The organism is Pseudomonas graminis (genome assembly GCF_004364335.1).
In the GTDB taxonomy this organism is placed as follows: domain Bacteria; phylum Pseudomonadota; class Gammaproteobacteria; order Pseudomonadales; family Pseudomonadaceae; genus Aquipseudomonas; species Aquipseudomonas graminis_D.
The window spans coordinates 181953-237979 of record NZ_SOCR01000009.1 but is presented as its reverse complement, the minus strand read 5'-3'; the positions used below and the strand labels follow the sequence as shown (position 1 = coordinate 237979).

At 61.9% G+C, this 56027-nt stretch carries 57 protein-coding genes and 1 pseudogene (2 of these 58 cut by a window edge); 41 read left to right on the top strand and 17 right to left on the bottom strand.

What is annotated here, in order from left to right:
- The 27 genes and pseudogenes from fliM to EC919_RS18595 all read left to right on the top strand — a co-directional run.
- Positions 1-235 carry the 3' portion of a flagellar motor switch protein FliM gene (gene fliM, locus EC919_RS18725; protein WP_133775890.1) on the top strand. 734 nt of this gene lie to the left of the window's left edge, so 235 of the gene's 969 nt are visible here — the last part of the coding sequence; its start codon lies off the left edge, out of view; its stop codon occupies positions 233-235.
- A gap of 61 nt (positions 236-296) precedes the next feature.
- On the top strand, positions 297-755 hold the full coding sequence (gene fliN / locus EC919_RS18720; RefSeq protein ID WP_074893017.1) for a flagellar motor switch protein FliN: 459 nt from the start codon (positions 297-299) through the stop codon (positions 753-755).
- Positions 756-815: 60 nt separating this feature from the next.
- A pseudogene (gene fliO / locus EC919_RS18715) lies at positions 816-1238 on the top strand (flagellar biosynthetic protein FliO); the annotation flags it as partial.
- Positions 1239-1357: 119 nt separating this feature from the next.
- Complete coding sequence (fliP, locus tag EC919_RS18710; RefSeq protein ID WP_133775889.1) at positions 1358-2101, top strand: flagellar type III secretion system pore protein FliP; 744 nt, start codon at positions 1358-1360, stop codon at positions 2099-2101.
- A 25-nt stretch (positions 2102-2126) separates the two neighbouring features.
- Positions 2127-2396 carry a flagellar biosynthesis protein FliQ gene (gene fliQ / locus EC919_RS18705; protein WP_065987304.1) on the top strand — a complete coding sequence of 90 codons (270 nt, stop codon included), beginning with the start codon at positions 2127-2129 and terminating at the stop codon, positions 2394-2396.
- 7 nt (positions 2397-2403) lie between these two features.
- The gene (fliR, locus tag EC919_RS18700) at positions 2404-3189 is read left to right on the top strand and encodes a flagellar biosynthetic protein FliR (protein ID WP_133775888.1); all 786 of its coding nucleotides are present in this window, start codon (positions 2404-2406) and stop codon (positions 3187-3189) included.
- A 1-nt stretch (position 3190) separates the two neighbouring features.
- On the top strand, positions 3191-4330 hold the full coding sequence (gene flhB, locus EC919_RS18695) for a flagellar biosynthesis protein FlhB (protein ID WP_133775887.1): 1140 nt from the start codon (positions 3191-3193) through the stop codon (positions 4328-4330).
- Positions 4331-5254: 924 nt separating this feature from the next.
- Positions 5255-5830, top strand: a complete 576-nt coding sequence (locus EC919_RS18690; RefSeq protein ID WP_208294995.1) for a sigma-70 family RNA polymerase sigma factor — start codon at positions 5255-5257, stop codon at positions 5828-5830.
- On the top strand, positions 5827-6540 hold the full coding sequence (locus EC919_RS18685; RefSeq protein WP_133775886.1) for an anti-sigma factor: 714 nt from the start codon (positions 5827-5829) through the stop codon (positions 6538-6540). The genes EC919_RS18690 and EC919_RS18685 overlap by 4 nt, the downstream gene beginning before the upstream one ends.
- 74 nt (positions 6541-6614) lie before the next feature.
- Positions 6615-7172: a fasciclin domain-containing protein gene (locus tag EC919_RS18680; protein ID WP_133775885.1), complete on the top strand. Its 558-nt coding sequence runs from the start codon at positions 6615-6617 to the stop codon at positions 7170-7172.
- Positions 7173-7407: 235 nt separating this feature from the next.
- The gene (locus EC919_RS18675) at positions 7408-7950 is read left to right on the top strand and encodes a DUF3455 domain-containing protein (RefSeq protein WP_133775884.1); all 543 of its coding nucleotides are present in this window, start codon (positions 7408-7410) and stop codon (positions 7948-7950) included.
- A 111-nt stretch (positions 7951-8061) separates the two neighbouring features.
- Positions 8062-8625 (top strand): sigma-70 family RNA polymerase sigma factor, encoded by a 564-nt coding sequence (locus tag EC919_RS18670; protein ID WP_133775883.1) that lies wholly within the window; start codon positions 8062-8064, stop codon positions 8623-8625.
- A complete protein-coding gene (locus EC919_RS18665; RefSeq protein ID WP_133775882.1) occupies positions 8622-9353 on the top strand; it encodes an anti-sigma factor in 732 nt (243 codons plus the stop codon). The genes EC919_RS18670 and EC919_RS18665 overlap by 4 nt, the downstream gene beginning before the upstream one ends.
- A 644-nt stretch (positions 9354-9997) precedes the next feature.
- Positions 9998-12127 carry a flagellar biosynthesis protein FlhA gene (gene flhA, locus EC919_RS18660; RefSeq protein ID WP_133775881.1) on the top strand — a complete coding sequence of 710 codons (2130 nt, stop codon included), beginning with the start codon at positions 9998-10000 and terminating at the stop codon, positions 12125-12127.
- 11 nt (positions 12128-12138) lie between these two features.
- On the top strand, positions 12139-13482 hold the full coding sequence (flhF, locus tag EC919_RS18655) for a flagellar biosynthesis protein FlhF (RefSeq protein ID WP_074892898.1): 1344 nt from the start codon (positions 12139-12141) through the stop codon (positions 13480-13482).
- 118 nt (positions 13483-13600) lie between these two features.
- On the top strand, positions 13601-14434 hold the full coding sequence (gene fleN / locus EC919_RS18650; RefSeq protein WP_074892896.1) for a flagellar synthesis regulator FleN: 834 nt from the start codon (positions 13601-13603) through the stop codon (positions 14432-14434).
- On the top strand, positions 14431-15174 hold the full coding sequence (fliA, locus tag EC919_RS18645; RefSeq protein WP_122536797.1) for an RNA polymerase sigma factor FliA: 744 nt from the start codon (positions 14431-14433) through the stop codon (positions 15172-15174). Before fleN ends, fliA begins: the two co-directional genes overlap by 4 nt.
- A 244-nt stretch (positions 15175-15418) precedes the next feature.
- Positions 15419-15793 carry a chemotaxis response regulator CheY gene (locus EC919_RS18640; RefSeq protein ID WP_172612850.1) on the top strand — a complete coding sequence of 125 codons (375 nt, stop codon included), beginning with the start codon at positions 15419-15421 and terminating at the stop codon, positions 15791-15793.
- Between the two features lie 19 nt (positions 15794-15812).
- Positions 15813-16601: a protein phosphatase CheZ gene (locus EC919_RS18635; protein ID WP_133775880.1), complete on the top strand. Its 789-nt coding sequence runs from the start codon at positions 15813-15815 to the stop codon at positions 16599-16601.
- A 144-nt stretch (positions 16602-16745) separates the two neighbouring features.
- A complete protein-coding gene (locus EC919_RS18630) occupies positions 16746-19067 on the top strand; it encodes a chemotaxis protein CheA (protein ID WP_133775879.1) in 2322 nt (773 codons plus the stop codon).
- Between the two features lie 305 nt (positions 19068-19372).
- Positions 19373-20524 (top strand): protein-glutamate methylesterase/protein-glutamine glutaminase, encoded by a 1152-nt coding sequence (locus EC919_RS18625; RefSeq protein ID WP_133775878.1) that lies wholly within the window; start codon positions 19373-19375, stop codon positions 20522-20524.
- Entirely contained in the window at positions 20524-21264 is a 741-nt protein-coding gene (locus EC919_RS18620) for a flagellar motor protein (protein ID WP_133775877.1), read from the top strand. The genes EC919_RS18625 and EC919_RS18620 overlap by 1 nt, the downstream gene beginning before the upstream one ends.
- 7 nt (positions 21265-21271) lie before the next feature.
- Positions 21272-22153, top strand: coding sequence for a flagellar motor protein MotD (gene motD, locus EC919_RS18615; RefSeq protein ID WP_133775876.1), 882 nt, complete (start codon positions 21272-21274; stop codon positions 22151-22153).
- A 37-nt stretch (positions 22154-22190) separates the two neighbouring features.
- Positions 22191-22979 carry a ParA family protein gene (locus EC919_RS18610; RefSeq protein WP_133775875.1) on the top strand — a complete coding sequence of 263 codons (789 nt, stop codon included), beginning with the start codon at positions 22191-22193 and terminating at the stop codon, positions 22977-22979.
- 113 nt (positions 22980-23092) lie between these two features.
- On the top strand, positions 23093-24034 hold the full coding sequence (locus tag EC919_RS18605) for a CheW domain-containing protein (RefSeq protein ID WP_133775874.1): 942 nt from the start codon (positions 23093-23095) through the stop codon (positions 24032-24034).
- Between the two features lie 72 nt (positions 24035-24106).
- Positions 24107-24586: a chemotaxis protein CheW gene (locus EC919_RS18600; RefSeq protein ID WP_065987319.1), complete on the top strand. Its 480-nt coding sequence runs from the start codon at positions 24107-24109 to the stop codon at positions 24584-24586.
- On the top strand, positions 24587-24985 hold the full coding sequence (locus EC919_RS18595; RefSeq protein ID WP_133775873.1) for a DUF2802 domain-containing protein: 399 nt from the start codon (positions 24587-24589) through the stop codon (positions 24983-24985).
- Between the two features lie 1018 nt (positions 24986-26003).
- Here EC919_RS18595 and EC919_RS18590 read toward each other — a convergent pair.
- Both EC919_RS18590 and EC919_RS18585 read right to left on the bottom strand, forming a co-directional pair.
- A complete protein-coding gene (locus EC919_RS18590) occupies positions 26004-26324 on the bottom strand; it encodes an EscU/YscU/HrcU family type III secretion system export apparatus switch protein (RefSeq protein WP_133775872.1) in 321 nt (106 codons plus the stop codon).
- Positions 26324-27967: a flagellar hook-length control protein FliK gene (locus tag EC919_RS18585; protein ID WP_133775871.1), complete on the bottom strand. Its 1644-nt coding sequence runs from the start codon at positions 27965-27967 to the stop codon at positions 26324-26326. The genes EC919_RS18590 and EC919_RS18585 overlap by 1 nt, the downstream gene beginning before the upstream one ends.
- 161 nt (positions 27968-28128) lie before the next feature.
- On the opposite strand from EC919_RS18585, the gene ccmA reads away from it, so the two are divergent.
- The 10 genes from ccmA (at position 28129) to EC919_RS18535 (ending at position 35727) form a co-directional block, all read left to right on the top strand.
- Positions 28129-28764 carry a cytochrome c biogenesis heme-transporting ATPase CcmA gene (ccmA, locus tag EC919_RS18580; RefSeq protein WP_133775870.1) on the top strand — a complete coding sequence of 212 codons (636 nt, stop codon included), beginning with the start codon at positions 28129-28131 and terminating at the stop codon, positions 28762-28764.
- A complete protein-coding gene (gene ccmB / locus EC919_RS18575) occupies positions 28761-29432 on the top strand; it encodes a heme exporter protein CcmB (protein WP_133775869.1) in 672 nt (223 codons plus the stop codon). Before ccmA ends, ccmB begins: the two co-directional genes overlap by 4 nt.
- A 180-nt stretch (positions 29433-29612) precedes the next feature.
- Positions 29613-30392 (top strand): heme ABC transporter permease, encoded by a 780-nt coding sequence (locus tag EC919_RS18570; RefSeq protein WP_133775978.1) that lies wholly within the window; start codon positions 29613-29615, stop codon positions 30390-30392.
- Positions 30389-30565: a heme exporter protein CcmD gene (gene ccmD / locus EC919_RS18565; RefSeq protein WP_133775868.1), complete on the top strand. Its 177-nt coding sequence runs from the start codon at positions 30389-30391 to the stop codon at positions 30563-30565. The genes EC919_RS18570 and ccmD overlap by 4 nt, the downstream gene beginning before the upstream one ends.
- Positions 30562-31035: a cytochrome c maturation protein CcmE gene (gene ccmE, locus EC919_RS18560; RefSeq protein WP_133775867.1), complete on the top strand. Its 474-nt coding sequence runs from the start codon at positions 30562-30564 to the stop codon at positions 31033-31035. Before ccmD ends, ccmE begins: the two co-directional genes overlap by 4 nt.
- A gap of 3 nt (positions 31036-31038) precedes the next feature.
- Positions 31039-33012, top strand: a complete 1974-nt coding sequence (locus tag EC919_RS18555; RefSeq protein ID WP_133775866.1) for a heme lyase CcmF/NrfE family subunit — start codon at positions 31039-31041, stop codon at positions 33010-33012.
- Positions 33009-33545, top strand: coding sequence for a DsbE family thiol:disulfide interchange protein (locus EC919_RS18550; protein WP_133775865.1), 537 nt, complete (start codon positions 33009-33011; stop codon positions 33543-33545). The genes EC919_RS18555 and EC919_RS18550 overlap by 4 nt, the downstream gene beginning before the upstream one ends.
- On the top strand, positions 33542-34078 hold the full coding sequence (locus tag EC919_RS18545; protein WP_133775864.1) for a cytochrome c-type biogenesis protein: 537 nt from the start codon (positions 33542-33544) through the stop codon (positions 34076-34078). Before EC919_RS18550 ends, EC919_RS18545 begins: the two co-directional genes overlap by 4 nt.
- The gene (gene ccmI / locus EC919_RS18540; protein ID WP_133775863.1) at positions 34075-35280 is read left to right on the top strand and encodes a c-type cytochrome biogenesis protein CcmI; all 1206 of its coding nucleotides are present in this window, start codon (positions 34075-34077) and stop codon (positions 35278-35280) included. Before EC919_RS18545 ends, ccmI begins: the two co-directional genes overlap by 4 nt.
- Positions 35281-35310: 30 nt before the next feature.
- Positions 35311-35727: a hypothetical protein gene (locus EC919_RS18535; RefSeq protein WP_133775862.1), complete on the top strand. Its 417-nt coding sequence runs from the start codon at positions 35311-35313 to the stop codon at positions 35725-35727.
- A gap of 994 nt (positions 35728-36721) precedes the next feature.
- Here the strand turns inward: EC919_RS18535 and EC919_RS18525 are convergent.
- The 3 genes from EC919_RS18525 to EC919_RS18515 form a co-directional block, all read right to left on the bottom strand.
- Complete coding sequence (locus EC919_RS18525; protein WP_133775860.1) at positions 36722-37723, bottom strand: sulfate ABC transporter substrate-binding protein; 1002 nt, start codon at positions 37721-37723, stop codon at positions 36722-36724.
- Between the two features lie 134 nt (positions 37724-37857).
- The gene (locus EC919_RS18520; RefSeq protein ID WP_133775859.1) at positions 37858-38724 is read right to left on the bottom strand and encodes an ion transporter; all 867 of its coding nucleotides are present in this window, start codon (positions 38722-38724) and stop codon (positions 37858-37860) included.
- 325 nt (positions 38725-39049) lie between these two features.
- Positions 39050-40681, bottom strand: coding sequence for a methyl-accepting chemotaxis protein (locus EC919_RS18515; protein ID WP_133775858.1), 1632 nt, complete (start codon positions 40679-40681; stop codon positions 39050-39052).
- Between the two features lie 620 nt (positions 40682-41301).
- Here EC919_RS18515 and EC919_RS18510 point away from each other — a divergent pair.
- Entirely contained in the window at positions 41302-41700 is a 399-nt protein-coding gene (locus EC919_RS18510) for a response regulator (RefSeq protein WP_133775977.1), read from the top strand.
- Positions 41701-41702: 2 nt separating this feature from the next.
- Here the strand turns inward: EC919_RS18510 and EC919_RS18505 are convergent, their stop codons facing one another.
- A complete protein-coding gene (locus EC919_RS18505) occupies positions 41703-42311 on the bottom strand; it encodes a TetR/AcrR family transcriptional regulator (RefSeq protein WP_133775857.1) in 609 nt (202 codons plus the stop codon).
- A gap of 253 nt (positions 42312-42564) precedes the next feature.
- On the opposite strand from EC919_RS18505, the gene EC919_RS18500 reads away from it, so the two are divergent.
- Positions 42565-42789, top strand: a complete 225-nt coding sequence (locus EC919_RS18500; RefSeq protein WP_065988731.1) for a hypothetical protein — start codon at positions 42565-42567, stop codon at positions 42787-42789.
- Between the two features lie 113 nt (positions 42790-42902).
- Here the strand turns inward: EC919_RS18500 and EC919_RS18495 are convergent, their stop codons facing one another.
- From EC919_RS18495 to puuE, 8 genes are all read right to left on the bottom strand, one after another.
- Complete coding sequence (locus EC919_RS18495; RefSeq protein ID WP_133775856.1) at positions 42903-43661, bottom strand: COG4705 family protein; 759 nt, start codon at positions 43659-43661, stop codon at positions 42903-42905.
- A 210-nt stretch (positions 43662-43871) separates the two neighbouring features.
- Positions 43872-44660 carry a hypothetical protein gene (locus EC919_RS18490; protein WP_133775855.1) on the bottom strand — a complete coding sequence of 263 codons (789 nt, stop codon included), beginning with the start codon at positions 44658-44660 and terminating at the stop codon, positions 43872-43874.
- A 357-nt stretch (positions 44661-45017) separates the two neighbouring features.
- Positions 45018-46373, bottom strand: a complete 1356-nt coding sequence (locus tag EC919_RS18485) for a nucleobase:cation symporter-2 family protein (RefSeq protein ID WP_133775854.1) — start codon at positions 46371-46373, stop codon at positions 45018-45020.
- Positions 46374-46514: 141 nt separating this feature from the next.
- Complete coding sequence (locus EC919_RS18480; protein WP_133775853.1) at positions 46515-47843, bottom strand: urate hydroxylase PuuD; 1329 nt, start codon at positions 47841-47843, stop codon at positions 46515-46517.
- 48 nt (positions 47844-47891) lie between these two features.
- Positions 47892-48386 carry an ureidoglycolate lyase gene (locus EC919_RS18475; RefSeq protein ID WP_133775852.1) on the bottom strand — a complete coding sequence of 165 codons (495 nt, stop codon included), beginning with the start codon at positions 48384-48386 and terminating at the stop codon, positions 47892-47894.
- 137 nt (positions 48387-48523) lie between these two features.
- Complete coding sequence (gene alc / locus EC919_RS18470; protein WP_133775851.1) at positions 48524-49519, bottom strand: allantoicase; 996 nt, start codon at positions 49517-49519, stop codon at positions 48524-48526.
- A gap of 41 nt (positions 49520-49560) precedes the next feature.
- Complete coding sequence (gene uraD / locus EC919_RS18465) at positions 49561-50076, bottom strand: 2-oxo-4-hydroxy-4-carboxy-5-ureidoimidazoline decarboxylase (RefSeq protein ID WP_133775850.1); 516 nt, start codon at positions 50074-50076, stop codon at positions 49561-49563.
- Positions 50073-50999 (bottom strand): allantoinase PuuE, encoded by a 927-nt coding sequence (gene puuE, locus EC919_RS18460; protein WP_133775849.1) that lies wholly within the window; start codon positions 50997-50999, stop codon positions 50073-50075. Before puuE ends, uraD begins: the two co-directional genes overlap by 4 nt.
- Positions 51000-51397: 398 nt before the next feature.
- Between puuE and uraH the strand changes: the two genes are divergently transcribed.
- Positions 51398-51751 carry a hydroxyisourate hydrolase gene (gene uraH, locus EC919_RS18455; protein WP_133775848.1) on the top strand — a complete coding sequence of 118 codons (354 nt, stop codon included), beginning with the start codon at positions 51398-51400 and terminating at the stop codon, positions 51749-51751.
- A gap of 83 nt (positions 51752-51834) precedes the next feature.
- Here the strand turns inward: uraH and EC919_RS18450 are convergent, their stop codons facing one another.
- Entirely contained in the window at positions 51835-52461 is a 627-nt protein-coding gene (locus EC919_RS18450; RefSeq protein ID WP_133775847.1) for a LysE family translocator, read from the bottom strand.
- A gap of 218 nt (positions 52462-52679) precedes the next feature.
- Entirely contained in the window at positions 52680-54026 is a 1347-nt protein-coding gene (locus EC919_RS18445; protein WP_133775846.1) for an NCS2 family permease, read from the bottom strand.
- 358 nt (positions 54027-54384) lie between these two features.
- On the opposite strand from EC919_RS18445, the gene EC919_RS18440 reads away from it, so the two are divergent.
- Positions 54385-55149, top strand: a complete 765-nt coding sequence (locus EC919_RS18440) for a GntR family transcriptional regulator (protein WP_133775845.1) — start codon at positions 54385-54387, stop codon at positions 55147-55149.
- A 434-nt stretch (positions 55150-55583) separates the two neighbouring features.
- Here the strand turns inward: EC919_RS18440 and guaD are convergent, their stop codons facing one another.
- Positions 55584-56027, bottom strand: partial view of a guanine deaminase gene (gene guaD, locus EC919_RS18435; RefSeq protein WP_133775844.1) — the end only. The gene runs 873 nt beyond the window's last position; 444 of the gene's 1317 nt are visible here — the last part of the coding sequence; its start codon lies beyond the right edge, outside the window; the stop codon is at positions 55584-55586.

Sequence of the window (56027 nt, the reverse complement as noted above, 5' to 3'; positions counted from 1 at the left end):
CAACGCCCTCAAGCAGGACGTGCTCGACGTCTCGGTGCCGTTGCGCGTCGCGGTCGCTACGCGTCAGCTCAAGCTGCGCGACATCCTGCACATGCAGCCGGGCGACGTGATCCCGGTCGACCTGCCGGAACACCTGGTCATGCGCGCCAACGGCGTGCCGTCCTTCAAGGTCAAACTGGGTTCGCACAAGGGCAACCTGGCCCTGCAAGTCGTCGAACCCATAGAACGCCGCTGACCACCGTCGCCGGCAAAACGAATGTGCTGCGTAAACGAATCAATGTTCCCCGAGGACAACCATGGCTAATGACAACGATATGACTTCCGCAGACGACCAGGCTCTGGCCGACGAGTGGGCTGCTGCACTGGGTGAATCCGGGGACGGGCAAGCGGACATCGACGCGCTACTGGCCGCCGACGCCGGCAACTCGGCCAACCGCATGTCGATGGAAGAGTTTGGCGGCGTGCCGAAAAACAATGGCGCGGTCACCCTGGACGGCCCGAACCTGGACGTGATCCTGGATATCCCGGTGTCGATTTCCATGGAAGTGGGCAGCACCGACATCAACATCCGCAACCTGCTGCAGCTCAACCAGGGCTCGGTGATCGAGCTGGACCGTCTGGCCGGCGAGCCGCTGGACGTGCTGGTCAACGGCACCCTGATCGCCCACGGCGAAGTGGTGGTGGTCAACGAAAAGTTCGGCATCCGTCTGACCGACGTGATCAGCCCGAGCGAACGTATCAAGAAGCTGCGTTAAGTGCGCGGCGTGATCAGAACCCTGTGGAGCCTGCCGCTGCTGGCGTTGTCCTGGACGGTGATGGCGGCCGATCCGGCGTCGCCCGTCGCGCCTGCTGCAACGACGGCGACGACGGCTGCAACGACGGCACCGGCAGTCGCCGCGCCGGTGGCCGGTTCGCTCAATGGCGGGATGGCCGGTCAGTTGCTGCAACTGGTGCTCGGTCTGCTGCTGGTGATCGGGCTGATCTTCGTGCTGGCCTGGCTGATGCGCCGGGTGCAGCGCGCGGGCCCGGCCGGTAATCAGGTGATCAAGCTGGTGGGCTCCCGCGCTTTGGGGACTCGCGATCGGCTGGTGCTGGTGCAGGTCGGCAACGAACAGGTCTTGCTTGGCGTCTCGCCCGGCAGCATCACCGCGCTGCACGTGATGAACGAGCCGGTCGAGGTTCCAGAGGCGCAAAACGCGCAGCCGGAATTCGCAAAACGCTTGCTTGAAGCGCTGGGCAACAAGGGCACGGCCGGGCCGCGCACGGGCAAGAACGTGTTCGGTGGTGCAGGGAAAAAAGCAAGTACGCCGGGCACGACGGGCGCGACACGAACTACGGATCAGAAGGACGCGAACTGATGCGCATTGTTTTGACGCTGCTGCTGTTGCTTGCGGCGCCGCTGGCGTTCGGCGCCGATCCGTTGTCGATCCCGGCCATTACGCTGGGCACCGGCGCCAACGGTCAGCAGGAATACTCGGTCAACCTGCAGATCCTGTTGATCATGACGGCGCTGAGCTTCATTCCGGCATTCGTCATGTTGATGACCAGTTTCACGCGGATCATCATCGTCTTCTCGATCCTGCGTCAGGCCCTCGGCCTGCAACAGACGCCGTCCAACCAGATCCTCACCGGCATGGCGCTGTTCCTGACGATGTTCATCATGGCCCCGGTGTTCGACCGGGTGAACACCGACGCCTTGCAGCCCTACCTGGCGGAGAAGCTCACCGCCCAGGACGCCGTGGCCAAGGCCGAAGTGCCGATCAAGGATTTCATGCTGGCGCAGACCCGCTCCAGCGACCTTGAGCTGTTCATGCGCCTGTCCAAGCGCACCGACATTCCGACGCCTGATGCAGCGCCGCTGACGATTCTGGTGCCTGCGTTCGTCACCTCCGAATTGAAAACGGCGTTCCAGATCGGCTTCATGATCTTCATCCCGTTCCTGATCATCGACCTGGTGGTGGCGAGCATTCTGATGGCCATGGGCATGATGATGCTGTCGCCGCTGATTATTTCCCTGCCATTCAAAATCATGCTGTTCGTGCTGGTGGATGGCTGGGCGCTGATCATCGGCACCCTGGCCGGCAGTTTTGGTGGCGTATGAATTCGTCTGATGTGGAGTGCGCAGCATGACCCCGGAAGTAGCTGTCGACCTGTTTCGCGAAGCGCTGTGGCTGACCACGACCATGGTCGCCATTCTGGTGGTGCCGAGCCTGATCGTCGGCCTGATCGTCTCGATGTTCCAGGCCGCGACGCAGATCAACGAACAGACCCTGAGCTTCCTGCCACGCCTGCTGGTCATGCTGGTCACGCTGATCGTGGTCGGGCCGTGGATGGTGCGCACCTTCATGGAGTACATCACCAATCTGTACACCAGCATTCCCCAAGTGATCGGCTGACCCCTCGATGCAACCTTTGCTGGCGTTGACCGACACGCAGATCAGCACCTGGGTGGCGGCGTTCATGCTGCCGCTGTTTCGCATCGGCGCCCTGCTAATGACCATGCCGATGATCGGGACCGCGCTGGTGCCCAAGCGCGTGCGGCTTTATCTGGCGCTGGCGATCACCGTCGTGGTTGCGCCAAGCCTGCCACCGATGCCCGCCGTGAGTGCCCTCGACCTCAGCGGTCTGCTGCTGATCGCGCAGCAGATCATCATTGGCGCCGGGCTCGGCCTGTCGCTGCAGCTGTTTTTCCAGGCGTTCGTGATCGCCGGACAGATCATCGGGATTCAGATGGGCATGGGCTTCGCGTCCATGGTCGACCCGGTCAACGGCGTATCGATCGCGACGGTCGGGCAGTTCTTCACCATGCTTGTGACCCTGCTGTTCCTCGCCATGAACGCCCACCTGGTGGTGTTCGAAATCCTCATTGAAAGTTTCACCACCTTGCCGGTGGGGCAGGGCCTTGGTACCGCTGACATCTGGTTGTTGGTGATGCGTCTGGGCTGGGTGCTCGGCGCGGCGCTGGTGCTGGTGCTGCCGGCCGTCGCCGCGCTGCTGGTGGTCAACATCGCCATGGGCGTGATGACCCGGGCGGCGCCGCAGCTGAACATCTTCTCCATCGGTTTTCCGCTGACGCTGGTGCTGGGCATGGTGATTCTGTGGATCACCCTCGGCGACATTCTCAATCAATACCAACCGCTGGCGGTCGACGCCTTGCAGTTGCTCAGAGACCTGGTCAAGGCGCGCTGACATGGCCGAAAGCGAGAGTGGTCAGGACAAGACAGAAGACCCCACGGACAAACGCAAACGCGACGCCCGGGAGAAGGGCGAGATCGCCCGCTCCAAGGAGCTGAACACGGTTGTGGTGATGATTGTCGGGGCTGCGGGGCTGCTGGCGTTCGGCGGTTCCATGGCGGAAATGATGATGCAGTTGATGCGCGACAATTTCACCATCACCCGTGAGGCGATTCTCGACGAGCGCAGCATGGCGATCATGCTGATGGCTTCGGGCAAGGCGGCGTTGCTGTCGGTGCAGCCGATTCTGCTGGCGTTGACCGTGGCGGCGTTCGTCGGCCCCATTTCCCTCGGCGGCTGGCTGTTTGCCGCAGGCTCCCTGGCCCCCAAGTTCAGCCGCATGAACCCGGCCGCCGGCATCAAGCGGATGTTCTCGCCCAAGGCGCTGATCGAGCTGTTGAAGTCGCTGGCCAAGTTTTTGATTGTGCTGGCGGTGGCGCTGGTGGTGCTGATGAAGGACAAGGGCGACCTGGTGTCCATCGCCCATGAGCCGCTGGAAATGGCGGTGGTGCACAGTTTGCAGTTGGTGGGGTGGAGCACGCTGTGGATGGCGCTGGGTCTTTTGATCATCGCGGCGATCGATGTGCCGGTGCAGTTGTGGGAGTCCCACAAGAAGCTGCTGATGACCAAGCAGGAGGTGCGCGATGAGCACAAGGACAGTGAGGGGCGGCCGGAGGTCAAGCAGCGGATTCGTCAGTTGCAGCGGGATATGTCGCAGCGGCGGATGATGGCGGCGATTCCCGAGGCGGATGTGATTATCACGAACCCGACGCATTATGCGGTGGCGTTGAAGTATGACGCGGAGCGGGGCGGGGCGCCGATTCTGTTGGCCAAGGGCAGTGATTTCATGGCGCTGAAGATTCGGGAGATTGCGGCGCAGCATGAGATTTTGTTGTTGCAGTCGCCGGCGCTGGCGCGGTCGATTTATTACAGCACGGAGTTGGATCAGGAGATTCCGGCGGGGCTGTATCTGGCGGTGGCGCAGGTGTTGGCGTATGTGTATCAAATTCGGCAGTATCGGGCGGGGCGTGGGAAGCGGCCTGATCCGCTGAGGGATAATTTGCCGATTCCGCCGGATTTGAGGCGGGATTCGTAGGGCTTCTAGTTCGTTGAGATCAAGATCAGGATCAAGAGCGTCTGCCTGGGGGCAGACTGTTTCGCCTTCGGCGAGTTACTTGGAAAAGCACCCCAAGTAACCAAGGGTGCTTGCTCCTGGTTGGGCCCGACTTCGTCGGGTTCCTTCACTCCGGTCTCGCTCCGTGGGCCCGCGCCGAACGGACATCCCTGTCCTGACGGCGCTCTCGCCGCATCCATGCGGCTCGGCCCACTGCGCAAGACCTGCGTTCAGCCTGCACCCAAGTCGCGATTGGCGGTGACTGGACTTTTTGTGTACGAAGATCAAAAGCGCTGCGCAGATCAAAAGCTTCCCGGCTGAAGCCGGTCCTACTGACTGTATGCAGTCCACACTGTAGGAGCCGGCTTGCTGGCGAACGCTGTGGGTCAGATATGCAGACGTCGGCTGGCAACCTGCATTCGCCAGCGAGCCGGCTCCTACGGTTAAATCGCGTTCACCCAGTGGGACCGGTTTTACTGATCGATCCCTCGCGGAGCGTGGAAAGGATCAACTGACACACCGCGCACCCCCTAGGACCGGCTTTAGCCGGGAAGCTTCTGCCTCTGCTTCTGCTTTTGATCTTCTACGCGGTAGTCCAGGCACCACAAAACGCGACTTGGGTGCAGGCCGAACGCAGACGACGCGCAGTGGGCCGAGCCGCATGGATGCGGCGAGAGCTGCCCCCCGCCATGGATGGCGGATGGCAGCGGGCTCCACGGAGCGAGACCGGAGTGAAGGAACCCTGAGGAACGAAGGGCCCAACCGAGAGCAGGCACCCTTGGTTACTTGGGGTGCTTTTCCAAGTAACTCGCCGAAGGCGAAACGGTCTGCCCCCAGGCAGACGCTCTTGATCTTCTCTCAGCAGCACCGCTAGAGTGGCCGCAGTCCCTCTCAAGGCCTCGCCACTTGACCATTCGATCGAATGCAGCGCAATCCACTGACGCTCAGTCCAGCGCCGAGGCATTGAATGTCCTGATGCAGTCCTGCGGGAAAGGGGATCGGCTGGCGTTCGAGGCGATGTATCACGCCACGTCGGCCAGGCTGTTCGGGATCTGCCTGCACTATTCCGGCAATCGGGCCGAGGCTGAAGAAGTCCTGCAGGAGGTGTACATCATGGCGTGGCTGAAGGCCTCTCGCTTCGATCCGCAACTGGCCAGCGCCATGACCTGGCTGGCGACCATGGCGCGCAACAAAGCCATTGACCGGCGCAGGGCCCGTCGCCCTCACGACCCTCTCGAAACCCTCCCCGAACTATCCACGCAGGACCCTATCCCGGATTCCCTTGAGCGCGAGCAGCAGGGCAGTCGGTTGGACCGCTGCCTGGAAACCCTGGAAGAAGCGCAGCAACGCTATATCCGCGTCGCGTTCTTCGAAGGTTACTCGTATGCCGAGCTCGCCGAGCGCCACGGCATTGCGCTGGGGACGATGAAAAGCTGGATTCGTCGCGGATTGCTTCGACTGCGCTTGTGCCTTGGCCTATGAACGAGCATCCCCTGCCTCCCGACGAGACCCCGGACCTGCTGATCGCGGAGTACGCGCTTGGCGTGCTCGACCGCGAAGAGCGTGATCGGGTGGAGGCGATGATCGCACGGGACGCTCGTCATCAACGCGCCGTGGCGCAATGGCAGGCGCAGTTCGCCGAGTGGCTCGGCCAAGTGCCCGCGTCCAGCCCTCCGGCGGCTACCTGGCGCAGGATTGAGCAGCGGTTGTTTGCGGGGTCCAGTCATCCGCCGTCACGGGCGTCAGGCTGGTGGAACAACCTCGGGCTCTGGCGGTGGACGACAGCCGCGCTGGCCGTCGGGTTGCTGGCCTCGGTGCTGACTCTTCAGCAGCCTGGTTCGGCGCCCATATCGGGGCCGGCATTGTTGGCGCGTCTTGAGCAGAGCGACGGCACTACGCTGTTTGCCGCGACGATCAATCCGGGCAGCCGGAGCGTGCTGTTCGTCAACACGGGCCGCGCTGACTGGCCGGGCAAGAGTGCCGAGGCGTGGGTGATCGCCGCCGATGGCAAACCCCGATCGCTTGGCGTGCTGCCGGCCAATGCTTCGGCGACGCTAAGCGTAACGCCGCAACTGGCTGACCTGCTCGCCAGCGGCGCAGTGCTCGCGGTCACGCTTGAGCCGTTGAACGGGTCTCCGAACGGGCAGCCCACCGGACCGGTCGTCGCCCAGGGAAAAATATCTTCACTGTGATGCATCCGTTCTGGCCGCTGCTCCGTATATCCCTCACCTTCATCCGAAGGACCGAAGAATCTAGGAGAAGTACCATGTTGACCATTGCCAAACGCATTGCCGCTGCCTCCTTCGCTGCCCTCTGCCTCGCTGCATCGCCTGGTTTTGCCGCCGACACCGTCATGGTCGGTGGGGCCGCCATGTACCCGACCAAGACCATCGTCGAGAACGCCGTCAACTCCAAGGACCACACGACCCTGGTGGCGGCGGTCAAAGCCGCAGGTCTCGTGGACACACTGAACAGCAAAGGCCCGTTCACCGTGTTCGCTCCCACCAACGAAGCCTTCGCCAAACTGCCGGCCGGTACCGTCGATACCTTGGTCAAGCCTGAGAACAAAGCGGACCTGACCAAAATTCTGACGTATCACGTCGTTGCCGGTACCCACACCGCCAAACAATTGATGGCGGACGCCAAAATGAACGGCGGCAAGGTGATGCTGAAAACCGTACAGGGCGAATCCCTCACCGTCATGCCCCATGACGGCAAGCTGTGGGTGATGGACGCCAAAGGCGGTAAAAGCGCGGTCAGCATCGCGGACGTGATGCAGTCGAACGGCGTCATCCACGTGGTCGACTCGGTGCTGATGCCGTAAACCACTGGCGTCATCGCTGCTACACCCGGTGGACATCAGCCCTGTCCACCGGGTCCGGCGCCTGACCTGGCGACTGACGCCATGTCGAGCAACGGACTCCCTCTGCTCATCCTCCCGTACCGCTGCTATTCCCCGCGCACGTTTATTTTCAAATCCCTGCATCCAGTTCGTTCTCCCCCGGGTAGTACAAGCAGTAGCGATGGCTGCTGACCTGTTTATCTAATGGAGAGATGGCATGAACACTAAAAAATGGCTGGGCACGTTCGGTGTTTCATTGGCAGCCACTTGCCTGCTGGCCACAGCGCCGGCGTCTTACGCGCAGATGGCGTTGCCTGACGCGGTGAAAGTTCCGGACGGTCACAAGATCGCGATGGAAACCGTGGGCGTGGGCGAGATCACCTATGAGTGCCGCGACAAGCCCAACGCCGCTGGCCAGACCGAGTGGACATTCGTCGGCCCCAAAGCGGTGTTGAATGATCGCAGCGGCAAACAGGTCGGCACGTACTTCGGCCCGCCCGCCACCTGGCAGGCGGCTGACGGTTCGAAGATCACCGGTACGCAACTCGCCGTGGCCCCCGCCGGCACGGGCGATATTCCGTATCAGCTGGTGAAAGCCAACCCTGCGGAAGGCAAGGGTGCGATGAGCAACGTCAGTTACATCCAGCGGGTGGCGACCAAAGGCGGTGTGGCGCCGAAGATGGAGTGCTCGACGGCGACCAAGGGCAAGCAAGAAATCGTGAAATATCAGGCGGACTATATTTTCTGGGCCGCCAAGTAGACCAACGTCCCACGTCATGCCGTGTCTCTGACACACAAAGTCATCTACGCTGCACCGACGCAACCCCGGCCTTTGGGTCGGGGTATTTCTTTTCGTTGGCGGTTGAACATTTTGTCCCTACCTGAAGACTGTTTTGACTACGAAGCCTGTCTGGCCGCCTGCGCTCGAGGCGAGCGGCGGGCCTTGCACGACCTCTACACCCAGGAAAGCGCCCGTCTGCTCGGCGTCGCCAAGCGGATCGCCCGCAGCGACGCGCTGGCCGAGGACATCGTGCACGACGCCTTTATCAAAATCTGGACCCGCGCCGGCAGTTTCGACCCGGCGCGAGGCACCGCCCGTGGCTGGATCTTCAGCGTGACCCGGCACCTGGCGCTGAACTTCATGCGTGATAACGCGCACACCCTTGAGGTCAGCGAACAGAGCGAAAGCGCCGTGCTGGCCGAGGCTGCACTGGACGTTGCAACCGAAGTCGACAGCTTTGAATACCGCGCCCGCTCGGGGCGTATCTATGGGTGCCTGGAGCAGCTCGAACCGGCGCGTCGCAACTGCATTCTTCATGCGTACGTCGATGGCTACTCGCACTCGGAGATCTCGCAGAAAGTGGGCGCGCCGCTGGGCACGGTGAAAGCCTGGATCAAACGCAGTCTGGTGGCATTGCGGGAGTGCATGGGATGACAGGCTATCCGTCGAAAGACAGCGCCGATGAAATGGACGCACTGGCCAGCGAGTACGTGTTAGGCACACTGCCGGCCGAGCAACGACTCGACGTGCAGAACCGCCTCGCCACCGATGCCGATTTGCGTGCAGCCGTGGACGCCTGGGAAGGGCGCCTGCTGACCTTGACCGAACTCGCCGAACCACAGACCCCAAGTCCGCAGCTGTGGGGACGGATCGAGCGCAGCGTCAGCAGCCACGACCGCCAGACTCCCGTCAAGGCTGCGGCCGGGAAGTCGCACTCATGGTGGGATCTTCTGCCGTTGTGGCGCGGACTGGCGGGCGCCGGTCTTTTTGCCACGCTGCTGCTGGCCACCCTGCTGGCGACCCGGACAACACCGGTAAACCCCACGACCTACCTCGTCGTGCTCGTTGCGCCGCAAAACCAGGCCCCCGGCTGGGTGATCCAGGCCAGCAGCCCGGAAGAAATCCAGCTGATACCCCTGGGCGCCGCCCCAGTCCCCACCGACAAAGCCCTGCAGTTCTGGACCAAGGCCGACGGCTGGCAGGGCCCCGTGTCCCTGGGCCTGGTCAAACCCGGCCAGACCCTCTCCGTCCCCGTAAACAAACTGCCGCCGCTGCAACCCAACCAACTCTTCGAACTCACCCTCGAAAACCCCACCGGCTCCCCGACCGGCAAGCCCACCGGGCCGATTCAATTCATCGGGCGAGCGGTGAAAGTGATCTGAATCCACCGCCCTTGATCAGAGGACGCGAAGCGTCGTGGGCGGCATTCCCACGCAGAGTGTGGGAACGATCAAACCCAGGGTGTCAGGGAATTGAAATGCAGCCGAACCACCGCGTTCGCGGGCAAGCGCGCTCCTACAGGGGAATGCATTCAGCCAGTAAATGTCAGCGTCTGAACGGGCCTCTTCCCGGCTAAAGCCGGTCCTGCTAAGCGTAAGCGCGCTTTTGATCTTCGAACACAAAAAGTCCAGACACCGCCAATCGCGACTTGGGTGCAGGCCGAATGCAGACGACGCGCAGTGGGCCGAGCCGCAGGGATGCGGCGAGAGCGCCGTCAGGACATGGATGTCCGTTCGGCGCGGGCCCACGGAGCGTCGTCGGAGTGAGGGAACCCGACGAAGTCGGGCCAAACCGAGAGCAAGCACCCTTGGTTACTTGGGGTGCTTTTCCAAGTAACTCGCCGAAGGCGAAACATCTGCCCCCAGGCAGATGCCCTTGACCTTGATTCACCTGACGCAAATCCCAAATCTGAATACTGGCACTCTGATATTTTCAACCCGCTGCCAAATGTTGGACCCCTTCTTGCAATAACCCCGATACAACGCTTCGGCGTCAAAAGATTGATTTAACGCGCAGGTGCCCATCGGTGGAACGCTCTCAGATAATCTCCCACGCCAGAACCGGATTGATCGGCCTGGGCCGTGGCCAACTCGGCGTACCGCTGCTGCTCCTCGTCATGCTCGCCATGATGATGCTGCCCATGCCGCCGTTCCTTCTGGACGTCTTCTTCACCTTCAACATCGCCCTGTCCATCGTCGTCCTGCTCGTCTGTATCTACGCCCTGCGGCCCCTCGACTTCTCCGTCTTCCCGACCATCCTCCTCGTCGCCACCCTGTTGCGACTGGCCCTCAACGTCGCCTCCACCCGCGTCGTCATGCTCCACGGCCAGGACGGCCACGCTGCCGCCGGTAAAGTCATCCAGGCGTTCGGTGAAGTCGTCATCGGCGGCAACTACGTCGTCGGTATCGTCGTCTTCGCCATCCTCATGATCATCAACTTCGTCGTGGTGACCAAAGGTGCCGGCCGCATCTCCGAAGTCAGCGCACGCTTCACCCTCGACGCCATGCCCGGCAAACAGATGGCCATCGACGCCGACCTCAACGCCGGCCTCATCGACCAGCCCGAAGCCAAGCGTCGTCGTCTTGAAGTCGCCCAGGAGGCCGAGTTCTACGGCTCGATGGACGGTGCCAGCAAATTCGTCCGCGGTGACGCCATCGCCGGCCTGCTGATTCTTTTCATCAACCTCATCGGCGGCATGCTGGTGGGTATCCTGCAACACGGCATGAGCTTCGGCGACGCCGGCAAGGTCTACGCGCTGCTGACCATCGGTGACGGTTTGGTGGCGCAATTGCCATCACTGCTGCTGTCCACTGCGGCTGCGATCATGGTGACCCGTGCGTCCGGTTCGGAAGAAATGGGCAAACTGGTGGGCCGCCAGATGTTCGCCTCCCACAAGGCCCTCGCGGTATCGGCCGGCATCATGATTGTCATGGGCCTGGTCCCGGGCATGCCGCACTTCTCCTTCATCAGCCTCGGTCTGGTGGCTGCTGGCGGCGCCTACCTGCTGTGGAAGAAACAGAACCAGGTCAAGCTGGCCGCCGTGCAAGAGGTCAAGCGTCAGCAAGAGCTGCTGCCATCGCCGACCCGCGCGCAGGAATCCAAGGAACTGGGCTGGGACGATGTCACGCCGATTGACATGATCGGCCTGGAAGTCGGCTACCGCCTGATTCCGCTGGTGGACCGCAATCAGGGTGGGCAATTGCTGGCGCGGATCAAGGGCGTGCGCAAGAAGCTCTCCCAGGAGTTGGGCTTCCTGATGCCGACCGTGCACATCCGCGACAACCTCGACCTGGCGCCCAGCGCCTACCGCCTGACGCTGATGGGCGTGACCCTGGCCGAAGCCGAGATCTACCCCGACCGCGAACTGGCCATCAACCCCGGCCAGGTATTTGGCAGCCTCAACGGCATCACTGCCAAAGACCCGGCGTTTGGTCTGGAGGCCGTGTGGATCGAAATCAGCCAGCGCGCCCAGGCGCAATCCCTCGGGTACACCGTGGTAGACGCCAGTACCGTGGTGGCGACGCACTTGAACCAGATTCTCTACAAGCACTCTCATGAACTGATCGGCCACGAGGAAGTCCAGCAATTGATGACCCTGCTGGCCAAGGGATCGCCAAAACTGGCGGAAGAACTGGTCCCGGGCGTGCTGTCGCTGTCGGCCCTGCTCAAGGTGCTGCAGGCGCTGCTCGCCGAACAGGTGCCGGTTCGCGATATCCGCTCCATCGCCGAAGCCATCGCCAACAACGCTGCGCGTAGTCAAGATACCGCCGCGCTGGTGGCTGCCGTACGGGTCGGGTTGTCCCGCGCAATCGTCCAAAGCATTGTCGGCATTGAGCCGGAGCTGCCTGTGATCACCCTTGAGCCAAGGTTGGAACAGATATTGCTAAATAGTCTGCAGAAGGCAGGTCAGGGTCAGGAAGAAGGCGTTCTCCTCGAACCGAGCATGGCTGAGAAACTTCAGCGCTCGTTGATCGAAGCGGCGCAGCGTCAGGAGATGCAGGGGCAGCCGGTTATTTTGTTGGTCGCAGGTCCGGTTCGCGCCATGTTGTCCCGCTTTGGACGGTTGGCTGTACCGAATATGCATGTTTTGGCTTACCAGGAAATTCCTGACAATAAGCAAGTCACCATCGTAGCGACTGTCGGGCCTAACGGCTGAGGTAGTGAGTCATGCAAGTTAAGCGTTTTTTCGCCGCCGATATGCGACAAGCCATGAAACTGGTTCGCGATGAGCTGGGCGCTGAAGCCGCCATCATCGGGAACCGGCGGATCGCCGGCGGCGTGGAACTGACCGCCGCCCTGGACTACAAGTTGTCTGCGCTGGCCCCGCGTGTGCCGAACATTGAACTCGAAGAAGAGCTGCGCAAGACCCAGTCGCGCATCGTTACCGCTCAGGCTGAGCTGACCCACCGCAGCGAGCTGGACACTGTCGCCAATCGCCAGTTGTTCGTTGGCCTGGCGATGGATGACAGCAAGCAGATCGAGCCGACGCTGGAAGAACCGTTCCGCCCGTCGATCCACGCCGCTGTGGCCGCCGAGCGTGCCGAGCGCAACGCCGAGCCGGCTGTTGGCGATCGTGCTTACGAAGCGATGCGCTCCGAATTGAACGGCCTGCGTGAACTGCTGGAAGTGCAGCTGGGCTCGCTGGCCTGGAATCAACTGCAAGGCAGCCGTCCGCAGCAGGCCAATCTGTGGCGCCGTCTGCAACGCGTTGGTCTCTCCGGCCCGCTGTCCCGCGATCTGCTGGCGATGGTGCCGGAATCCGGCGATCAGGCCCACACCTGGCGCATGCTGCTGGCCCATCTGGCCCGCATGATTGCCACCCCGGACGTCGAGCCGCTGGAAGAGGGCGGTGTGATTGCCATGGTCGGTCCTGCCGGCATGGGCAAAACCACCACGCTGGCTAAACTGGCGGCCCGATATGTGTTGAAATACGGCGCGCAAAATATCGCGCTGGTGAGCATGGACAGTTTCCGCATTGGCGCTCAGGAGCAGCTGAAAACCTTGGGCCGGATCCTCAATGTACCGGTTACCCACGTCGACCCGGGCCAGTCCCTGGCACAGGCGCTGGAGCCGCTGTTGCGCAAGCGCGTGGTGTTGATCGACACCGCCGGCCTGCAAGCCAGCGATCCGGCACTGCGTCTGCAACTGGAAACCCTCGCCGGCCGTGGCATCAAGGCGCGCAACTACCTGGTGCTGGCGACAACCAGCCAGAAGCAGGTGCTGTCAGCGGCCTACCACAGTTACAAACGTTGCGGCCTGGCCGGGTGCATCCTGACCAAGCTCGACGAAACGGCCAGCCTGGGCGAAGTGCTCAGCCTGGCCGTGACACACGAACTGCCTGTGGCCTATCTCACCGATGGCCCACGGATACCGGATGATCTGCATTTGCCGCGTCGGCACCAATTGGTGAGCCGGGCTGTCAGCGTGCAGATGCAGGAGGAGCCAAGCGAGGAAGCGATGGCGGATATGTTTGCGGATCTTTATCACAGCACCGGCAAGCGCGCGGGCTAGGTGAAGAAAATGACAGTGGAATTTTCCTGCATCGATGGTCTGCCAGGCATTGTTCAGGCACTGAACGTGCAGCCCGACATGTGGCTTAGGTCTAAGCAAGACAAGGTAAACAATTAACATGGGCAGCATGCATCCCGTACAGGTTATCGCGGTGACCGGTGGCAAAGGTGGCGTAGGCAAGACCAACGTTTCAGTGAATCTTTCACTGGCACTGGCCGAGCTGGGACGTCGCGTCATGCTCCTGGACGCCGATCTGGGTCTGGCCAACGTCGACGTATTGTTGGGTCTGACCCCCAAACGCACCCTGGCTGATGTCATGGAAGGGCGGTGCGAGCTGCGCGATGTCCTGCTGCAAGGCCCGGGCGGCGTACGCATCGTGCCGGCGGCATCGGGCACCCAGAGCATGGTCCACCTGACCCCGGCGCAGCATGCCGGGCTGATTCAGGCGTTCAGTGACATCGGCGACAACCTCGATGTGCTGGTCATCGATACCGCCGCCGGCATCGGCGAGTCGGTGGTGAGCTTTGTCCGCGCCGCCCAGGAAGTGCTGCTGGTGGTGTGCGACGAGCCCACGTCGATCACCGACGCCTACGCCCTGATCAAATTGCTCAACCGCGATTACGGCATGAACCGCTTCCGCGTCCTGGCCAACATGGCCCAGAGCCCGCAGGAAGGGCGCAACCTCTTCGCCAAGCTGACCAAAGTCACCGACCGTTTTCTCGACGTGGCCCTGCAGTATGTAGGCGCCGTGCCGTACGACGAATGCGTACGCAAGGCCGTGCAGAAACAGCGCGCCGTGTACGAAGCGTTTCCGCGTTCCAAATGTGCCCTGGCGTTCAAGGCCATCGCGCAGAAAGTCGACACCTGGCCGCTGCCGGCGAACCCGCGCGGTCACCTGGAATTTTTCGTAGAACGCCTCGTGCATCACACCAGCGCAGGGCCCGTCTCATGACAGCAAGTGGCTATCGCATGTACAGCAAATCGTCCAAAGACTCCCAGTATGAGCTGATCGAGCGTTATGCCCCGCTGGTCAAACGAATCGCCTACCACTTGCTGGCGCGTCTGCCGGCCAGCGTGCAGGTCGAGGACTTGATCCAGGCGGGCATGATCGGCTTGCTCGAAGTATCGACCAAATATGACTCCACCAAAGGGGCCAGCTTCGAGACGTACGCGGGTATTCGTATCCGTGGCGCGATGCTCGACGAAGTGCGCAAAGGGGATTGGGCACCGCGCTCGGTTCACCGGAACACGCGCATGGTCAGTGACGCGATTCGATCAATCGAAGCAAAAACCGGCCGTGACGCTAAAGATCACGAGGTTGCTGCCGAACTTGAAATGAGTCTCGACGATTATTACGGGATTTTGAACGATACCCTGGGCAGCCGCCTGTTCAGTTTCGACGACCTGTTGCAGGACGGCGAACACGAAGGGCTGCACGAGGACGGCGCGAGCCAGTCCCTCGAACCGTCGCGGGATCTGGAAGACGAGCGCTTCCAGGCTGCGCTGGCCGAGGCCATTGCCAACTTGCCCGAACGTGAACGCCTGGTGTTGTCGCTGTACTACGACGAAGAGCTGAACCTCAAGGAAATCGGTGAGGTCCTGGGTGTCAGCGAGTCGCGGGTCAGCCAGTTGCACAGCCAATGCGCGGCGCGGTTGCGCGGTCGTCTTGGCGAGTGGCGCGCACGTTCATGAATCAGGCGCAGGCCGCAGGGCCTGCGTGTTTTGCTTGTAAGACCGGCTGTGCAAGACGTTGAGCGGGAAGCAGAAGAGACACGGCAGGAGTCGGTCGAACCGGGTCGTAGATGATCCGGTTTCGCTGCGCTCGTTCCGGTCGATCAAAACCCCTCTTCATGTTCGGCACAGCCGGTATTGATTGGACGCGCGTTCAGGTGCTGAACGCGTTAAAGACTGCTTGGAGGTCGAATTGGACAAGAACATGAAAATCCTCATCGTTGATGACTTCTCAACGATGCGGCGGATCATAAAAAACCTGTTGCGTGACCTTGGGTTCACCAACACGGCCGAAGCAGATGACGGACTCACCGCATTGCCGATGCTGCAAAGCGGCGCCTTTGACTTCCTCGTCACCGACTGGAACATGCCTGGCATGTCCGGCATTGACTTGTTGCGTCAGGTGCGTGCCGACGAGCGTCTGCGCAGCCTGCCGGTGCTGATGGTCACTGCCGAAGCCAAGCGCGAGCAGATCATCGAAGCCGCTCAGGCCGGTGTGAACGGCTACGTGGTGAAGCCGTTCACTGCGCAAGTGCTCAAAGAGAAAATCGAAAAGATATTCGAGCGCGTCAATAGCTGATGTCCGCTGCGAGGGCGCTATGGATTCCAAAGATTCGACAATGGGTGACTTTGAGTCAACCCTGAAGAAACACGCACAAGAGCTGGTCGCGAGCCTTGAAAAAGGCAAGTTCGGCGACGCTGTGCAACTGATCCATGAGCTTAACCAGACCCGCGACCGCGGCCTGTATCAGGAAGTCGGCAAACTGACGCGCGAGCTGCACAGCGCGATCGTCAACTTCCAGATCGACCCGAACATGCCGCAGGCCGAGGAGGTCTCCCAGATCACCGACGCCACCGAACGGCTGTCGTACGTGGTCAGGCTGACTGAAAACGCGGCCAACCGGACCATGGACCTGGTGGAGCTGAGTACGCCGTTGATGCACGGGCTCACGGATGATGCCAAGTCGTTGAGCGCCGATTGGGGACGCTTCATGCGCCGCGAAATCAGCGCCGAAGAGTTTCGTGATCTGGCCCGCCGCGTCGATGTGTTTCTGACCCGCAGCGAGAAGGAGACCACCGAAGTCTCCGCGCATCTCAACGACATCCTGCTGGCTCAGGATTACCAGGACCTCACCGGTCAGGTGATCAAACGCGTGACCACGCTGGTCACCGAAGTCGAGCGCAACCTGCTCAAGCTGGTGCTCATGGCAAGCCAGGTGGACCGCTTTGCGGGCATCGAGCACGACCAGGAAGAGTTCCGCCAGCAAAAAGAACAAGAAAAACTTCACTCCAAGGGTGAAGGTCCGCAGATTCATGCCGATAAACGTGAAGACGTTGTATCCGGACAGGATGATGTTGACGATCTGCTATCCAGCCTCGGATTCTGATTCGGTCATTCTTATTCGGACTTCAGGTTTTCTGTGAAAGTGGCTGCTGGACCCGCGCGCCAATGCTTCGACGAAAGCAAGGCGCGCAGGCCGTCAGTGCAGCCCCCGGATCGGTTTGACGGTTAATTTTAGGAGCACCCCCCAATGAGCTTCGGCGCCGATGAAGAAATCCTTCAGGATTTTCTGGTAGAGGCCGGCGAGATTCTCGAGCTGTTGTCAGAGCAGTTGGTCGAGCTGGAAAGCCGGCCGGACGATGCGGACCTGCTCAATGCAATTTTTCGCGGTTTTCACACTGTAAAAGGGGGCGCCGGCTTCCTCCAGCTCAACGAGCTGGTTGAATGCTGTCACATCGCCGAGAACGTGTTCGACATCCTGCGCAAGGGTGAACGCCGCGTCGACTCGGAGCTCATGGACGTGGTGCTCGAAGCACTCGACACCGTCAACAGCATGTTCGGTCAGGTGCGCGAGCGTTCCAGCGTCACCCCGGCCACGCCTGAATTGCTGGCCGCGCTGGCTCGCCTGGCTGAACCGGCATCGGCAGAAGAAGTTGCCGCGGCACCGGTGGTGGTTGAAGAGCCGGTCGCTGAAGCGCCGTCCGAAGACATCACCGACCTTGAATTCGAACAGCTTCTGGATTCGCTGAACGCCGTCAAGGCGCAAGCGGCAGGGGCGCCTGCGCCGGCTGCGGCTGCGGCTGCACCTGCTGCACCGGCACCCGTCGCCGCACCACCGGCGGCCGCGGTTTCCGCTGCACCGGCCGGCACGGCGGCCAGCGATGAAATCACTGACGCCGAATTCGAATCACTCCTCGATCAGTTGCATGGCAAAGGCCAGTTCGCCGTCGACGCCGTGCAACCGCCGGCGGCCGTGACGCCGTCTGCCGCACCGGCCAGTGACGAAATCACTGACGACGAATTCGAGTCGCTGCTGGATCAGTTGCACGGCAAAGGCTCTTTCTCGCCCGATGCCGTTGGCGCTGCTGCTCCTGCTGCCGCTGCACCTGCCGCGCCGGTTGCGCCCGCCGCCCCGTCGAAAGCCGCTGCCTCGGACGAAATCACCGACAACGAATTCGAAGACCTGCTGGATCAGTTGCACGGCAAAGGCAAGTTCGAGCCCGCCGTGGCTGCCGCAGCACCTGCTGCTGCACAGGCGAAGACGCCTGAGCCCGCCGCCAAAGCCGAACCGGCCAAAGCGACGCCTGCTGCTGCGGCCCCGGCCAAAGCGGCTCCTGCTCCTGCTCCTGCTCCTGCCCGCGCTGCTGCTCCGGCGGCCAGCGAAAAGCCGCCGGCCGAAGCGGAAACCACCGTGCGCGTCGACACCGCGCGGCTGGACGAAATCATGAACATGGTCGGCGAACTGGTGCTGGTGCGTAACCGCCTCGTGCGTCTGGGCGCCAACAGCGCCGACGAAGCCATGTCCAAGGCCGTGTCCAACCTGGACGTGGTCACCGCTGACCTGCAGACCGCGGTCATGAAGACCCGCATGCAGCCGATCAAGAAAGTGTTCGGTCGCTTCCCGCGACTGGTTCGCGATCTGGCGCGTCAGCTGAAGAAAGAAATCAGCCTTGAACTGGTGGGTGAAGAGACCGACCTGGACAAGAACCTCGTCGAAGCCCTGGCCGACCCGCTGGTCCACTTGGTGCGCAACGCGGTCGACCACGGTATCGAGTCGCCGGAAGAGCGTGAGGCGTCGGGCAAACCCCGGAACGGTCGTGTGATTCTGGCGGCCGAACAGGAAGGCGATCACATCCTGCTGTCGATTTCCGATGACGGCAAAGGCATGGACCCTGCGGTCCTGCGTGCGATCGCGGTCAAGCGCGGCGTGATGGACAAGGACGCAGCGGATCGCCTTAGCGACACCGACTGCTACAACCTGATCTTCGCGCCGGGCTTCTCGACCAAGACCGAGATTTCCGATGTGTCCGGGCGCGGCGTGGGCATGGACGTGGTGAAAACCAAGATCGCCCAGCTCAACGGCTCGATCAGCATCGATTCTACCAAAGGCCTGGGCTCGAAGATCATCATCAAGGTGCCGCTGACCCTGGCGATCATGCCGACGCTGATGGTCATGCTCGGCAACCAGGCCTTCGCGTTCCCGCTGGTCAACGTCAACGAGATCTTCCACCTGGACCTGTCGACCACCAACGTCGTCGATGGTCAGGAAGTGGTCATCGTGCGCGACAAGGCGCTGCCTCTGTTCTACCTCAAGCGCTGGCTGGTCAGCTCGGCGGCCCACGAGGAGCAGCGCGAGGGTCACGTGGTGATCCTGTCGGTCGGCACGCAACGCATCGGCTTTGTCGTCGATCAGTTGGTGGGCCAGGAAGAAGTGGTGATCAAGCCGCTGGGCAAAATGCTGCAAGGCACGCCGGGCATGTCGGGCGCCACCATCACCGGTGACGGCCGTATCGCACTGATTCTCGATGTGCCGAGCATGCTCAAGCGCTATGCGGCACGACGGATGGGTTAAGCAGGATCGGCTTCGGCAGGGCGGCTTTGCGATGTCTGTAAGGGCCTTGCGATGTTCTGTAGGACCGGCTTTAGCCGGGAAGAGGCCGGTGGGGACACCATGAATTTTGCGGTGTGACAACTGACGCCTTCCCGGCTAAAGCCGGTCCTACAGGTATAGGTCCTACAGGTCCTACAGGTCCCGCGGGTCCTGTTTTAAGCGCGAAAACCGGTCCCACTGGCCTGTCCCGCATCGCCACTGTGACCCAAGCTACGTGATTCAGGGCGCGCCGACCTTCAGGGTGGCGCGCGCTCTTTGGAGTGTTTATGGCAGTCAAGGTTCTCGTCGTGGACGATTCGGGTTTTTTCCGACGTCGTGTCTCGGAAATTCTCTCTTCGGATCCCACGATCCAGGTGGTCGGTACTGCCACCAATGGCAAGGAAGCCATTGAACAAGCCCTGGCCCTCAAGCCCGACGTGATCACCATGGACTACGAAATGCCGATGATGGATGGCATTACCGCGGTCCGTCACATCATGCAGCGCTGCCCGACCCCGGTGTTGATGTTCTCCTCCCTCACCCACGAAGGCGCCCGGGTCACACTCGATGCGCTGGACGCTGGTGCGGTGGATTTCCTGCCGAAAAATTTCGAAGACATCTCGCGCAACCCCGAGAAGGTCAAACAGATGCTGTGCGAGAAGGTACACAGCATCTCCCGCAGCAACCGTCGTTTCAGCGGTTACGGCAGTGCGCCTTCCGCCACCTCGGCACCCGCGTCAACGGCTGCACCCGCTGCGCCGCGCAGCACGTCTGCCGCACCCAGCCCGTCGCGTCCGGCGCCAGCCCCTGCGCCTGCACGTTCAGCCGCGCCGGCGTCCCATCATCACGCGCCAACCTCGGGAGCGCCCAAGCGCAAGGCCTACAAACTGGTCGCGATCGGCACGTCTACCGGTGGCCCGGTGGCCTTGCAGCGGGTGCTCACTCAACTGCCGGCCAACTTCCCCGCGCCCATCGTGCTGATCCAGCACATGCCGGCCGCCTTCACCAAGGCCTTTGCCGAGCGCCTCGACAAGCTGTGCCGCATCAGCGTCAAGGAAGCCGAAGACGGCGACATCCTGCGTCCCGGTCTGGCGCTGCTGGCCCCGGGTGGCAAGCAGATGATGGTTGACGGTCGCGGCGCGGTGAAAATCCTGCCGGGTGATGAGCGCCTGAACTACAAGCCTTGCGTGGACATCACCTTTGGCTCGGCGGCAAAGTCCTACAGCGACAAAGTCCTCGCGGTTGTCCTCACCGGCATGGGCGCCGACGGCCGTGAAGGCGCGCGTCTGCTCAAACAGAGCGGCAGCCAGATCTGGGCGCAGGACGAAGCCAGCTGCGTGATCTACGGCATGCCCATGGCGATCGTCAAAGCCGAGCTGGCCGACGCCGTGTACAGCCTCGACGACATCGGGCGCCACCTGGTGGAGGCCTGTAGCTGATGGATGTCTTGACGCTCATAGGGATCATTCTGGCGTTCGTCGCGATCATCGGCGGCAACTTCCTCGAAGGCGGGCACCTGGGCGCCTTGCTCAATGGCCCGGCCGCGTTGATCGTCCTTGGCGGTACGCTGGCGGCCTGCCTGCTGCAGACGCCCATGAGCGCGTTCAAGCGGGCGATGCAGATTTTCATCTGGATTCTGTTTCCGCCACGCATCGATCTGGCGGGCGGCATTGATCGCGTCGTGTCCTGGAGCCTCACAGCGCGCAAGGAGGGCCTGCTTGGCCTCGAAGCGGTGGCCGATTCGGAACCCGATGCCTATTCGCGCAAAGGCCTGCAACTGTTGGTGGACGGCGCTGAGCCGGCAGCCATTCGCGGCATTCTGGAAGTGGATTTCATCACCCAGGAAAGCCGCGACATCCAGGCCGCTAAAGTCTACGAAAGCATGGGAGGTTACGCGCCAACCGTCGGCATCATCGGCGCGGTCATGGGCCTGATCCACGTAATGGGCAACCTCGCCGATCCCAATCAACTGGGGAGCGGCATTGCGGTGGCGTTCGTGGCGACCATTTATGGCGTTGCCTCCGCCAACCTGATTCTTCTGCCGGTGGCGAACAAGCTCAAGGCTGTGGCGATCCGCCAGTCGCGCTACCGGGAAATGCTCCTTGAAGGCCTGCTATCGATTGCCGAGGGCGAGAACCCGCGTTCGATCGAACTGAAGCTGCAAGGCTTCATGGAGTGATGGACTGATGGCCCGCCGACGTCGCCACGAAGAGCACGAAAATCACGAACGCTGGCTGGTGTCCTACGCGGACTTCATCACCTTGCTGTTCGCTTTTTTCGTGGTCATGTACTCCATCTCGTCGCTCAACGAAGGCAAATACAAGGTGCTGTCCGAGGCACTGGTCGGGGTGTTCAACGAGCCCGAACGCAGCGTCAAGCCGATCCCCATTGGCGAGCAGAAACCCCAGACCGTCCGGCCCGCCGACCCGCTGGTTCAGGACAGCGAGCAGACCGACGCCGCGCTGGGGCAGGCCGCAGACGACCCGCTGAAATCGATTGCCGATGACGTCAACGCGGCGTTCGGCGACCTGATCGCTTCCAAGCAGATGACCGTGCGCGGTAACGAGCTGTGGATCGAGATCGAGCTCAATTCCAGTCTACTGTTCGGCAGCGGCGACGCGATGCCAAGCAATCAGGCGTTCGACTTGATCGACAAGGTCGCGAGGATCATCAAGCCGTTCGACAACCCCGTTCACGTCGAAGGCTTCACGGATAACCAGCCGATCAACACCGGGCAGTTCCCGACCAATTGGGAGCTGTCGTCGGCGCGTTCCTCGAGCATCGTGCGGATGCTGGCCATGGACGGGATCAACCCGGCGCGGCTGGCCTCGGTGGGCTATGGCGAGTTCCAGCCGCTGACCTCCAACGCCACCGCTGACGGCCGCGCGCGAAACCGTCGCGTGGTGCTGGTGATCTCGCGCAACCTGGACGTGCGCCGCAGCCTCACGGGCTCGGGCACCACGGCCAATGCAAAACCCGATGCTGCACTGCGCCGTGCTGGCACACAAACTGCACCGGTCCCGGCCAAGCCGCCGCAAGGCGTCAAATCTTCGTCATCTGCCCCTTAAACCCGGTCGTCGCTTTGGTCGGGGGGAAAACGAGTACATGAGAGTCTGGGCAGTAGCCAATCAGAAAGGCGGGGTCGGCAAGACCACCACCTCCATCGCTTTAGCCGGCTTGCTGGCAGAGGCGGGCAAGCGCGTGGTCGTGGTGGACCTCGATCCCCATGGCTCGATGACCAGCTATTTCGGGCACAACCCCGATGCCCTGGAGCACAGCACGTTCGACCTGTTCCTCAACAAGGGCGTGGTGCCGGACGGTTTGCCGGGGCAACTGTTGCTGCCGACCAGCGACAAACGCATTTCGCTGCTGCCGTCGAGCACCGCCCTGGCCACCCTGGAGCGCCAGTCGCCGGGGCAGAGCGGCCTGGGTCTGGTGATTGCCAAGAGTCTGGCGCAGCTGTGGCAAGACTTCGATTACGCGATCATCGACAGCCCGCCACTGCTTGGCGTGTTGATGGTCAACGCCCTGGCGGCGAGCCAGCAACTGGCGATCCCGGTGCAGACCGAATTCCTCGCGGTGAAGGGCCTGGAGCGCATGGTCAACACGCTGGCGATGATCAACCGCTCGCGCAAGGTGCCGCTGCCGTACACCATCGTGCCGACGCTGTTTGACCGCCGTACCCAGGCGTCGATGAGCACCCTCAAGCTGCTGCGCGACAGTTACCCGGAACACGTCTGGAATGCGTTCATCCCGGTGGACACGCGCCTGCGCGATGCAAGCCGCGCGGGCGTAACGCCGTCACAGTTCGACAACAAGAGCCGTGGCGTGCTGGCCTACCGCGCGTTGCTCAAGCACATGCTCACCGAACAGCTTGTCGGGCAGGTGGCCTGAGTGGCCGCTGATCGTTATTTGTCGAGCGGCGCGCCTGCACGCTCAAGTCCATCGGCTATGCAGCCGATATCTGTTTCAGGCGGTAATCGCATCACTACTTTTCGGGCTCCTGTATGAACCGCCCCCTGGACATCGCTTCACGACCACAACTGGCGCTGCAGAACTACCTGGACGCGTTGCTGTATGACGCGACCGAGGAGCTGCAGGTCGTCGAGTCCGTGGATGAATTTCAAGCGGCCGTGCTCGAAGAGCAGGCCCATGACGCACGCATGCGTTCGGCGGTAGCCGCTGCTGTGGCTGCCGCGTTGCCGGCTTCTGTACCCGTGCCGCAGCCTGCGCCCATGGCCCGGCCTGCGCCGGTGTCGCTCGCTTATACGGCGCAGCCTGAACCGGCTGCGGCACGGGTAATGGAACGGCCAACGGTGTTGCCGCCGGTGATCCTGCCGCCGGTGTTTGAACCTGAGCCAGAACCGCTCGTTGAAGCGCCGGTGGTGGAAGAACCACCGGTGGCGCTGGTCGAGCCGGTCGTCGATGTGCATCTGTCTGCCCAGCGCACTCCGACGCCTCCGCCCACGGGTGACGAGCGCCCGGCCTGGGCGGCCGAGCCGTTCGAATGCCTGCTGTTCGACGTCGCCGGTCTGACCCTCGCGGTGCCGCTGGTGTGCCTGGGTTCGATTTACCCGCTGGCGGGCCATGATTTGACGCCGCTGTTCGGTCAGCCGGACTGGTTTCTCGGGATCCTGCCCAGCCAGGCTGGCAACCTGAAGGTGCTGGACACAGCGCGCTGGATCATGCCGGACCGCTACCGCGACGATTTCCGTCAGGGGCTGCAATACGTGATCTCGGTTCAGGGCTATGAGTGGGGGCTGGCGGTGCATCAGGTCAGCCGCTCGTTGCGCCTGGACCCCAATGAAATTAAATGGCGCACCCATCGTGGTCAGCGGCCCTGGCTTGCCGGGACGGTGATCGAGCACATGTGTGCGTTGCTGGACGTTTCCGAGCTGGCCGAGCTGATTGCCAGTGGCGCGGTCAAGCAGATGAAGACGCATCAATAAACATCATCAGATCAACACAGGGCGGCGTACGAAACGTCGACCGCACGGCACAATACGCAAGGGGTTAGGGGTATGAAGAAGTCGTCAGCACAGGGTTCCGAAGATCCGATTCTGCAATGGGTCACCTTCCGCCTGGACAACGAGTCGTATGGCATCAACGTGATGCAGGTTCAGGAAGTGCTGCGCTACACCGAGATCGCTCCGGTCCCGGGCGCGCCAAGCTACGTACTGGGGATCATCAACCTGCGCGGCAACGTGGTCACTGTCATCGACACCCGTCAGCGCTTTGGTCTGCCGCCGGTTGAAGTCAGCGACAACACGCGTATCGTGATCATCGAGGCCGACAAGCAAGTGGTCGGGATCCTGGTCGATAGCGTGGCTGAAGTGGTTTACCTGCGTCAGTCGGAAGTCGAAACCGCGCCCAACGTGGGCAACGACGAATCCGCCAAATTCATCCAGGGCGTGTGCAACAAGAACGGCGAACTGCTGATCCTCGTGGAGCTGGACAAGATGATGTCCGAGGAAGAGTGGTCCGAGCTGGAGAACATCTGATTGATTCTTGATGTGGCGGTCATTTTTCTGGCGGTGTTGTGGGTCGCGAGCGTCGCGATGTTCATGGCCCACACCAAACGCCTGCGCACCCTGGCCATGCAGCAGCTGGAAGCGGATTCGCTGCGTGATCAGCGCATCCGCGAGCTGGCCAGGCGCCTGGAAAATTACCAGAGCGGGACGGTGAGAATGGGCGAGGAACTGCACGAGTTGCGTTCCATCGTCGCACTGCTGCCGGACAAGATCACCGCGCTTGAGCAGCGCGACCCTTCCACACTGTCCTTCGCCCAGGCCGCCCGCCTGGTCGGCATGGGCGCCAGCATCGACGAACTCACCCAATCCTGCGGCCTGACCCAGGCCGAAGCGCAGCTGATGACCAAGATGCATGGGGGCAATCGGTAGAAAGCCTGCTCCAGCACTGGCTTTGCGGCGACCGGACAGTGCGCTCCTACACTGGTTTTTGCGGCGTTTGAATAGTCACGGTTGTGCGCAGAATCCGTAGGAGCCGGCTTGCTGGCGAATGCGATTTTCCTGTGACCTGCTCGGCGACTGACACGCCGCGTTCGCGGGCAAGCGCGCTCCTACACTGGGTTTTGCGGCGTTTGAATACTCATGGGCGTATGCACAATCCGTAGGAGCCGGCTTGCTGGCGAACCCGATTTGCCGGTGACCTGTTCGGCGACTGACACGCCGCGTTCGCCAGCAAGCCGGCTCCTACGGTGATCGAGGTGTGTCATTCAGCGGCAGCAGTTCCGATGCCTTCGCGGGCAAGCGCGTTCCTACACTGGGTTTTGCGGCGTTTGAATGCTTACGGTCGTCTGCACAATCCGTAGGAGCCGGCTTGCTGGCGAAGGCGATGTTCCTGTGACCAGTTCGGCGACTAACGCGCCGTGTTCGCGGGCAAGCGCGCTCCTACACTGGGTTTTGCGGCGTTTGAATGCTCACGGCCATATGCAGAATCTGTAGGAGCCGGTGTGTCAGTCATTCAGCGGCAGCGGTTCCAACGCGTTCGCGGGCAAGCGCGCTCCTACACTGGGTTTTGCGGCGTTTGAATACTCGTGGGCGTATGCACAATCCGTAGGAGCCGGCTTGCTGGCGAATGCGATTTGCCGGTGACCTGTTCGGCGACTGACACCACGTGTTCGCCAGCAAGCCGGCTCCTACGGTGATCGCGGTGTGTCAGTCATTCAGCGGCAGCAGTTCCGACGCGTTCGCGGGCAAGCGCGCTCCTACACTGGGTTTTGCGGCGTTTCACTGCTCACGGTTGTCTGCACGATCCGTACGAGCCGGCTTGCTGGCGAACGCGGTATGCCTGTGACATGCCCGGCGACTGACACACTGCTTTCGCCAGCAAGCCGGCTCCTTGTTGATTCGCTTCAAACGGGCAATGGGTGTCGTGTAGACGGCCGTAGAGTCGGAATCAACGCGGCGTGATATCACGCTCCACCGGCCCGGCATTCGGGTCGAAGCCCACCGGGAACTTGCCTTTCAGGTGCCAGGCAAACGCGATGATTTCGGCGATGGTCAGGTACAGCTCCTGGGGGATGCTGTCGCCCAGTTCCAGGCGGGCGAGCATTTTCACCAGTTCTGCGTTCTCGTAGATCGGGACTTTGTACTCACGGGCGATTGCCAGAATGGCTTCCGCCAGCGTGTCATCGCCTTTGGCCGTCAGGGTCGGGGCCTGGTGGCCGTCGTAGCTGAGGGCAATGGCCTGACGCGGTGTCTGCTCGGGTTTGCTCATCAGGCGTTCTCGTCGATCCAGCGTTGTTCGAGCACGGCGCGTGGGCCTTGGGGCGGCACGCCACGGTTGCATTCCAGTTCCTTGACGTTCAAGCCGCAGGCCACCAGCCGCGCGCGCAGATTATCCAGCTCGCTGGAAATCAACTCGGCGCTGCCTTCGCGCTCAGCCCACAACTGACTGGCGATGCTGCCCGCGATCAGTTGCGCCTGAACCTGCAACGGGCCGAGAGGCTCCAGATCAAACGCCAGCTCCAGCCGCCAGAGCTTTTCTCGCTCCTTGGCTTCCTGCACCGGCGCATCAGAATGCTCCTCGCGCTCAGGGGTTTCCTCACGCTGAACCTTGACCTGCAACGGCACGATGTCGTGGGCGTTACGCATCGGGATCTCCAGCTGCCAGGTGGTCACCTGAGTGCCGTCGGCGTGGGTGCGGGTCTGCTCCAGGCCACCCAGCTGATGGCTTTGCAGACGCGAAATCGCCCCCGCCGCCAATTTCAACAGCATCTCCAGATCGTCCTTGCTCTCCGGATGGCCGAGGGTGCGCGGTGGTAATGGGAAGTTGATCGTATCGCTCGGCGGCGCCACCAGCCCCAGGGTGCCGAAGGCGCTGCGCAATACGCTGGGCATGGCTCGCGCCAGGGTGTTGCCGGCGGCAGCAGCGTCATAACTGACGTTGCCCGGCAGCCCCGGCAAGAGTTGCGTGATCAGCCGCAGCAGGTTGGCTTTCATGTCCGGCACCAGCGTCGGGTTCTGCCCGGCCAGCAAACGCGATTCCATGAACAGCCCGCTGGCATTCAGCGCCTGGGCGACGCCTCTGGCCGTGCTCATCTGCGGAACGTCCGGCAGGTCGGCCAACAATTGCTCGATGCTCGCCCGCAGAGAAGGCGAAAGGTTATCGCCATCGCCATCGCCATCGCCAGCCGGCGGCGGCATGTTCTGCAGCGCCGTGATCAGGCCCTGCAGCGAGCCCTGACGGCTTTGCTGGGTCGACAGCTGCTGCGCCAGGGCCAACTCGTCCAGGCGATTGGGCAGGGCGACGAAATTCAGCGCCTGACTGTTCTGCACCTGGGCGCTGAGCAGACTGCCGACCCGCAGCGGCTGCGGGCTGTCGACGGTCAGGCTGGTCCCGGCCAGGGCCGTGTTCAGGAGGATAACGATGGAGCGGTAGTTGGTCAGCTGCGCCCCGCCCGACGATTGCCCGGGGGATTGCACTGCCAACTGCGCGACATTCTGCGCCGCCACCTGGGTGGTCAGCACTTTGCCTTGCAACAGCGTGCCGGCAGGCAACTGCCGCGTGTCGATGCTGGTGAGGCTGTTGTTGGCGGCTTTCTGCAGGTCCTGCACGCTGATGGTCAGGGTGTCGGCTGAACCCTGGGCGACGTTGACGCTGGTGCCCGGCGTCAGCGGCAGCGAACTGCTGACGGGGAGGGTGGTTTGCCGGCCGTTGTCCAGGGTCAGTTTGAGCAACAGCTGAAAGTCCTGCCCCAACTGCTTGAGGCTCACCACTTCAGCGCTGGCCACCTGGCCCGAGGTCAACAGCCCTTCGCGCGGCTCCATCAGCTTGAGCACTTCGCCGGCCGGCACACCGGCTCGCAGCAAGGCTGTGGCCACTGTTACTGGAGGAAGATTGGGTATATCGCCTGTCATCAGATCCCGACTCGGTAAATTTGCGCTCTGGATGGCGGGGCCGGGTATGTATAATCCGGCACCGACTTCGTCGGCGGTCCACCGTTAAGCTGCATCAGTATAACGGCCGTCATGATCCCGACTTGAACCGCCGTGCCGCTGCTACCGAAAAGAAGGTCCTCATGTCGATCCCCGTTCTTGAAGCCGTAGCGCTGACTTGCGAGCGTGACTGGCGCCTGCTGTTCGAGCGTCTCGAATTGCGGCTGAGCGCGGGCGACATGGTGCAGATCAGCGGCCCCAACGGCAGCGGCAAGACCAGCCTGCTGCGCCTGTTGTGCGGGCTGATGCAGCCTACCGCCGGCAGTGTGCTTCTGGACGGCAAGCCCCTCGCCAGTCAGCGCAGCGAGTTGACCCGCCACCTGCTGTGGATTGGCCACGCCGCCGGCATCAAGGATTTGCTCACCCCTCTGGAAAACCTCGCCTGGCTCTGCGCGCTGCACACGCCCGTGCAGCCCGCCGACATCTGGCGCGCCCTCGAAGCGGTTGGCCTGCGCGGGTTTGAAGACGTGCCGTGCCACACCTTGTCGGCCGGTCAACGGCGTCGCGTGGCATTGGCCCGCCTGTATCTGCCCGGCCCCGGCCTGTGGATGCTCGACGAACCCTTTACCGCCCTGGACAAACAGGGCGTCGCGCAACTTGAAGCTCATCTGGCCGCGCACTGTGAAAACGGCGGCGCCGTGGTGCTGACCACCCACCACACCCTGAGCCGTACGCCTTCGGGTTATCGCGATCTGGACCTGGGGCAATGGGCGGCATGAGTCACGTGTTTACCCTGTTGATTGCCCGTGAAGCGCGCCTGCTGTTTCGGCGCCCGGCCGAGCTGCTTAATCCGCTGGTGTTCTTCGCCATCGTCATCGCGCTGTTTCCCCTGGCCGTCGGCCCTGATACGCAACTGCTGCAGCGCCTGTCGCCAGGGTTGGTGTGGGTGGCGGCGCTGTTGTCTGTGCTGCTGTCACTGGACGGCCTGTTTCGCAGTGATTTCGAAGACGGCTCCCTCGAACAATGGGTGCTGTCGTCGCAACCGCTGGCGCTGCTGGTGCTGGCGAAAGTGCTGGCGCACTGGGCGTTTTCCGGGCTGGCGCTGGTGTTGCTGTCCCCGCTGCTGGCGCTGATGCTGGGCCTGCCCATCGCGTGTTTGCCGGTGCTGCTGCTGTCGCTGCTGCTGGGTACGCCGGTGCTGAGCCTGCTCGGCGCGGTGGGCGCGGCGTTGACCGTAGGGCTCGAGCGCGGCGGTCTGCTCCTGGCGTTGTTGATTCTGCCGCTGTACATCCCGGTGCTGCTTCTCGGCAGCGGCGCCCTGCAGGCTGCCCTTGAGGGCATGCCCGCGACCGGTTATCTGCTTTGGCTTGGCAGCCTCACCGCACTGGCGGTCACCCTGACGCCCTTTGCAATTGCCGCTGGTTTGAAGATCAGCGTTGGCGAATAATCGCACCCTGACCGCGCGGACAGTTTTTCCGTCGGCAGGTCCTGGACGCTTCAGTCATAAGAAGTGCCTTGCCCTGACAGCGCCTCTGGCTGAGACGCACTGTGATAACGAGCAGCGTATTAAAAAGCACCGTGATGAAAAGGCAGCGTGATGAACACAAGCGCCAAGGCTAAAGGCGGCATGAGTTGGGCCTGGTTCCACAAACTCGGTTCGCCCAAATGGTTTTACGGCATCAGCGGCCGTCTGCTGCCGTGGCTGAGCATCGCTGCGGCCCTGTTGATCGGCATTGGCGTGGTCTGGGGCCTGGCGTTCGCGCCGCCCGACTACCAGCAAGGCAACAGCTTTCGCATCATTTATATCCACGTGCCAGCGGCGATGCTGGCTCAGTCCTGCTACGTGATGATGGCCGTGTGCGGGGTGGTCGGGCTGGTCTGGAAGATGAAGATGGCCGACGTCGCCCTGCAATGCGCAGCCCCCATCGGTGCGTGGATGACCGCCCTGGCGCTGGTCACCGGCGCAATCTGGGGCAAGCCGACGTGGGGCTCGTGGTGGGTCTGGGATGCGCGGCTGACGTCGATGCTGATTTTGCTGTTCCTGTATTTCGGCCTGATCGCGCTGGGCAACGCCATCACCAACCGCGACAGCGCCGCCAAGGCCTGCGCCGTGCTGGCCATCGTTGGCGTGATCAACATCCCGATCATCAAATATTCAGTGGAATGGTGGAGCACCCTGCACCAGGGCGCGACCTTCAGCTTGACGGAAAAGCCGGCCATGCCCGCTGAAATGTGGTTGCCGCTGCTGTTCACCGTGCTGGGGTTCTACTGCTTCTTCGGGGCGGTGCTGCTGATGCGCATGCGCCTGGAAGTGCTCAAGCGCGAGGCCCGCGCCGGTTGGGTCAAGGATGCAGTAATGAAGCACCTTGGCCACACAGCGTCCCCTCGTAACGGAGCCGAACGATGAGCTTCGAGTCTTTCAGCGATTTTCTCGCCATGGGCAGGCACGGGCTGTATGTCTGGTCGGCTTATGGCCTCTGTTTCACCGTGCTGGCGATCAATGTCCTGGCTCCGGTTTTCGCGCGTCGGCGTTACCTGCAACAAGAGGCGCGTCGTCTGCGCCGGGAGAGCATTACGTGAATCCGCTGCGAAAAAAGCGCCTGTTGATCATTGTGGCGATCCTCGCCGGGGTCGGCATTGCGGTCAGCCTTGCACTCAGCGCGCTGAAGGAAAACATCAACCTGTTCTACACCCCGACCCAGATTGCCGGCGGCGAGGCGCCCCGTGACACGCGGATTCGCGCCGGGGGCATGGTGGTCCAGGGCTCGCTCCAGCGCTCGCCGGATTCGCTGGACGTTACGTTTGCCGTCACCGATTTCAACAAGTCGGTGCCCATCACCTATCGCGGCATCCTGCCGGACCTGTTCCGCGAAGGGCAGGGCATCGTCGCCCTCGGCAAGCTCAATGCCGACGGCGTGGTCGTCGCCGATGAAGTGCTGGCCAAGCACGACGAGAAATACATGCCGCCGGAAGTCGCCAAAGCGCTGAAAGACAGCGGCCAGCCCGCACCTGCCGCCACGCCCGCCGCTCTCCCGGACAAACAGGGGTAAATCATGATTCCCGAACTCGGCCATCTGGCCATGATTCTGGCGCTTTGCTTCGCCCTCGTGCAGGCCATCGTGCCGCTGATGGGCGCCTGGCGCGGCGACCGTCTGTGGATGAGCCTCGCGCAGCCCGCCGCGTGGGGGCAGTTTGCGTTTCTGGTATTTGCCTTCGGCTGCCTGACCCATTCGTTTATGGTCGACGACTTTTCCGTGGCGTACGTTGCGGAAAACTCCAACAGTGCGCTGCCGTGGTACTACAAATTCAGCGCCGTCTGGGGTGCTCACGAAGGGTCGTTGCTGCTCTGGGCGCTGATCCTCGGCGGTTGGACTTTTGCCGTGTCGATCTTTTCCCGACAATTGCCCCAGGTCATGCTCGCCCGTGTGCTGGCGGTGATGGGCATGATCAGCGTGGGCTTTCTGCTGTTTCTGATCCTCACCTCCAACCCGTTCAGCCGCATCCTGCCGCAGATTCCCCAGGACGGGCGCGACCTTAACCCGCTGCTGCAGGACATCGGCCTGATCGTCCACCCGCCGATGTTATATATGGGTTACGTCGGGTTCTCCGTGGCGTTCGCCTTTGCCATCGCCGCTTTGCTCGGCGGTCGTCTTGATGCGGCATGGGCGCGCTGGTCGCGGCCGTGGACCATCGTCGCCTGGGCTTTCCTCGGCGTCGGCATCACCCTGGGTTCGTGGTGGGCCTATTACGAATTGGGCTGGGGCGGCTGGTGGTTCTGGGACCCGGTGGAGAACGCCTCGTTCATGCCGTGGCTGGTGGGCACGGCGCTGATTCACTCCCTGGCGGTCACCGAAAAGCGCGGCGTGTTCAAAAGCTGGACCGTGCTCCTGGCCATCGCGGCGTTTTCGCTGAGCCTGCTCGGCACCTTCCTGGTGCGCTCGGGGGTGCTGACCTCGGTCCACGCGTTTGCCTCCGATCCGGCCCGTGGCGTGTTCATCCTGATCTTCCTGCTGATGGTGGTGGGCGGGTCACTGACCCTGTTCGCCATTCGCGCGCCGGTGGTGAAAAGCCATGTCGGCTTTGGCCTGTGGTCGCGGGAAACCTTGCTGCTGGGCAACAACCTGGTGCTGGTGGTGGCAGCGTCGATGATTCTGCTCGGCACGCTCTACCCGCTGGTGCTGGATGCCCTCAGCGGGGCGAAGATGTCCGTCGGCCCGCCGTATTTCAATGCGTTGTTCGTGCCGCTGATGGGCTTGCTCATGGCCGTGATGGCGGTGGGCGTGCTGGTGCGCTGGAAGGACACGCCGGTCAAGTGGCTGCTGAGCATGCTCGCGCCGGTATTGGTTGGTAGCGCGGTATTGGCCGTAGTGGCCGGCTTCGCCATGGCCGACTTCCACTGGGCCGTGCTTGCCACCTGTTTGCTCGCGGCCTGGGTGTTGCTGGCCGGCGTGCGCGACCTGTTCGACAAGACGCGCCACAAGGGCCTGCTCAAAGGGATGCGCTCGCTGACCCGCAGTTACTGGGGCATGCAGGTGGCGCACCTGGGTATCGCGGTGCTGGCGCTGGGCGTGGTGTTGTCCAGCCAGAACAGCGCCGAACGCGACCTGCGCATGGCCCCCGGCGAGTCGGTGGAACTGGGTGGCTACATGTTTGTGTTCGAGGGCGCCCAGCATTACCAGGGCCCGAACTTCACCTCCGATCGCGGCACCCTTCGCGTGCTGGAAGACGGCAAGGAAATCACTGTGCTGCACCCGGAAAAACGCCTGTACACCGTGCAGCGCTCGATGATGACCGAGGCCGGCATTGACGGCGGGTTCACCCGCGATCTCTATGTGGCGCTGGGCGAACCGCTGGAAAACGGCGCGTGGGCGGTGCGTGTCCACGTCAAGCCGTTCGTGCGCTGGATCTGGTTCGGTGGGCTGATCACTGCACTGGGCGGGCTGCTGGCGGCGCTGGACAAACGTTACCGCGTCAAAGTCCGCGCGAAAGTGCGTGACGCACTGGGCATGACGGGAGCGGCGGTATGAAGCGTTGGATGTTGCTGATCCCCCTGGTGCTGTTTCTCGGCATGGCGGGCTTGCTGTACAGAGGTTTGTATCTGGATCCGTCGGAATTGCCGTCGGCGCTGATCGGCAAACCATTCCCTGAATTCAACTTGCCCGCCGTGCAGGACGGCAAGCCGCTGACCCGCGCCGACCTGCTGGGCAAGCCGGCGCTGGTCAACGTCTGGGGCACCTGGTGCGTGGCTTGCCGCGACGAGCACCCGGTGCTGACCAGACTGGCGCAGCAGGGCGTGGTGATCTACGGCGTCAATTACAAGGATGTGAATGCCGATGCGCAGAAGTGGCTCAAGGAGTTTCACGACCCGTATCAGCTGAACATCAATGACGAAGCGGGCAGCCTGGGTTTGAACCTGGGTGTCTATGGCGCGCCGGAGACTTTTTTGATCGATGCCAAGGGCGTCATTCGTTACAAGCACGTGGGCGTGATCGACGAGACGGTCTGGCGCGAAAAGCTGGCGGGCCAGTATCAGGCGCTGGTTGATGAGGGCAAGCAATGATCAGGCGCGATGATGTGCCGGCTGGTCTGGCCTCTTCGCGGGCAAGCGCGCTCCTGCAGGGGGGACGGCGGCTGGCGGCTGCTGCGGTACTGGCGCTGGGTTTTGCAGGTGTGGCCCATGCAGCGATTGATGCCTACACCTTCAAGGACGACGCCGAGCGGGCTCGCTATGCCGAGCTGACCCGCGAGCTGCGCTGCCCGAAATGCCAGAATCAGGACATCGCCGATTCCAACGCGCCCATCGCCGCCGACCTGCGCAAAGAGATCTACCGCATGCTCGGCGAAGGCCAGAGCAATCAGCAGATCATCGATTTCATGGTCGATCGCTACGGCGAGTTCGTGCGCTACAAGCCCGAGCTTAATGCCCACACCTGGCTGCTCTGGTTCGGTCCGGCCGGCTTGCTGCTGGGCGGCGCGGTGTTGATTGGCGTGATCGTCGTGCGTCGTCGTCGCTCAGGCCGCGACGACGCCGATGTGCTTTCCGAGGAGGAGCGTCAGCGCCTCGCCCACTTGCTGGATAAGAACCGCGAATGATTGATTTCTGGATGGCCGCCGGCCTGTTGTTGCTGGTGGCTCTTTGTTTCCTGCTGATCCCGGTGGTGCGTGGCCGTCGCGCACAGACTGAGGAAGACCGCACTGCCCTCAACGTCGCCTTGTATCAGGAACGCATCGCCGAGCTGCAAGCGCAGCAGGAGGAGGGCGTGCTCTCGTCGGCGCAACTGGACGGCGGTCGCGCCGAGGCTGCGCGCGAACTGCTCGCCGACACCGAAGGCGCGGGTGCCGAGCGGGTGTCGCGCCTGGGCAAACCGCTGCCGTTGCTCGCGGCGATGCTGGTCCCGGTGTTGGCGTTGGGCCTGTACCTGCATTTCGGCGCGTCGGACAAGGTCGAGCTGACCCGGGAGTTCTCTCAGCCACCGGGTTCACTGGCGCAGATGACTGAGCGGCTGGAGCGTGCGGTGAAGGCGCAACCGGATTCCGCCGAGAGTGCGTACTTCCTCGCGCGGACCTACATGGCCCAGGATCGCCCCGCCGATGCCGCACGCATGTTTGAGCGCGCGGCCAAGCTGGCCGGTCGTCAGCCCGAACTGCTGGGGCAGTGGGCCCAGGCGTTGTACTTCGCCGGTAACAAGGCCTGGACCCCGCAGATTCAGGGGATTGCCGAAGAAGCGCTGAAGCTCAATCCCAGGGAAGTCACCAGCCTGGGCCTGATGGGCATCAATGCGTTCGAAAGCCAGCACTTCGATCAGGCGGTGAGTTACTGGACACGTTTACTGGCGGTGTTGCCGCCGAACGATCCTTCCCGTGGGGCGCTGGAAGGCGGGATCAAACGCGCCCGCGGCAAGCTCGTGCAAAGCGGCGGCACGCTGGAAGACACCCCGCCGGTGGCGGTGCTGGGCGCGCGTCTGAAGGTGCGGGTCACGCTGTCTGAGACAGTGAAAGCCAAGGTGCAGCCGGGCGATACGGTGTTTGTGTTTGCCCGCGCGGTGTCAGGACCGCCGGCGCCGCTGGCGGTCAAGCGGGTGACCGTGGCCGACTTGCCAGTGGAGGTCGAGCTGACCGACGCCGACGCGATGATGCCGCAGCTGAAACTGTCGAACTTTGCCGAAGTCCAACTCGTGGCCCGGGTGTCCCGTGCCGGTCAGCCCACGGCAGGGGAATGGGTCGGTCGCAGCCAGCCGTTGCCGAGCAATGTGACGGCGCTGCAGGCCCTGACCATCGACAGTCCCGATCAGTAACCCCGTTAACGCAGCGAGTAGAGAGCCCTTATGTATCGCGTCGCCCGTTTTGCCTTGTTGAGTCTGGTGGTGGGATTGACCGCCGCTTGTGCGGTGCAGCATCCAGGGCCGCAGAGCTCCGAACCGATCCCGACCATGCCCGGTCCGTCGCCGACCCCGCAGCCCGGCACGCCGCGCACGGCGCCAGAGACGCCGCCTTCTGCCCCGATTCCTGCGCCAGGCCCGAAAACCTCCTCGCACTTCGCCCCGCCGCCGGGTGGCAACAGCCATTGGGACGCGCGCCTGGGCGTGCATGTGCTGGATAACGTGCCGAACACCTTTTATCGCCAGCGCACCTATTACCGCTGGAACAACGGCTGGACCTGGTCGACTTCGCCAAGTGGTCCTTGGCAGGAAACAGACAGCAGCGGCGTACCGCCGGGGTTGAGCAAGCAGTTCGGGAATTGAATTAGGCGGGGGGCCTAGTACGCCAGGATCAGGATCAGGATCAGGATCAGGATCAAGATCAAGATCAAGATCAAGGGCGTCTGCCTGGGGGCAGACTGTTTCGCCTTCGGCGAGTTACTTGGAAAAGCACCCCAAGTAACCAAGGGTGCTTGCTCCTGGTTGGGCTCCTCCTTCGTCGGAGTACCCTCACTCCGGTCTCGCTCCGTGGGCCCGCGCCGAACGGACATCCATGTCCTGACGGCGCTCTCGCGGCATCCATGCCGCTCGGCCCACTCCGCGAGACCTGCGTTCAGCCTGCACCCAAGTCGCGTTTGGCGGCGCTTGATCCTTTTGCGTATTAAGATCAAAAGCAGATCAAAAGCAGATCAAAGGCTTCCCGGCTGAAGCCGGTCCTACGGGCGCGCGCGGTCTGTTAGTGGGACCGGCTTCAGCCGGGAAGAGGCCGGTTTGCTCACCATCAATCTTGATCGTTCCCACGCTCCGCGTCCGGACGCTCCGCGTCCCGTATACGACGCGCATCAAGGCTTGGGGAGGTGACGCGGAGCGTCACGGGATGCATTCCCACGCGGAGCGGGGGTAACGATCAGAGTCGGGGGGAACGATCAAAGATCACCGGAACACCGCGCACTCGTAGGACCGGCTTCAGCCGGGAAGCGGTTGATCTGCTCTAGATCTTGATCTTGATCTTCAAACACATAGCGCCCAGACGACACCCATCGCGACTTGGGTGCAGGCTGAGCTCAGGTTTTGCGCAGTGGACCGAGCCGCATGGATACGGCGAGAGCGCCGTCAGGACATGGATGTCCGTTCGGCGCGGGCCCACGGAGCAAGACCGGAGTGAAGGAACCCGACGAAGTCGGGCCCAACCAGGAGCAAAAGCCCTTGGTTACTTGGGGCTTTATCAAGTAACTCGCCGAAGGCGAAACAGTCTGCCCCTAGGCAGACGCCCTTGATCTTAACCTATCCAAGCCACGCCGCCGGCAACCCGGAGGCCTTACTTGGCCGGGTAGATCTGGTCGAACACCCCACCATCATTGAAGTGGGTCTTCTGCACGGTGCGCCAGTCGCCGAAGGTTTTTTCCACTGACAGGAAGTCCACTTTCGGGAAGCGATCGGTGTACTTGGCCAACACCGCCGGATCCCGTGGGCGCAGGTAGTTGGCGGCAGCGATTTGCTGGCCTTCTGGCGACCACAGGTATTTCAGGTATTCCTCGGCCACCGCGCGGGTGCCTTTCTTGTCGACCACTTTGTCCACGACGCTGACGGGCGGTTCGGCTTCGGCGGACACGCTCGGGTACACCACTTCGAACTGATCACGACCAAACTCGCGGGCGATCATTTCCGCTTCGTTCTCGAAGGTCACCAGCACGTCGCCGATGTGGTTGGTCATGAACGTGGTGGTCGCGCCACGGCCGCCGGTGTCGAGCACCGGAACGTGGCTGAACAGCTCGCCGACGAACTTCTTCGCCGCCGCTTCATCGCCGCCGTTTTTCAGCGTGTAGCCCCAGGCCGAGAGGTAGGTGTAGCGGCCGTTGCCCGAGGTTTTCGGGTTCGGCACCACGACTTCAACGCCATCCTTGATCAGGTCCGGCCAGTCCTTCAGCGCCTTCGGGTTGCCCTTGCGCACGATGAACACCGTGGCCGAGGTGAACGGTGCGCTGTTGTTCGGCAGGCGGGTGACCCAGTCCTTTGGCACCAGTTCGCCGTTGTCGGCCAGCGCGTTGATGTCGGTGGCCATGTTCATGGTGATGACATCGGCGGGCAGGCCGTCGATCACCGAACGCGCCTGCTTGCTCGATCCGCCGAAGGACATTTGAATCGTCGGGGTTTCCTGGTGCTCGTCATTCCAGTGCTTCTGGAACGCGGCGTTGTAGTCCTTGTAAAAGTCGCGCATCACGTCATACGACACGTTGAGCAACGACGGCGCGGCGGCCTGTGCAGCGCTGCCCAGGGCCAGTCCTGCAGCGAGCAGGGAAGCGGCGAAGATCTTTTTCACTGTGGATTCCTTGTGGCGTTGAGCAGGGGACGTTTAGTGATTCGCTCTTGGATGAGCCGTTCTTATAACCAGACGAGATAGCCAATGGCTGGCGACTATAACCAAAGTCCCCAGCGGCTCTATAGATCAAAAACTCATGTGCTTATGTCCCGTTGCGCGCCTGCCGGTGCGGCCATCGCGCCGAGTTTGGGAAACAACGCATTGCCGCAGCGCGAACAGAACGCCGCGTTGGGTTCATGGGCGTTTTTCGCGCAGACCGGGCAGTCGTGCTGCAGCTGATCGCCGCGCATGGCATTGGCCAGTTCGGCGGTGAAAATCCCGGTGGGCACGGCGATGATCGAGTAACCGGTGATCATCACCAACGAGGACAGGATCTGCCCGATCGGCGTCTTCGGCACGATGTCGCCAAAGCCCACCGTGGTCAGCGTGACGATCGCCCAATAGATGCCCTTGGGAATGCTGGTGAAGCCATGCTCCGGGCCTTCGACGACGTACATCAGCGTGCCGAACACCGTCACCAGCGTCGACACGGTGGCGAGAAACACGATGATCTTCTGTTTGCTGCCACGCAGGGCGGCGAGCAGGTAGTTGGCTTGTTTCAGATACGGGCTGAGCTTGAGCACCCGGAAGATCCGCAGCATGCGCACCACGCGCACGATCAGCAGGTACTGCGCGTCGCTGTAATAGATCGCCAGGATGCCCGGGACGATGGCCAGCAGGTCGATCAGGCCGTAGAAGCTGAACGCGTACCTCAGGGGCTTGGGCGAGCAGTACAGGCGCACCAGGTACTCGACCGCGAAGATGAAGGTCAGGGTCCACTCGATCCAGGCCAGCGGCGCGGCGTAGTTGCGGTGCACGGCCTCGATGCTGTCGATGATCGCCACGAGCAGGCTGAAGAGGATGAGCACCAGCAGGATCTTGTCGAAGCGTCGGCCGGGTTTGGTGTCACTCTGAAAAACGATGATGCGTAGCTGTTCGCGCCAGCTGATGTTGCTGTCCATGGGGTCGTTCCGCGTGCAAGGTCGGCAGAGCGTGGGACAAAGCGCTCAGGAGCGCAACTTCTGAGGCGTCGCACCGCGCATCTGATGGCGTTCATGCTGGCCTCTTCCCTGCTAAAGCCAGTCCTACGAAAACACCGCGTACGCCTGTGGGACCGGCTTCAGCCGGGAAAGCGTCAGGCGCCACACCGCAAAATTGATGGCGTTCACACTGGCTTCTTCCCGGCTAAAGCCGGTCCCACTAACACCGCGTGCCCCTGTGGGACCGGCTTTAGCCGGGAAAGCGTCAGTCGTTACACCGCAAATCTTATGGGGCTCAATCTGGTTGTTACACCCGAAACTGCCGCAACAACCCGTTCAGCTGCTCACTCAACCCCTTGAGCTGATGGCTCGCCGCGCTGGACTGTTCCGCCGCCACCGCCGTGCTCTGGGACAGCTGCGCCGCCTGGGTGACGTTCTGGTTGATGTCTTCCACCACGTGGGATTGCTCGAGGGTCGCGCTGGCGATGGAGGCGTTGAGGCCGTTGAGGTTGCGCAGTGCCTGGCTGATCGAGGTCAGGCTCTGGCCCGCCAGGTTGGCCTGTTCGATGGTCAGCTGCGACGAACGACTGCTGTCGGCGATCACTTTCACGGCAGCGTCCGAATGGGCTTGCAGGCGCTCGATCATCGCCTGGATTTCCGCCGTGGATTTCTGCGTGCGCTGGGCCAGCAGGCGTACCTCGTCTGCCACCACGGCGAAGCCACGGCCCTGATCCCCGGCGCGGGCGGCTTCGATGGCGGCGTTCAGCGCCAGCAGGTTGGTCTGCTCGGCAATCGAACTGATCACCTCCAGCACCCCGCCGATCTGCGTGCTTTCGCTGGCCAGCGTGCGAATCACTTCCACAGCCTGATCGATGGTGCCGGACAGGTGCCCGATCTGCTTCAGGCTGCTGTCGATGTTGGCTTGACCCTGCTGCGCCTGGGACTCGGCGTTACGCATCTCGCTGGCGGCGTGCTCGGCATTCTTCGCCACGTCCTGCACGCCATAGGTGACCTCATTGACCGCCGTCGCCACCTGCTCCATCTGCAGCGACTGCTGCTGGCTGCGCTCCTGGGCCTGAATGGCATTGCTGCCCAGCTCACTCGACGCCTGGCCCAGGCCCACGGCAGAGGACTGCAGCTCGCTGACCACTCGCCGCAGCTTGGCGGTGAACCCATTGAAATGTCGGGCCAGTTGCGTGACTTCGTCGTTGCCCTCGGTTGCCAAGGTGCGTGTCAGGTCGCTTTCGCCGCTGGCGATATTGGCCATTGCCTCGACGGTGGCCTTGAGCGGGCCGGCGATGCTGCGTGCGATAAAAATCAACAGCAACGCCATGACCAGAATGATGCCGGCACTGATCGACAGCGCCTTGACCACCTGCTTGTAGAATTCGGCCTGCACGTCATCGATGTAAACGCCGGAGCCGATGATCCAGCCCCACGGCGCGAACAGCGAGATGTACGAGGTCTTGCCCACCGCGTCAGTGGCGCCGGGCTTGGGCCAGCGGTAGTTGACCATCCCCGCGCCTTTTGCCTTGGCCAGCGTGACCATTTCGTTGAAGACCTGAAAACCGTCCGGGTCTTTGATGGCGGAAAGGTCTTGGCCCACCAGCTTGGGGTTGGCCGGGTGCATGATCATCACCGGGCGCAGGTCGTTGATCCAGAAGTAGTCGGTCTGGTTGTAGCGCAGCCCGCGAATGGCATCCATTGCTTGCTGTTGCGCCTGCTCGCGGGTCAGGGTGCCGGCGGTTTCCAGGCCATGGTAGTAGTCGAGCAGGCCGCTGGCGGTCTGCACCACGTGCATGGTCTTGACGGTCTTGGCTTCGTACAGATCGTCGTGGATCTGCTTGAGCATCGCCCCCGCCAATGTAAACAGCATCAACACGGCGACGATGAGAATCAGCCACAAGCGCCGGCTGATGGAAAGATTGCGCATATTCATGATCGTCACTCCGTTTCTTTGTTCTTTTTATTGGGCCAGGCGTTCAGGGGCAGCGTGCCGTGCACACCGGCCTCGACAGCGCATCGATGACCGTCAAACGAAGGGGAGAGGACGCGCTGTCTTTAAGCGTCTCGGCTTGCCGGGGACAAACCTGAGAGTGGCGCAGGGATATATCTGTAATTGCTAGTCCCTGAGCCACATCAGCTGTGAGAAATATCTTCGTACGGCGTCAGATGAGATGCAGCTATAGCGAAAGGCTTACACGAGCTGAGGAACTTGGCTCTAGGTTGAAACACCTCGGCGCGGTACATTGGATCCATCAACTGCAGCAACGGACCGCTGCAGGATCAAGGATGATCGACCGTTGCCAGGCATTGGCGGCCAACAGGAAGTTGGACGGTGTTGCACAAACCCGCTTCGGCGGGTTTTTTATTGCCTGGGCTTTGGTGAAGGGCCTTTTAGTAGGCATTCATTTCCCGAATCTGTACGACGTTTCGACCAAATGTTGTTTCCCGATGGAATTTCCGGCGCTCGCGCTGCTCACAGTACGGACTACACCCGAGTCCAGGACAGGGCCGGCCGGGCAGGCATGGGAAATAATTATTGTGGATGTGGCGCAAATGGCAGCAGACGTACCGAACAAAAGACTCATTCTGGTAGTTGAGGACGAGGAAATCATTCGCGATTTCGTCTGCGAGATCCTCGAGGATGAAGATTTCAAGACCTTTGCGCTGGAGAGTGCCGACGAGGCTGCGAAGTACCTCGAGAGCAACTCGGACGACGTGGCGCTCCTCCTCACCGATATCCTGATGCCGGGTCAGTTGAACGGTGCCGATCTGGCGAACCTGTCCGGCAACAAATACCCGCACATCCCGATCCTGATCATGTCAGGTCACGAGACACCCGAGAGCTCTGGCGTCGTCCACCCGGTCGTGTTCATTCGCAAGCCCTGGAGCTTTGGCCAGCTCTTGCAGGGCGTTAACAAGGCCTTGGGCTACGACAAACACGACAGCCAGTAGCCTCAGCGGTCAGGCTCACACCCTTTGAGCACCAGCCGGATGATGGTTTGGGCGGCCGCTTCATAATCGGCGTCGTCCAGGCTGGCTTTACCCGTCACCGTTGAAATCTGCCAGTCGAAGTCGGCGTAGGTCTGGGTCGCGGCCCAGATGCTGAACATCAGATGATGGGGGTCGATTGGCGCGATCAGGCCATCGTCGATCCAGCCCTGGATGCACTCGATGTTGTGCCTGGCCTGGCCGTTGAGCTGCTCCACTTGCTCGGACGTCAGGTGTGGCGCGCCATGCATGATCTCGCTGGCAAACACCTTTGAAGCGAAGGGCAGGTCGCGGGAGATGCGAATCTTCGAGCGGATGTAGCTCGTCAACACTTCAGCCGGCACCCCCTCACGATTGAACGGCGTCGACGCCTGCATGATCGGCTCGATGATGCTTTCGAGCACCTCGCGGTACAGGTTGTCCTTCGATTTGAAGTAGTAATAGACATTGGGCTTGGGCACACCTGCCTTGGCGGCGATGTCGCTGGTCTTGCTGGCGGCGAATCCTTTATCGGCAAATTCTTCACTGGCTGCGCGCAGGATCAGTTCTTTGTTGCGCTCGCGGATGCTGCTCATAAACCGGTATGTCCTTGCCTGCTCGGCGGTGGCGAATGTTAGCACCGGCCTCGCCGCAGGCTCAACATTGCCTCTGCCATGCAACGACATCCCTTTCCCGCACCGGCTTGCCGCTGTCCCGAAGGCGCGCCAGTGCTATTGTGTGGCGGATGGTTGTAACGACAGTAGTACCGGGAGCATCACCAAAGCAGCACTATCAGAACTGGCGCCTTATCAAGGCTGAACGCGTATTCGGTGGCGAGGTGTTGGCAGCATGAACAGCCCATTGTTTTCCAGCGTCGTTGCGTATGCCCAGCATTGCGAGCGGCAGCTGGTGGAAATCCTGCACCGCCGGCCGACACTCGACCGGCAGCAGGTCATGACCTGGGTCGACGAGCAGAGTCATGCGATGAAAGACCGTGATCCCCTCGACCTGTTGCGCTCGCTGAACGCGAGGGTGCGAGCGGGCAAACCGCTGCCGTGGGAAGGGCATTCCTGAGCACGTGACCCTGGCCGCGTTTGCCTGTGACCGTTGAACGTCAGCCTGTGTAGCGAGGGTTGAAGTGCTTCGGTCCCAGGCAAGCGCGCCTTGGTTTGATTGAGCGCGTGCCCTTACTTGTCGCTGATCGCCGCATAGGCCGGCGCGGGCCTGCGGTTGTAGTACATCGCGGTGCCCACCAGCAGCACCAGAATGCTCAGCAGTACCATCGAAGAACCCACCGTGCCGAAGTCCAGCCCGCCTTTTTCATGGGGTTTGGTCAGCACGTCTCCCAATGTCGCCCCGAACGGGCGAGTCAACACGAACGCGATCCAGAACAACGCCACCGAAGACAATCGGGTGGTGTAGTGAAGCACCACGACCACGGCAATCGCCGAGCCGATCAGCAGTGCCCCGCCCATGAAACCCAACCCCGAGTCGTCCGCCAGGAAGTCCCCCAGCGCAGTGCCCAGGGTGTTGGAGAACAGGATCGCGAACCAGTAGAACAGCTCGGCCTTCAGCGTGGTGACGCGGCTGACCGACAAAGACCGTTCGCTCCAGTACCAGGCCGAGAAGATCGCCAGCAGGATCGCCACGAGAATCGCCGAACCCGCCGCATAACCAAGGCCCAGCGTACGGTCCATGAAGTCGGACATGGTGGTGCCCGCCGTGCTGGTGGAAAGAATCACTAACCAGTACAGCGCCGGGTTATAGCGTTTGGAGGCCAGTTGCGTGATGAGCGTGACGACGAACACGCTGATCAGAATAAGGGAGCTGATCAGATAGCCAACGTTGAGGGTCATCGACAGCAAGTCGCCTGCTGTTTCGCCTAACGTGGTGGCACAGATTTTCATGACCCAGAACGCGAGCGTTATCTGCGGAAGTTTGTTCATTGTGATTACCGGGTGGTTCAGACAGGAAGGTTCGAGTGTCTGCCCGACAGTGGCCGACGGTGCCCATGATCCCGGAGCGGAAGTTAAAAATCGGTCGTATCAAAATGAAAAACGCATGAATTGCCCGGAACGCAATGCTCCGGACATTCTGCAGTGGACGCCTCGTGCCAACGGCCAATGGGGCGTCCCGTCAGCCCCGCGTCGCGGCGATCAGAAGAACACTTTCACCAGCAAACTGGCGGTGTTCTGGTCGGTATCGAAAGAGCGCGTGTCGTTAATGCCGTACTTGTTGCTCCAGTAGTCGTACTCGACGCCCACGTACAACTGCCGATCCGGCAGATTAAGCGCCTTGCCCAGGTCGTATTTGATCTGCGGGTTGAAGTGCAGGTTGGAGTGGTAATCGCCTTTGCTGTTGGACTGTTTGTTGTCCACGACCCAGTCCATGAAACCGTCGATAAGAATGTCGGACTTGCCCACCGGAATGGTGTAAGACCACACCGGCGTGATCTGCCAGGCGCCGTAACCGGCGCGGTGACCGTCGTTGTAACGCTTGTAGAAGTTCAGCTGGAAATAATCGAAGCCGGGGATCTTCAAGTCAAAACCCGGGCCGATGAGGTACGACTCGACATCGCCTTCGCCAAACTCATAAGTGGTTGCCAGCAATACGTCAGTGATAGGGCCCAGCTGGAATTTCTGATCGAAGATCTTGCCCATGGACAGGCGAGGGGAGATTTCCCCGTACGTAGTTGCATTGCCAACGCCTGCGTCTTTCTTGCCGTTGTAGCTGATGTAATCGAGGAAGACGAAGTTATCGCCGTATTTCCAGCCGTCGGCATGTTCGTAGGTGAACGTCTGCTGGTTCTCAGGGTTCACGGCGAAGTTCTTGCCGTAGAGGTAAGTCAGGCTGTTGCTCTGCCACTGCAGCAGATCACCCGACATGGCCGGGGCGGCAGCGAGCAGGCTGCTGGCGGCCATCAGGCAGGAAAGCGTGCGATTCATGTAAATACTCCCTTGGATTGACGTCGTGGTTTTTTGCGAACTGACGCTCTGTTATGGCGCCTTGGTTTTAATTAACTAAGTTGTCTGTCTGGTCAGCTTTGAGTGGATAGCAAGAGCTGAGCCAACACCTTGAAAAAAGACAAAAAAGTCCTGCCGGCTGTTTAAAGAACAGTCGATGGGTCGATTTATCGATGCCGGTTGGAAGATGCAAGGGCTGATCGGAGAGTTGTCCGGTCAGTCAGGTTAGTTGCAGTGTTGTTATTGGACTGAATTCGAGCGGCGGCGGAGGATACTGACTCGCGCAGCCGTGCTCAAGTGCTCTGTGACGGAGCACTCCCGTCGAAAACAGGGCACCCCTCAGTGTGAATGCAGCGGCCCGGTCATCGCCGCCCGCTCGGCACCGCCGAGCACGTTGAACAGCAGGTTCAACAACACCGCGCTCAATGTCGCCATGGCGATGCCGCTGTGGGTGATCGGCCCCATCCACTGCGGCAGCTGGCTGAAGAACTCCGGTCGCACCACCGGGATCAGGCCCATGCCGATGCTCACCGCGACCAACAGCTGATTGCGCCGATCGGAGATGTCCGCTTCCTGAAGGATCTTGATCCCGGTGGCGGCGACCATGCCGAACATGGCGATGGCCGCGCCGCCCAGTACCGCAGGCGGAATCGAGGCCACCAGATACGCCGCTTTCGGCAACAGGCTGAGCACGATGAGAAACCCGCCCGCGACGATGGTCACCGAGCGGCAGCGCACGCCAGTCATCTGCACCAGGCCGATGTTCTGCGCAAACGAGGAATGGGTGAAGGTGTTGAGAAAGCCCGCGAGAAACGAGGCGGCGGCGTCGCAGAGCAGACCCCGGCGCAACATGCCCGGGGTGACTTCACGGTCGGTGATCTTGCCCAGGGCGAGGAACATGCCGGTGGATTCGACGAAGATAATCACCACCACCAGGCACATCGACAGGATCGGCGCGAGGCTGAATTGCGGCATGCCGAAGTGCAGGGGCGTGACCACCTTCAGCCATTCGGCCTGACCCAGACCACTGAGGTCGACCATGCCAATGAAACCGGAGAGGATGTAGCCCAGGCCCATGCCGATCAGCACGGAGATGTTCACCCAGAACCCGCGCATGAAGCGGTTGATCAGCAGAATCGTCAGCAACACCAGCCCGGCGACGCCGAGGTAGATCGGGTTACCGAAGCTCACCGCCTTGCTGCCGCCACCCGCCCAGTTGACCGCCACGGGGAACAGCGACAGGCCGATGGAGGTGATCACGGTACCGGTCACCAGTGGCGGGAAGAAACGTACGATTTTCGACATGAACGGCGCGATCAGCATGCCGAAGAAACCCGCCGCGATGGTCGCGCCGAAGATCCCCGGCAGGCCGACGCCGCTCATCCCGGCCATCGCCACCATGCTGCCGACGGCGGCGAAACTGGCGCCCATCATGATCGGCATGCGAATACCCAGCGGACCGATGCCCAGGGACTGCACCACCGTGGCGATGCCGGCGACCAGCAGGTCGGCGTTGATCAAAAAGGCGATGTCTTCCCGGGAAAGCCCGGCGGCCTGGCCGATGATCAGCGGCACCGCCACGGCACCTCCGTACATCAACAGGACGTGTTGCACGCCCACCAGAATCAGTTGCAGCAAGGGCAGGGGCTGTCGTGGCGGCGCGGCAGGAATGCGCGCGTGAGTTGACTCGGACATGCAACACCTCATTTGTTCTTATTGTGGGGTTGAAGCTTTGAATCGGTGGAAGCAGCAAGCTTCAAGCGGCAAGCCTCAAGCTAAAGCCGATCGCGTACTGCTTTTAACTTGTGGCTTGCTGCTTGAAGCTTGCAGCTGACTTCAGTTCGTCTGCGCCCCTTTATCGATCCATTGCCCCAGCAGGTCACGTTCCTGTTGGGTCATCTGGGTGATGTTGCCCAGCGGCATGATCTGCGCGGTCACGGCCTGGGCCTGAATGCGCGGGGCGAGTTGCTGGATCTGCTGCGGGGTGTCGAACATGATCCCGGCCGGCGCGCTGCTGAACAGCGGGCTGGTGGGTTTGGCGGAGTGGCAGACGGTGCAGCGTTCCTGAATCACGCTGTGGACCTTCTCGAAATCCACGCCACCGGTGCTGGCTTGCGCCGGTTGCGCTTCGGCGGTTGCTGCAGCTGCCGCAGCCGGAGCAGGCGCTGGCGCGACTTCAGGCTTCGGCTCATCAGCGCGATGACCGCCAATGGCCGTGCCCGGCAGTGGCTGATACTGGATTTTCTCCGCCACGTCCGGGCCGCGAGATATTTGCGCAGGACCTGTGACGTAGGCCAGACACATCATCCCCAGCGCGCCAACCGGCAGGGCCCAGGCGTATTTGTGGCTGTTGTGACGGGTGTTGAAGAAGTGCCGGACCAGCACCGCACACACCGCGATCCCGGCGAGGACCAGCCAGTTGTACTGACTGCCATAGGTGCTCGGGAAGTGGTTGCTGATCATGATGAACAGCACCGGCAGGGTGAAGTAGTTGTTGTGCCGTGAACGCAGCAGGCCTTTGGCGGGCAGCGATGGATCCGGCGTGCGGTTCTCGGCGATGGCGGCGACCAATGCTCGCTGGGCCGGCATGATGATGCGCAGCACGTTGCCGACCATGATCGTGCCGATGATCGCACCCGTGTGCAGGTAAGCCGCCCGGCCACTGAACACCTGGCTGAAGCCGAAGCAGGCCGCGATGACCAGTACGAACAGTACAAGGCCCAGCAGGGCAGGGCGCTTGCCCAGCGGTGAATCGCACAGGATGTCGTAGATCGTCCAGCTGGCGATCAACGAGCCGACGCCAATGGCGATGCCTGCGCCGCCGCTCAGCGTGCTGCCGGGTGCCAGCAGGTAAAGTGTGGGGTTGGAATAGAACACGATGCACAGCAGCGCCACGCCTGACATCCAGGTCCAGTAGGCTTCCCATTTGAACCAGTGCAGGTCGTCCGGCATGGTCGGCGGGGCCAGCTTGTACTTTTCCAGGTGATAGATGCCGCCGCCGTGAATCGCCCAGAGGTCGCCCGACAGACCGTCACGGGGGTTGGCGCGGTTGAGGTTGTTCTCCAGCCAGACGAAATAAAAGGACGCGCCGATCCAGGCGATCCCGACGATCATGTGAATCCAGCGCACGCCCAGATTCAGCCATTCCATCAGATGTGCAGCCACAGTCTTTACCCTTTGCCTTCCACCGCTTAACGGGTGGTCGGGCCCTTCTTATAGTTGGGGATCGAGAACCATCTTCTGACTCTCTTCGAAGAAATGCTCATCGCAGTTATTGCCACTGCCACTGCGATCAACCACCAGGAAGTCATCCCGCTTTTCGATCGTCAGCACCGGGTGGTGCCAGACGCCGCGATGGTAATTAACACCCTGCCTGCCATTGGTGATGAAGGCGCGGGTCAACTCGGGTTCAGGTGCATCGCCAAATGGCGCGACCACGACCAGAAAAGGATGGCCGAGCAGCGGAATGAACGCCTGGCTGCCCAGCGGATGGCGCTCCAGCATGCTGATGGTCAACGGCATGTCCAGCGCCTCGGCGCGGAAGATGCTGATGATCGCCTTGTCGTCCGTTTCAACCTCGGCCAGACGGTGAAAGCGCATGGTCGAGCCGTTGTTGATCATGAAATGATCGCTGCCATCGGTTTCGATGACGTCGCCGAACGGGGCGAAGGCTGCCTTGGTCAACGGCTCGATGATCAGTGTGCGCATGCGGAGTCTTCTGTTCATGTTTGATGGATTGATCACTGTAGGAGCGCGCTTGCCCGCGAAGGCGTCGGTACATTCACCGCATCTCTATCGCCTGATAGATAGCCTTCGCGGGCAAGCGCGCTCCTACAGACTCAGCACTACTTCGCCACTTTGCCCAACACCCGCAACCGGCTCACGCCGCCATCCGGGAACACGTTCAGGCGGATATGGGTAATCGGCCCCAGTGCCTTGATCTGCTCGACGAAGGTGTGTTCGGCGTGCATTTCCAGCTTCTGGCTCGGCAGCAGTTCGCGCCAGAACAGGCTCTGGGTTTCGATCTGGCTGTCGGTGCCGCCTTTGACGAAGGCCGCCTGAATCGAGCAGCTGTCCGGGTAGTTGCCCTTGAAGTGCAGGGTGTCGACGACGATCTGCTCGACTTCACCGGCATGCCCCAGCGCCACGATCACCCAGTCATTGCCAGGCGTGCGGCGACGTGCGGTTTCCCAGCCGTCGCCCATGTTCACGCCACGGCCCGGGTTGAGGATGTTGCTCATGCGCCCGAAATGCTCGTCGGAGCAGGCCAGCGCACGACCACCATTCAGCGCAGCGGCCAGATCGATCTGCTCGTTGTCAGCCACCGACGACCAGTCCCGATGGGGCACGCCATACACCCGCAGACGCGCCACGCCGCCGTCCGGGTAAATGTTGAAACGCAGGTGGCTGTAGGCCTTGGCGTCCGCGATCTCGTGGTAATGATGGCTGTCGCCCTTGAGCTCCACGGCCGGCAGCACTTCGGTCCACACGGTGTGCTCATCCGGCTCGCCCGACGCCAGGAAGCACGCTTCCAGCGAGGCCGATGGCGGGTAGTTGCCGGTGAAATATGAGGTGTCGATGTCCACGCCCTTGATCGAACCGGCAACGCCCAGACGAATCACTGCGCTGTCGTAACCTTCAAAGCGCTTGCGGCGCGACTCCCAGCCGTCCATCCACTTGCCGTTGTCGTCGAACACGCCTTCTTTCCAGACTGCCGGAATCGGCTGGAACAGGCGGTTGGCGTCGGCGAACCAGTCATCGGTGACGGACAGGATCTTCGTCCCCAGACGCGCATCGGCCAGGTTGACGAACTTCTCGAAGGGTGCGGCGTAAGCTTTCATTCTTTTTGTCTGCCTTTGATAGTGGGCGTGGGAACGGTCGGTCAGAGGGCTTGCAGGCGAAACATCGCGATCTTGTTGATCTCGCCGAGGGCGCAGGCAAACTCGGCGTCTGCCGGGTTGTGAATGCGCGTCTCGAAGGCCGCGAGGATCTGATGCCGGTTGCTGCCTTTCACCGCCATGATGAAGGGGAACGCGAACTTGGCCTTGTAGGCGTCGTTCAGCTCGGTGAAGCGCTGAAACTCTTCGGCCGTGCAGTGGTGGATACCGGCCCCAGCCTGTTCAGAGGTACTGGCTTCGGTCAGTTGGCCTTGCACGGCGGCTTTGCCGGCAAGGTCCGGGTGAGCGTTGATCAGCGCCAGTTGCGCGGCGTGATCGGCACTCAACAGGATGTCGCTCATGCGTGCGTGCAGCGCCTCGATGTCATCGAGCTCGTGCAGCTGGCCGAGGTCCCAGGCCTGTTCGGCGACCCAGGGCGAGTGTTCGTAGATGTCGGCGAAGGCGTGGACGAATTCTTCGCGACTGAGGGAAGAGGGCGTCAGGGTCTGAAAACGGCTCATTCGGCGGCTCCATTGAAGGGGTGTACCTGATGCCAGTGCCGCGCGATTTCCACACGGCGGGCGAACCAGACCTGCTCGTGGCCTTTGACGTACTCAAGGAAACGCTGCAGCGCGGCCAGTCGGGCAGGGCGGCCAATCAACCGGCAGTGCAGGCCGATCGAAAGCATCTTCGGCGCCTCGGCCCCTTCGGCGTAGAGCACGTCGAAAGCGTCTTTCAGGTAGTCGAAGAAGTCGTCGCCCTTGTTGAAACCCTGCACCTGGGTGAAGCGCATGTCGTTGGTGTCCAGCGTGTACGGGATCACCAGATGCGGCTTGCCGGTCGGGTTGTTGGGTTCCCAGTAGGGCAGGTCGTCGTCGTAGGTGTCGCAGTCGTAGAGAAAACCGCCTTCTTCCATCACCAGCCGCCGGGTGTTCGGGCCGGTGCGCCCGGTGTACCAGCCCAGCGGACGTTCACCGGTGAGCTCGGTGAGGATGCGGATGGCTTCGAGCATGTGCTCGCGTTCCTGCGCCTCGTCCATGTTCTGGTAGTCGATCCAGCGATAGCCGTGGCTGCAGATCTCATGGCCGGCGTCGACCATGGCGCGGATCACGTCCGGGTGACGCTGGGCGGCCATGGCCACCGCGAAGATCGTCAGCGGGGTGTCGAATTGTTTGAACAGCTTGAGGATGCGCCACACGCCGGCACGGCTGCCGTATTCGTAGAGCGATTCCATGCTCATGTTGCGCTGGCCCTGCAGGGGTTGCGCGGCCACCATTTCGGAGAGGAACGCTTCGGACTCCTGGTCGCCATGCAGAATGTTGCGCTCGCCGCCTTCCTCGTAATTGAGCACGAACGACAGCGCGATACGGGCATTGCCTGGCCAGCGGGGATGGGGCGGGTTACTGCCGTAACCGATCAGGTCGCGTGGGTAGTCGGCGCTCACTGCAATCTTCCTTATCTAGCCTGTGTTCTGTGGCGGTGGTCGTCAGGGCGATGTATCGAGGTGCCGCGACGGTCGCTGCGATGGTGAGATTGTATACAACTTTATTTACAACGTGTAACCCTGTTTTTTCGCTTGCCGCCACTCTCAGCCCCATGGAATCACTGTGCAAGAAACCTGCCTGAGTGGTCAGATAAAGCGCCCGTCATGGTCTAGCTCTGTGGCCTGCGCTGCTTTCCGGGGCGGGGAGCCGCGGCAAGAAAGCGACAGAAATTTAGGTGATTTCAATTGTGTACAATCTTCGCTTAAACTGTCTTAATCCTGCTCATGTCTTACTGCTGATGCCCTTTTCGGGTGCAGGCCATCTCTCTATCTCTCACTGAATGAGGCAACGACACGCCATGGGACGACTCACCACTCACGTGCTGGACGCTGCACATGGCTGCCCCGGCAGCTCAATCCGCGTCGCACTTTATCGGGTCGATGGCGACCGGCTGGAGAAAGTCGCCGAGGCGCTGACCAACAGCGACGGCCGCTGCGACGCTCCGCTGTTGCAGGGCGATGACTACCGGTCTGGCGTCTATCAATTGCAGTTTCAGGCCGGCGAGTACTTTCGTGGCAAAGGCGTTCAGTCCGGCAATCAGGCGTTTCTCGATGAAGTGGTGCTGCGCTTCGGCATCGACGCCGGGCAAGACCACTACCACGTGCCGCTGCTGATTTCGCCCTACAGCTATTCGACCTATCGCGGCAGCTAGATCGCTGCCGCGTGTTGCTCCCCGTGTTCCTCTTGCCCGCCCACACTGCGGGCTTTTTTCTGCCTCGGTTTTTGTTGATGAACTCAGCGGCTGATCAGGGCAACGGTGCCGGCGGTGCCGAACAGCCCGGCGCTGATGCGGTTGAACCAGGTCTGGCCCTTGCCCGTGCGCAGGTAGCGCGCCGCGCCCTGGGCGCTGAGGCCGTAGAACAACTTGCAGCTCAGGTCGAGGACGGTCCAGGTGATGATCATGGTGATCAGTTGGCCGAAAAACGGCTGATCGGCCTTGAGAAACTGCGGCAAAAAGGCGGCGAAAAACAGAATGTCTTTCGGGTTGCTGCCGCCCAGCACGAAGGCGCGCCAGAACAGTGAGCCAAAAGCCGGCTTGATCGACGCCTCGGGGACTTCGGCGGCAACAGCGGGCCGGCGCGACTGCTTCCAGCTCTGCCAGGCCAGGTAAAACAGGTACAGGCCGCCGATGATCTTCAAGGCGCTGAACAACTGCTCGGACGCCAGCAGCAAGGCGCCCAGCCCCAGGGCCGAAGCGCTGAGCAGGCAGATCGACGCGCAGACGCCGCCAAGGAAGGCGGGGTAGGAGCGCAGCAGGCCGTAATTCAGGCTGTTGCCGATCATCAGCAGTGACAGCGGCCCCGGAATCAGAATGACCACCAGCGCGGCGCCGCTGAACAGCAGCCAGGTTTCCAGTGTCATGGGGGGTTCTCCTTGTTTATTAGAAAGCAGAGAAACGCCGCTGGCTGGGCGGCGTCATGTCTTGTGCGCGTTCGACCTGTAGGAGCCGGCTTGCTGGCGAATGCGATGGCGACGGCCACGGATGTGCCGTCTGACACACCGCGTTCGCCAGCAAGCCGGCTCCTACGGGGCGTGTGTATCACTCGACCATTCAGGGCCAGTTTGTGATCTACGCAGTCTCACAAAAACACGAACTTGGCGATGAAGATCGCGCACAGCACCCACAAACTGACGGAGATTTCCCGATGGCGGCCGGTGCCGGCCTTGAGCACCACGTAGGTGATGAAACCCAGTGCAATCCCGTCCGCCACCGAAAACGTCAACGGCATCATGATCGCCGTGACGATCGCCGGAATGCTGTCGGTGGCTTCGTCCCAGTCGATGTGCGCCATGCCGCCCATCATCAACATCGCTACGTAAATCAATGCACCTGCGGTCGCGTAAGCGGGAATCATGCCAGCCAGCGGGGCGAAGAACATCGCCGCCACGAACAGCACGCCTACGGTGACGGCGGTCAGACCAGTCCGACCCCCGGCTGCCACGCCCGAGGCGCTTTCCACGTAACTGGTGACGGGCGGCACACCGACCATCGCGCCGAACACGCTGGACGCGCTGTCGGCCTTCAAGGCCCGTGAGAGGTTTTCGATACGGCCGTCATCGCGCACCAAACCGGCGCGCTGTGCCACACCCATGAGCGTGCCGGCCGTGTCGAACATGTGCACGAACAGAAACGCCAACACCACGCTGATCATGCTGACGTTGAACACGCCGGCCACGTCCATGGCCATCCAGGTCGGCGCCAGGCTCGGCGGCATGGAGAAGATGCCGTTGTAATGCACCAGCCCCAGGCCCCAGCCAGCCAGGGTCACAGCGATGATGCTGATAAGGATCGCGCCGAACACCCGGTGATAACTGAGCACGGCGATCATCAGAAAGCAGAGGGCGGCGAGCAGCGGGCCGGGCTCACGCAACGAGCCGAGCTTGATCAGCGTCGCCGGGCTGTCCACTACGATACCGGCGGTCTTCAGGCCGATCAGCCCGAGAAACAGACCGACCCCCGCGCCCATGGCGTAACGCAAACTGACCGGGATGCTGTTGAGCAGCCATTCGCGGATCCGCGACAGGGTCAGGAACATAAAGATCACGCCCGAGACGAACACCGCGCCCAGCGCCGTTTCCCAGCTGTAACCCATGGTGCCGACCACGGTGTAGGTGAAGAACGCGTTCAGGCCCATCCCCGGCGCCAGACCCACCGGCCAGTTGGCGTACAGCCCCATCAACAGGCAACCCAGCGCGGCGGCGATGCAGGTCGCGACGAAGGCTGCGCCATGATCGATGCCGGCGTCGGCCATGATGTTGGGGTTGACGAAGATGATGTAGGCCATGGTGATGAAGGTCGTGAGCCCTGCCAGCAGCTCGGTTCGGACGGTCGTGCCGTGCAGGCTGAGCTTGAAGAGGCGTTCAAGCAGGCCTTTGCGCGGCAGCGGGAGATCCAGCGGCGTGGCTTCGGTTTTGCGACTTTCCACAGTGAAATCCTCGGGACGTTTTTGTTGTTATGACAAAGCCGGTTGTCGGCTCCGGGAGGCGAGTGAATCTGTCAGGCTGATTTGTTGACTGAAAGGTCAGAAACGTGCACGAAGGGATTATGCTTTTGTATACAAATAATGCAAATAATGTTTTCGATCCTGTGCGTAGTATTTAGCGGATTGTGTGCATAACGCCCCGTCATTTCGGGACCTGTGCAGACTTGGCCGGCTGTGTACAATGCGCCATTACTTTTACTGTGACTTTGCCGGGATATCTGCTATTGGTTGCTCCAACAGTGGTCGTACCCGCCCTGATCACGGCAAGGCCCCGCGCCGGATTCTGTTACCACGAGTGCCCATGAACGATCAGTTGCAACCTCTCAAGAAACACTCACGCGCGGCCAAATCCGGCCGCAGCGGCACCCAGGACGATATCGTCTACGCGCACATTTTCGAGGCGATTCTCGAGCAGCGTCTGGCGCCCGGCACCAAGCTGAGTGAAGAAGCCCTCGGTGAAATCTTCGGCGTCAGCCGCACCATCATTCGTCGCGCACTCTCGCGCCTGGGCCACGAAGGCGTGGTGCTGCTGCGCCCGAACCGTGGCGCGGTGGTGGCCAGCCCGAGCGTCGAAGAGGCACGACAGGTGTTCTTCGCCCGGCGTCTGGTGGAGAAAGCGATCACTGAACTGGCGGTTGAGCACGCCACGGCGGAACAGCTCAGCGAGCTGCGCCAGATGGTCAGCGACGAGCGCGACAGTTTTTCGAAAGGGGATCGCGGGGCGGGCATTCGCCTGTCGGGGGAATTCCACCTGAAACTGGCGGAAGCGGCGAAAAACGCGCCGCTGATCAGCTTTCAGCGCAGTCTGGTCTCGCAGACCTCGCTGATCATCGCCCAGTACGAAAGCGGCAACCGCTCGCACTGCTCCTACGATGAACACACCCAGCTGATCGACGCCATCGAAGCCCGCGACGCAACGTTGGCGGTGAGCCTGATGATGCATCACATGGATCACATCGACAGCAAGCTCAACCTCGACGAAGACAGCGCCTCCGACGACCTCCACGCCGTGTTCTCGCACCTGATGCTGCCGAAGAAAAAGGCAGGGCGCAGCACCGCGGTTTGATGCCTGCAGTAAGCCGTGCAGCGCGCGGCGTACACCTCACCGGGGTCAAGCACTTCATTTTCGGCGAGCGCAGCACCTGTAGGAGCGCGCTTGCCCGCGAACGCGTCATTTCAGCCAGCCTATATGTTGCTGACCCACCGCATTCGCGGGCAAGCGCGCTCCTACAACGTTCGGTGGGGATGGGGAATTACCGGTCCGACCGAATACCTGCGAGCGTGCTAACGAAAGCAGGGCTCAGCACGGCGGTGTGATGCCTGCAGTTAGCCGTGCAGCGCGCGGCGTAAACCTCACCGGCGTCAAGCACATCATTTTCGAACGCGTTATTTCAGCCAGCCTATATATTGCTGACCCACCGCATTCGGGGGCAGTGCGCTCCTGCAGTGCGGCGTTTGTGAGGGCGAGTCCGAAACAAACCTGCGGACACTCCATTGTTTTTAGCGCTTATGCACCAACGCCCCCGCCGCATACGTTTCGCTGACCGTTCGGTCATCCCCCAGGGTCATCAACACAAACAACTGCTCTTCGATGCTCGTCGCCTGGCTCATGCGGTAGGACAGCAGCGGCGTGGCGTTGAAATCCAGCACCACGAAGTCTGCCTCGCTGCCCGGCTGCAGGTTGCCGATCTTGTCTTCCAGCCGTAGCGCCCGTGCGCCGCCCAGTGTCGCCAGGTACAGCGATTTGAACGGGCTCAGTTTGGCGCCTTGCAGCTGCATGACCTTGTACGCCTCGTTCAGCGTGTGCAGCAGCGAGAAGCTCGTCCCGGCGCCGACATCGGTGCCCAGGCCGACATTGACCTTATGCTTTTCCGCCATCGGCAAGTTGAACAGCCCACTGCCGAGGAAAAAATTGGACGTCGGGCAGAAAGCAATCGCTGACCC

Excerpts from the sequence above, each read along its gene's own strand:
- fliN (WP_074893017.1), top strand. The coding sequence starts at position 297 with ATGGCTAATGACAACGATATGACTTCCGCAGACGACCAGGCTCTGGCC.
- fliP (WP_133775889.1), top strand. The coding sequence starts at position 1,358 with ATGCGCATTGTTTTGACGCTGCTGCTGTTGCTTGCGGCGCCGCTGGCG.
- fliQ (WP_065987304.1), top strand. The coding sequence starts at position 2,127 with ATGACCCCGGAAGTAGCTGTCGACCTGTTTCGCGAAGCGCTGTGGCTG.
- fliR (WP_133775888.1), top strand. The coding sequence starts at position 2,404 with ATGCAACCTTTGCTGGCGTTGACCGACACGCAGATCAGCACCTGGGTG.
- flhB (WP_133775887.1), top strand. The coding sequence starts at position 3,191 with ATGGCCGAAAGCGAGAGTGGTCAGGACAAGACAGAAGACCCCACGGAC.
- EC919_RS18685 (WP_133775886.1), top strand. The coding sequence starts at position 5,827 with ATGAACGAGCATCCCCTGCCTCCCGACGAGACCCCGGACCTGCTGATC.
- EC919_RS18680 (WP_133775885.1), top strand. The coding sequence starts at position 6,615 with ATGTTGACCATTGCCAAACGCATTGCCGCTGCCTCCTTCGCTGCCCTC.
- EC919_RS18675 (WP_133775884.1), top strand. The coding sequence starts at position 7,408 with ATGAACACTAAAAAATGGCTGGGCACGTTCGGTGTTTCATTGGCAGCC.
- EC919_RS18665 (WP_133775882.1), top strand. The coding sequence starts at position 8,622 with ATGACAGGCTATCCGTCGAAAGACAGCGCCGATGAAATGGACGCACTG.
- flhF (WP_074892898.1), top strand. The coding sequence starts at position 12,139 with ATGCAAGTTAAGCGTTTTTTCGCCGCCGATATGCGACAAGCCATGAAA.
- fleN (WP_074892896.1), top strand. The coding sequence starts at position 13,601 with ATGGGCAGCATGCATCCCGTACAGGTTATCGCGGTGACCGGTGGCAAA.
- fliA (WP_122536797.1), top strand. The coding sequence starts at position 14,431 with ATGACAGCAAGTGGCTATCGCATGTACAGCAAATCGTCCAAAGACTCC.
- EC919_RS18640 (WP_172612850.1), top strand. The coding sequence starts at position 15,419 with ATGAAAATCCTCATCGTTGATGACTTCTCAACGATGCGGCGGATCATA.
- EC919_RS18635 (WP_133775880.1), top strand. The coding sequence starts at position 15,813 with ATGGATTCCAAAGATTCGACAATGGGTGACTTTGAGTCAACCCTGAAG.
- EC919_RS18630 (WP_133775879.1), top strand. The coding sequence starts at position 16,746 with ATGAGCTTCGGCGCCGATGAAGAAATCCTTCAGGATTTTCTGGTAGAG.
- EC919_RS18625 (WP_133775878.1), top strand. The coding sequence starts at position 19,373 with ATGGCAGTCAAGGTTCTCGTCGTGGACGATTCGGGTTTTTTCCGACGT.
- EC919_RS18620 (WP_133775877.1), top strand. The coding sequence starts at position 20,524 with ATGGATGTCTTGACGCTCATAGGGATCATTCTGGCGTTCGTCGCGATC.
- motD (WP_133775876.1), top strand. The coding sequence starts at position 21,272 with ATGGCCCGCCGACGTCGCCACGAAGAGCACGAAAATCACGAACGCTGG.
- EC919_RS18610 (WP_133775875.1), top strand. The coding sequence starts at position 22,191 with ATGAGAGTCTGGGCAGTAGCCAATCAGAAAGGCGGGGTCGGCAAGACC.
- EC919_RS18605 (WP_133775874.1), top strand. The coding sequence starts at position 23,093 with ATGAACCGCCCCCTGGACATCGCTTCACGACCACAACTGGCGCTGCAG.
- EC919_RS18600 (WP_065987319.1), top strand. The coding sequence starts at position 24,107 with ATGAAGAAGTCGTCAGCACAGGGTTCCGAAGATCCGATTCTGCAATGG.
- EC919_RS18590 (WP_133775872.1), bottom strand. The coding sequence starts at position 26,324 with ATGAGCAAACCCGAGCAGACACCGCGTCAGGCCATTGCCCTCAGCTAC.
- EC919_RS18585 (WP_133775871.1), bottom strand. The coding sequence starts at position 27,967 with ATGACAGGCGATATACCCAATCTTCCTCCAGTAACAGTGGCCACAGCC.
- ccmA (WP_133775870.1), top strand. The coding sequence starts at position 28,129 with ATGTCGATCCCCGTTCTTGAAGCCGTAGCGCTGACTTGCGAGCGTGAC.
- ccmB (WP_133775869.1), top strand. The coding sequence starts at position 28,761 with ATGAGTCACGTGTTTACCCTGTTGATTGCCCGTGAAGCGCGCCTGCTG.
- EC919_RS18570 (WP_133775978.1), top strand. The coding sequence starts at position 29,613 with ATGAGTTGGGCCTGGTTCCACAAACTCGGTTCGCCCAAATGGTTTTAC.
- ccmD (WP_133775868.1), top strand. The coding sequence starts at position 30,389 with ATGAGCTTCGAGTCTTTCAGCGATTTTCTCGCCATGGGCAGGCACGGG.
- EC919_RS18555 (WP_133775866.1), top strand. The coding sequence starts at position 31,039 with ATGATTCCCGAACTCGGCCATCTGGCCATGATTCTGGCGCTTTGCTTC.
- EC919_RS18550 (WP_133775865.1), top strand. The coding sequence starts at position 33,009 with ATGAAGCGTTGGATGTTGCTGATCCCCCTGGTGCTGTTTCTCGGCATG.
- EC919_RS18545 (WP_133775864.1), top strand. The coding sequence starts at position 33,542 with ATGATCAGGCGCGATGATGTGCCGGCTGGTCTGGCCTCTTCGCGGGCA.
- ccmI (WP_133775863.1), top strand. The coding sequence starts at position 34,075 with ATGATTGATTTCTGGATGGCCGCCGGCCTGTTGTTGCTGGTGGCTCTT.
- EC919_RS18535 (WP_133775862.1), top strand. The coding sequence starts at position 35,311 with ATGTATCGCGTCGCCCGTTTTGCCTTGTTGAGTCTGGTGGTGGGATTG.
- EC919_RS18520 (WP_133775859.1), bottom strand. The coding sequence starts at position 38,724 with ATGGACAGCAACATCAGCTGGCGCGAACAGCTACGCATCATCGTTTTT.
- EC919_RS18515 (WP_133775858.1), bottom strand. The coding sequence starts at position 40,681 with ATGAATATGCGCAATCTTTCCATCAGCCGGCGCTTGTGGCTGATTCTC.
- EC919_RS18510 (WP_133775977.1), top strand. The coding sequence starts at position 41,302 with ATGGCAGCAGACGTACCGAACAAAAGACTCATTCTGGTAGTTGAGGAC.
- EC919_RS18505 (WP_133775857.1), bottom strand. The coding sequence starts at position 42,311 with ATGAGCAGCATCCGCGAGCGCAACAAAGAACTGATCCTGCGCGCAGCC.
- EC919_RS18500 (WP_065988731.1), top strand. The coding sequence starts at position 42,565 with ATGAACAGCCCATTGTTTTCCAGCGTCGTTGCGTATGCCCAGCATTGC.
- EC919_RS18495 (WP_133775856.1), bottom strand. The coding sequence starts at position 43,661 with ATGAACAAACTTCCGCAGATAACGCTCGCGTTCTGGGTCATGAAAATC.
- EC919_RS18490 (WP_133775855.1), bottom strand. The coding sequence starts at position 44,660 with ATGAATCGCACGCTTTCCTGCCTGATGGCCGCCAGCAGCCTGCTCGCT.
- EC919_RS18485 (WP_133775854.1), bottom strand. The coding sequence starts at position 46,373 with ATGTCCGAGTCAACTCACGCGCGCATTCCTGCCGCGCCGCCACGACAG.
- EC919_RS18475 (WP_133775852.1), bottom strand. The coding sequence starts at position 48,386 with ATGCGCACACTGATCATCGAGCCGTTGACCAAGGCAGCCTTCGCCCCG.
- alc (WP_133775851.1), bottom strand. The coding sequence starts at position 49,519 with ATGAAAGCTTACGCCGCACCCTTCGAGAAGTTCGTCAACCTGGCCGAT.
- uraD (WP_133775850.1), bottom strand. The coding sequence starts at position 50,076 with ATGAGCCGTTTTCAGACCCTGACGCCCTCTTCCCTCAGTCGCGAAGAA.
- uraH (WP_133775848.1), top strand. The coding sequence starts at position 51,398 with ATGGGACGACTCACCACTCACGTGCTGGACGCTGCACATGGCTGCCCC.
- EC919_RS18450 (WP_133775847.1), bottom strand. The coding sequence starts at position 52,461 with ATGACACTGGAAACCTGGCTGCTGTTCAGCGGCGCCGCGCTGGTGGTC.
- EC919_RS18440 (WP_133775845.1), top strand. The coding sequence starts at position 54,385 with ATGAACGATCAGTTGCAACCTCTCAAGAAACACTCACGCGCGGCCAAA.